This window comes from Candidatus Nitrospira neuquenensis, from assembly GCF_979578155.1.
On record NZ_CEFZDU010000011.1, the window covers coordinates 277,805 to 320,372 of the forward strand.

Genomic DNA, 42,568 nt, shown 5'->3' on the forward strand with positions numbered 1-42,568 from the left:
TCGCAGGAGCCGGGCTGGGGCATCGCGGACGACGACGCCCACGGCGCGAGCCAGACGGTCGTGGGGTTCGCCCCGGTGCGCGGCCTCGGGACGCCCGGCAACACCTGGCACGTCTTCGTGCGGCAGCATCCCGACGAGAGCTACGCGCCGGTCCGGGAGCAGCGGCGAAACCTCGTGCTCATCGGGCTCGTGATGGTGGGGCTGCTGGCGGCCATGGGCCGCTACGCCGCCGAGCGGATGGTTCGGCCCGTCCGGTTGCTCACGCGGCGCGTCGAGGCGATCAGCCGGGGCGACTACGGCGGGTCGCTGGCGATCCGGACGGGGGACGAGATCGAGGACCTCGCCCGGGCCGTGGACCGGATGGCGGAGTCGCTCCAGGCGTCCCGCCGCGAGCTGGAGGCCCTCAACCGGGAGCTGGCCGGCCGGGTCGAGGAGAAGACGGCCGAGGTCGGGAGCCAGATGCGCAAGCTCGAGCTGGCGGAGCGGCTGGCGACGCTCGGGACGGTGGCCAGCGGGATCGCCCACGAGATCAACAATCCCCTGGGCATCCTCCTCAACCGGATCGAGTGCATCGAGGCCGAGGCCGCGCAGGCCCCCCTGCCGGAGGAGTTGGCGCGGGACCTCGCCGCCATCCGAGGGCAGGCGGAACGCATCCTGCGCGTGACGCGCAGCATGTTGAGCCTGTCGCGGGGTGCCGCGACGACGCTCAAGCCGCTCGACGTCAACTGCGTCGTCCGCTCGGCGCTGGCCGTGGCCGCGGAGCGCGCCCAGGCGCAGCGCGTCCGGGTCGAGCCGGTGCTCGCGCCGGATCTCCCGCCGATCATGGGCGATCGGGACCGGCTGGAGACGGTGGTCCTGAACCTCGTCAACAACGCGATCGACGCGGTGCGCGGAGCGGGCGGGGCGGGGCGCGTCGTCGTCCGTTCCGAGCAGCGCCGGTCCGATGCGGGCGACGCCGTCGTCGTCACGGTCTCCGACAACGGCCCCGGCATCGCGCCGGAGCACCTGCCACGGGTCTTCGACCCCTTCTTCACGACCAAGGAGGCGGGCCAGGGCACGGGGCTCGGCCTGTTCCTGAGCTATCGCATCGTCGCGGAGCATCGCGGCCGGCTGGAAGCCGCGAACGGGGAAACGGGCGCGGTCTTCACCGTCGTCCTGCCGGCCTTCGGCGAGCCGGCCGCGACTCCACGGGAGGCGACATGGGAGTCCCCGGCAAGATCCTGATCGTGGACGACGAGCCGGAGGCGCTGGAGAATTGCCGGCGCATCCTGAGCCGGCTCCGCTACGAGTGCCTCGTGGAGCGCGATCCCCTGCGGGCCCTCTCGGTGATCGAGCGGGAGCAGCCGGGGCTCGTCCTGACCGATCTCTGCATGCCGGGTCTCGACGGTATCGGGGTCCTGACCGCCGCCAAGCAGCTGGACCCCCGCGTGCAGGTCGTCTTGATGACCGGCTACGCGACCGTCGAGACCGCGGTCACCTCGATGCGTCGGGGCGCGATGGACTATCTGCTGAAGCCCTTCACCGGGGTGGACTTGGAGGCGGTCGTGCGCCGCGCCTTCGCGGGCGGGGAAGACGCGCGGGGGGCGGGGACCGCGCGCTCGTCGAGCGCTCGGGCGGGGACCGCGGGGATCCTCGGCCGGAGCCCGGCGCTGCGCGAAGTCCTGGCGCTGGTCGAGAAGGTGGCCCGCAGGGATGCGAACGTGCTGATCTACGGCGAGAGCGGAACGGGCAAGGAGCTGGTCGCCCGCGCCATCCACCGGCAGAGCCGTCGCGCCGCCCGGCCCTTCGTGCCCGTGGACTGCGCCGCCCTCTCCGACAGCCTGCTGGAGTCCGAGCTGTTCGGACACGAGCGGGGCGCCTTCACCGGCGCCTACGTCGCCAGGTCGGGGCTGTTCGAGGTGGCCGACGGGGGCACCGTCTTCCTCGACGAGGTCGGCGGGATGAGTCCGAGCCTCCAATCGCGTCTCCTCCGGGTGCTCCAGGAGCGCCAGGTCCGCCGGGTCGGCGGGGTGCAGTACCTGGACGTGGACGTGCGCGTCATCGCCGCCTCCAACCGGGACCTCGAGGCGGCCTGCGCGAAGGGCGAGTTCCGCGAGGACCTCTACTACCGGCTCAACGTCGTGCCGATCACGCTCCCGCCGCTCCGCGCCCGTGCCGGCGACGTCGAGCTGCTCGCCCGCGCCTTTCTCCGGCGCTTGGTGGGCGGGCCCGAGGACACGGAGGCGGCGGGGCCGGACTTCGATCCCGACGCCCTCGCCCTCCTGACCGGTTACCACTGGCCGGGCAACGTCCGCGAGCTCCAGAACGTCGTCGAGCGGGCCGCCGCCCTGGCCGACGGGCCGACGATCCGGCCCGAGCACCTCCCTCCCGCCCTCCGCCGGCCGACCCCCCCGGGGACGCCGTCCGCCGACGGGGCGACCTACAAGCATGTCAAGCGGCAGGTCATGCAGTCCTTCGAGCGGGGTTTCCTGCTCGACCTGCTGCGGCGGAACGGGTGGCACATGGGCCGCTCGGCCCGCGAGGCGGGGGTGGATCGCAAGACCATCGAGCGGATGGTCAAGAAGCACGGCCTCCGCCCCGAGGCCCCTCCGCAGCACGGAGCCTGACCCCGCCGCGTTGGGGCGTGGGCGCCCCATCCGTGGGGACGCCGCTCCCCGCGCCGTCTCCACCGCTCGCCTCCGCGACCCTCTCCATCTCGCGCGCTGAGCGAGGGGACATCGCCGTCCCATGCCGGCCGTCCGTCGGACGGTCCGGCATTCACGCGGATGGCGCATGAATGCCGCGTGAGCCCCGCTTCCACGCCTCGGGCGCCCCGCCGGAACGGATCTTGCTCAGCCCCCTGCGGTTTCTCCTGAGCCCGTCCCGGCGTGAGGGGTGTGAGCAGGGAACGGGTCCGGCGGGGCTACACAGGGCGCGGACGGATCGGCCTCCGGACGAGCCGCGCCTCCACCGGACCTCCATTTCGAGCGGAGCAGAGGAAACGGCCGGCGACGCCGGCCGGCAACGTGGGCCTGACGTGAGGAGGATCGGGGCATGGTGAGCGGGACGCAGCGGTGGATCACGAGGATGCTGGCCGTGACGGCGGGAGCGGGGCTGCTCGCGGCCTGGCCCGCCTGGGCGGAGGCGCCGCACGCGGGCCATGGAGCGGAGGCGACGGCGATGCCCGTGCACCGGCCGGCCGGGCCGGTGCTGCAGGAGAAAATGGCCAGGGCCGTCGAGCAGATCGAGCAGCAGGTGAAGAGCCGGGGACCCTTCCAGGGCGCCGGCGCGCACGCCAGGCAGCAGGGCGTGCTGCTGGTCGCGGAAGATCCCGACAAGGTGAAGGTGGGCGAGGGCGCGCGCTGCCCGGCCACGGCGCCGGTCCGGGCCTTCGACGTCACGGCCATCAACGTCGAGATCACGCTCAACCGCTTCGGCGACTTCTTCCCCGGCTACATGTACGTGCTGACCGAGAACCTCGAGGGGGTCCGGGCCGAGGAGGCCAGGAACAGAGCCGCGCGCGCGAGCGACGACCCGACGTTCGCCGGCGGCGCGGTGTCCAACGGGCTTCAGGGCGACCTCATCCAGCCGCTCGTGATCCGCGCCAACCAGGGCGACTGCCTGCGCCTCACCCTGCGCAACCGGATCGACGGCGAGCCCACGAACCTGATCATCAACGGCTCCCAGATGCTCGTCAGCGCCACCGGCAAACCGGCCACGGCCAACAACCCCGAGGCCCTGGTCCAGCCCGGCGCCGTCGGGCAGTTCGAGTGGTACATCCGCCCGGAGCTCCAGGAGGGCGGCCGGGCCTTCCATAGCCACGCCACCCGCGACCAGTACTCGCTCGGCATGCTGGGCGCGCTGATCGTGGAGCCCCGCGGCTCGCGGCACCTGAGCCCCTTCACGGGCGAGGAGATGAAGAGCGGCTGGGAGGCCATGATCGACCCGCCGGCGGCGGCGGACTTCCGCGAGTTCGTGATCTTCTACCACGAGGCCGGCGACGAGACGTTCCGGATCCTCGACCGCAAGGGGGACATGCTCCCCCAGCGCGACCCGCACACCGACACCTACCGGCCGGCGGCGCGGCTGCTCAACTACCGGAGCGAGCCGCACGGGACCAGGCTGGAGCTCCAGGCGCACCTCGTCGGGTTCGCGGACGAGTCCCAGGGCTACGGGTCCTACACCTTCGGCGACCCGGCGACCACGATTCCGCGCTCCTACCTGGGCGACCCGGCCAAGTTCCGGATGATCGGCGGGTCCGAGATCGTGCACTCCCACCACCTCCACGGCGGGTCCATCCGTTGGGCGCGCCAGCCCGGGGCGAGCCAGCTCGACCCGACGCTGAGCAAGAGCGGGCCGGTGAAGTTCCCGGCGATCCGCGACACGTCGGACCGGCTCGACGTCCAGTCCATCGGCCCCTCCGAGGTCTACGACGAGGTGATCGAGGGCGGCTCGGGCGGCCTCCAGGCCCTCGCGGGCGAGTTCGTGTTCCACTGTCACATTCCGCAGCACTACGTCACCGGCATGTGGGGGTTCTGGCGCGTGTACAACACGCTGCAGACCGCGGACAACCGGAACGACGTGATGCCGCCGCTGGCGGAGCTGCCGGACCGCCGGGGCGCGATGAAGCCCGCCGTCACCTCCGAGAAGCTGGTCGGGACGATCGTGGACTGGTACGGCGGCAAGCGGTACGAGATCACCAGGGACAAGACCGACTGGAAGGCGAACCCGGTCAAGGTCTCGATCAAGGACTGGGTGGAGTCCATGCTCCCCCCGCAGGGTCTCCCGGGGAAGACCGAGGACCAGGTCCGGCAGGCCAAGGCCCATGACGCGACCGTCGTGAACTGGAAGTGGGACGGGCTTCGGGCGCTGAACGAGCCGGAGACCCCCCACCGGTGGGCGGACTACGCCTCGCCGACCCCGAACGAGCGGCCGGCGATCACCTTCGACCCCAAGACCGGCAAGCTGGCCTTCCCCTGGCTGCGCCCGCACCTCGGGAAGCGGCCGCCCTTCGCGCCCAACCACGGCGGGGCGCCGTGGCTGGAGCCCTTCCACCTGCGGGAGGACGGGACGCGGAGCACCGAGCCGCCCAAGCCGGGCGAGCAGGGGCCCTGGAGTCTCTGTCCGTCGGACTCGCCGCGGAAGTTCTACACGATCCATTCGATCACCCTGCCGATCACGCTGAAGAAGGCCACGGCCAAGACGCCGGCGATCGTGGACCCGATCGGCATGATCTTCGTCCTGCACGAGGAGGAGGAGGAGGTCCGCCGGACGCCGGAGAAGCAGGTGCCGCTGGTGATCCGCGGCAACGTCTACGACTGCGTGGACATCATCTTCAAGAACGAGATCCCGGACGACGAGCGGACCGGGTGGGCCAACAAGATCAACCTGCACCCGCACTTCTTCCAGTTCGACACGAGCGCGTCGGACGGACCGACGATCGGGTTCTCCTACGACATGTCCCTGCGCGCGTTCACGATGCTGACGGACCCCGAGCCGGAGAAGGGCATGCCGTTGCCGGCCAACACGACCCTGACGGCCGACAGCAAGCCCGGCGCCCGCAGCCTCACGCTGGCGGACCCCTCCAAGCTCCACGAGCAGACGGAGCTGGGGATCGGGATGGACGACCCCACGTATTTCGAGGTGGCGCGCATCAAGAAGATCACCGGGAAGACGGTCCACTTCGACGCGCCGTTGAAGCACGCGCACCGGAAGGGGGACATCGCGAGCGTGGAGTTCATCCGCGAGCGTTGGTACGTGGACGCCGACTTCGGGACCGTGTACTGGCACGACCACGTGTTCGGCACCGATACCTGGGGGCACGGGCTGTTCTCCGCCTTCATCACCGAGCCGCCCCGCTCCACCTACCACGACCCGGTGACGGGCCGGGAGATCCGCAGCGGCCCCATCGCCGACATCCATACGCTGGAGCCGGTCTCGGCCCACATCCGGGGCAGCTTCCGCGAGGTGATGATGCACATCATGGACAGCAACGCCCGCACGGCGGAGCTGATCACGACCGACAACCCGCAGGCCAAGCTGGGTGCGGTGAGCGTGGACGGCCCGCCCTCGCACAAGTTCCCGGACCGGATCAACAAGTCGGCGATGTGGTTCCTGAACGGCGGGGAGGCGACGACCGGGAGCGGCTACAGCATGAGGGTGGAGCCGCTGAGCGTGCGGCTCGCCAACGCCCCCGACCCGTCGAAGCTGTTCGCGTCGGCCGTCCACGGGGACCCGGGGACGCCGCTCTTGCGGGCCTACCTGGGCGATCCGATCGTCGTCCGCGCCCTCGTCGGCTCGGCCAACGAAGTCCACACCTGGCACGTGACCGGGCATTGGTTCCCCATGGAGCGGTACGGCACGACGGCCATGCCGCGCAGCACGATCCACCTGGCGATCGGCGAGCGGTATGACCCGGCCATCCCGGCCGCGGGCGGCCCCCAGCAGATGGCGGGGGACTACCTCTACTACAGCGGCCGGGCCTCCCACTTCGCGGAGGGGAGTTGGGGGATTTTTCGGGTCTACGACGAGCCCCGGAAGGACCTGAAGCCCCTCCCGGGCCGCGAGGAGATCCGGAAGTCGGCGCCGTCGGTCTGTCCGGCCGACGCACCGGTGAAGACCTTCAACGTCGTGGCGATCGACCAGCAGCACCGCTACCACGACGGTGCCCCGGGGGTCATGGAGGTGGACCTCGAGCGCAAGATGGTCTTCGGCAACGAGCGGGGGAAGATGTACATCCTCGAAGGGGACCGGGGGCGGGTGAAGGCCGGCGAGCTGAGGCCGAGCCCGCTCACGCTGCACGTGAACGTCGGGGACTGCGTCACGATCAACCTGAAGAACGAGATGGCGAAGGAACGGGCCGGCTTCCACGTGGACATGATGGCCTTCGACCCGAGGGACTCCTTCGGGGCCAACGTCGGCGATAACCCCGGCGACCAGACCGTGGCGCCGGGCGAAAGCCGGACGTACACGTACTACGCGCACCCGCAGTACGGCGAGCTGGCGGCCATGATCCAGGACTGGGGCAACGTGGTCGAGAACCCCCGAAACGGCCTCTTCGGCGCCGTCATCATCGGCCCGAAGGGCTCGACCTACCGCGACCCGGTCACCGGCGAGGACCTCACGCTCAAGAGCAGTTGGCGAGCCGACGTGATCGTGGACCGGACGGTCCCCGGCAACGAGCATCGCCGGAACTACCGCTCCTTCGCCCTGATGTTCCAGGACGAGGACAACATCATCGGCGTGAGCTTCATGCCCTACCTCCAGCAGACGGCCGGCATCACCGCGGTGAACTACCGCTCGGAGCCGACCGCCTGGCGGATCGAGCAGGGGTGCGAGGTCTCCGAGGTCTTCTCCTGCGCCAAGGCGGGAGAGACGCCCTCCACGCCGACGCTGATGGCCCACGTGGGCGATCCGGTGGCGATCCACGTCCTGGGAGTCTTCAGCGAACAGGTGCAGCTCTTCACGGTGGACGGCCACGAGTGGCCGCACGAGCCCTACATGACGGGCGCCGACCTCGTGAGCACGATGGAGTTCGGCGGCGCGGAGGTCATCAACGCCTACCTGCACGGCGGGGCCGGCGGGCCCAACGGGGTGGCGGGCGACTACCTCTGGAAGAACCAGCGCCCGGCCTTCATGCACGCGGGGCAGTGGGGCCTCTTCAAGGTCCTGCCGGTGGGGGACCGGCGGATCCTGCCCTTGACCCCGCAGGCGCCGGAGACCAGGACGGCGGAGCGGCCGGGGGAGGGAGCGGTGACGCGGACGGCCGGCCCCGTCGGGGAGCGGCCCTGATCGCGGGCGACGCCGGGTGGGCGAGGCAATCAGCCCGATGAGGCAGCGATGAGCGGATGGACTCTCGGCTTGGCGACGGTCCTGGGGCTGGCCCTGGCGACCGGATGGACGGAGGCGGGCCTGGCCGCCAGCTATGAGGCGGGACCGGTGAGGGACGGGGGCGGCATCACGGGCGTGGTCCGCTTCTCGGGGACCGTCCCGCCGCCCAAGCGCTTCGAGCTGCGCCGGGCCCCGGATCGCGGCTATTGCGGCGCCCTGTCGGACGGGTCCGGGGCGCGCACGCTGCGCGAGGTCGCGGTGGACGCGCACGGCGGGCTCAAGGACGTGGTCGTGACCGTGGAAGGCGTGGAGAGGGGCAAGCCCTTCGAGCTGCGCGAAACGAGGCTGGAGGCCAATGTCTGCCAGTTCCTCCCCTTCGTCTCGGTCCTGCGCGACCGCGCGCCCTTGACCGTCATGAACCTGGACCCGGTGGCGCACGATCTTCAGGTGTACGAGCGGGACCGGGACCATGTCGTTATCATGTTCCACCGGCCCTCGTTGACCGGGAGCGGCACGACGGGTCTGATCAGGATGACCGGCGCCCGTCGGGAGATGGTCATGCAGTGCGGCATGCATCCCTACATGCGGGCGCACGGCCTGGCGGTGGACAATCCCTACTACGCGGTCAGCGCGCGGGACGGCTCCTTCGCCATCGCGGACCTGCCGGCGGGGACCTACCGGGTCAGGGCCTGGCACCCGGTCCTGGGCGTCCAGGAGCGGGAGGTGACGGTGCGGGCGGGCGAGGCGACCGAGGTGCCGTGGACGTTCGGCGCGCCATAGGCTCGGGCCGGCTCCGCCGCCTGTCCGCCGGACTGGCCGCCGCCCTCCTGCTGGGGGCGGCCGTCGCGCCGGGGGCCGAGGGCCCGGCGGACGGTCGGCCGGCCGTGGAGGGCGGCCGCGTCGAAGTGGTGCTGGCCGCGGACTATCGGAAGGACCTCCCGGCGATCATCGAAGAATTCGCCAAGGCGGGGCTCGCGAACGTCCACGTGCAGTTCATGCGCCTGGGGCGGCCGCCGACCAACCTCGGGCTCGGTCGGGAGGTGACGGCCGAGCGGGCGAGGGCGGCGATCCGGATGGCCGTGAAGTACAATGGCGGCGTCACGGTCCTGCTCCCGGCCTCCCTCTTCCCGCCGCGCTTCGTGACCATCGCGTCCTCGAACTTCGACGACACCGTCGAGTGTCCGATCGGCGCCGCGGACCTCGCGCGGCTCAAGGACCCGGCGCTGACGACCGAGCAGTTCCATGCCCTGTATCGTGACCTGACCCGGCCGCGGGACGGCCGCCCCGCGCGAGGGGGCCGGCGATGATGCGCGTCGCCCTGATCGGCGCGCTGCTGCTCCCGGCGACCGGCGCGGTCGCGGACGGGCCCATGCCCCCCGCCGAGCGTCGGGTGCACGTCCAGGCCATGTTGCGCGACGCGGAGGACATGGTCGCGCACGGGGGGATGGGGGACGCGGCGGCCATCGTCCACCATTGCGGTGGGCTCGTGGCCCACGCGGAGGCGCTCCTCGGCGCGCTCCCGCCCGACCATCCCCACGGCCGGGAGGCCGCCGCGCACCTGCGGCGCGCCGTGGCCCATTGCCGGCGGGTCGCCTCCCTCGGCGCTTCCGTCGATCCTGGCCTCAGCCTGAACCCCGCCACCAAGGCGCGCGCCGCCGCCCGCGACGCGGCCCGGCACCTCTCGGCCATCGGAGACTGACGGCCCAGGCCGCCCGGCGCGCCCGCCGCAGGCAAGGTGCAATCTTCTCCGGAATGTGGTAACGAAGGGGCCTCGTCGCGCCGAGGAGGGCGCCGCCCAGATGCCCATGCGTGGCCGACTGCCGTGGCTCACCGCCCTGCTCCTCGCCGCCGTCCTGTCCGGCGGCGGCTGTTTCCACACGATCCACGTCGCGCCGGAGCCCGACCGGACCGCGGAGGCGCCGATCCCCGCCGCCGTCCGGGTCGAGGTGGCGGAGCTGACCCAGCAGGGGCCGGGCAGCCTCCCGCGGATCTACTATCTCAAGTGGACGAAGCAGGATTTGCAGCAGGCGATCGAGCGCTACCTGCAGAAGCGGGGCACCTTCGCCGGCCCGCCGGGCGCGAAGCCGGAGCTGGTCCTCTCGCTCACGGCCTCCCTGCAGATGGACCACAACGACCGGTACAGCTTCCGCTTTCGCGTGCAGGGGACCTTCCTCCGGGAGGGGCGGACAGGGGGCAAGGTCTACAGCGGGGCGGGGTGGGCGCCTGGGCCCTGGGCGCGATGGAGCACCGCGTCGGACCAGGGTCCCATCAACGAGGCGGTCCGCCTCGCGCTCGACGAGCTGTTCGCCGGCATCGAGGCCGACGGGGAGGCGGCGCTCGAGCCCGGGACGTCCTAGCCCGCGCCGGCCTATCGCAGGGAGGCCCTCGGCACCGCGGGCTTCGGCTCCTCCGCCTGGCCGCCGGTCAGGCGGAGCGGCTCCCGGCCCTTCAGATGGTCGGGCGTGATGATGTAGTTGCCGCCCATGCTCGTCGCCCAGACGGACATCGCCGCGTCCGTGTCGCCGCCGGAGAAGGCGAAGGTCAGGACGCCGACGGTGCCGCCGACGATGGCGTAGGCCACCTTGGCCGCGCCGTAGGGGACGGTCAGGACCCAGGCGGCCGCGCTGATGCCCCACTCCGAGGGCGGCTCCGACGGCGCGGGCTCGGCGGCCGGGGCCGGACCGGCCGACAGCAACGGGAGGCCGCAGAGGGTCAGGGCCAGCGCCAGGGCGATCGACGGCATGAACGGGGAACGGCTCACGAGCATGGGGCGCCTCTCCTCCTTTCCCATGTCTTCCTCCATCGCGGTGAACGGCCGCTCGCCACTTAGGGGACACATCATACGACATTTTCCGCCGCGGCTCCAGGGGGAAATCGGGGAAACGGGGAGGGGCGCGTGAGCGGAGCATCGTTTCGGGTTGTCCGGGTCGAGTCGTGGCCGGCCGACGTCGCCCTGACCGATCCCTTCGTCGTCGCGACCGGCTCCCGCCCGGTCGCCGAAATCGCCTTCCTGCGCGTCACGCTCGCCGGGGGCGCGCGGGGCTACGGCGAGATGGCGCCGTTCCCGGAGGTCGGCGGAGAGGATCGCGCCTCCTGCCTGGCCGCCGCGGGCCGGCTGGCCCGGGCGGCGCTTGGGACCTCCGCGCTCGAATACCGGCGGCTCGGGCGCCTGTTCGCCGAGATGGAGCCGGGCCGGCCGGCGGCGCGCTGCGGGCTGGAGAGCGCGCTCCTCGACGCGCTCTGTCGCGCGGCCGGCCTGCCGCTGTGGGGCTTCTGGGGCGGGGCGGACGTCCGCGAGCGCGAGACGGACATCACCATCCCGATCGCCGATGCGGCCCGGACCGTCGCGCTCGCGCGCGGCTGGCACGCCCGCGGGTTCCGGCTGTTCAAGACGAAGGTCGGCGCGGACCTGGATCGGGACCTCCGGCGGCTGGAGGCGCTCCACCGCGCCCTCCCGGACATCTCGATCATCGCGGACGCGAACCAGGGCTTCACCGCGGGCGAGGCCCTGACCTTCGCGCGCGGCGTCGGGCGGTTCGGGGGCCGCCTGGTCTTGCTGGAGCAGCCGGTGCCGCGGGAGGACTTGGAGGGGATGGCCGCGCTGCGCCGGGAGGCGGGCGTGCCCGTGGCGGCGGATGAGTCCGTCCGGTCGCTTGCGGACGCCCGTCGGCTGGTCAAAGCCGGGGCCGCGGACGTCGTGAACGTCAAGATCACGAAGAGCGGCCTGCTGGAGGCGACGGCCATCGCCGGCTTCGCCCGCGCGAGCGGGCTGGGCCTGATGGCCGGCGGCATGGTCGAGACGCGCCTGGCGATGGGCTGCTCGTTCGGGCTCGTGCTCGGGCTCGGCGGCTTCGACTGGCTCGACCTGGACACGCCGCTGCTCCTGGCCGCCGACCCCGTGAAGGGCGGGTTCCGGTACGAGGGGCCGCGGCTCCTGCCCTGGGCCGGCGCCGGGCTGGACCTGGAGGTCGCCGGCGGGCCGGTGACCACCGTCGAGTGACCGGACCGGCCTGAAACGACGGGATTGACAGGGCGGTCGCGGTCGGCTAGCGTGGCACCGCTTGCGCCCCACCGTGCGCGACGAGGGTTCTATGCCGAGCCTGCCGAGAGGATTCCCGGCGATCGCCGCCTGTCTGCTGCTGCTCGCCGCGGCGCCGGCCGCCGGGGCCCGCGACGGCAAGGCCGCGGCCGACGAGACCGTCCGGACCATCCTGGAACGCGGCCTCGTCGTGACCGTGCCCCCCTTCGAGCAGCTCAAGACCCTGATCGAGGCGGAGGGGGCCGACGTGGCGACGCTGACCGTTCCGGTGAGCCTGCAGGCCACGGACGCGGCGCGCACGGCCCTGGAGTCCGCCGCGCGGGAGCTGGACGGCGTCGTGCTGGACGCGGTCCTGGAGCTGGATTACGGCATCGTGTCCGTCTCGGCCCGCTCGGTGAGGATCAGCCGCGACCCCGCCCTGCTCGAGTACTTCCAGCGGCGCATCGGCGCGCTCCTCCTGCGGCTCGACTTCCAGCTCGAGGGCGGCGGCGCCTACGCCTGCACGACCGGCAATCCCTGGCGGATCCCGGTCGCGCCCGTGTCCACGCTCTTCGCCTACGGCGGCCGGCCCAGCATCCAGGGACTCGGCCTCTCCTCTTCCTACGACGGTCGGGACGACGGGTTCGTCGCGGCGCGGAGCGACACGATCAAGGTGAACTTCAAAGCGATGATTCCCCAGGCGGACATGGCGCGGGTGAAGGCCGTCGCGGCGCGGGTCGTGGAAGGCACGGGGGACGAGCCGGAGGGGGCCTGCCGGCGGGTCACCCCGTAGGGTGGGTCTCGGTCGGGTCCACGGACTCTTCGCACCGCCGGCAATCCAGGAATTCCCCCAGCCGCGCCGCCCGTCCCGCTTCGCTCAGTACCCAGGGCCGGAAGGCGAAGGGCGGCTGGTGGCGCACGTGCTGCCCGTGGCCGCAGGCCAGGTCGGCGACCCAGTCGCCCCCTGCGTCCCGGTGGAAGCCGATGATGCGCTGCCGCATGGTCCGCCCACGCTCCGGTGGCGCCGCCGGACAGCGCAGCCTAGCATATCACCGGCCGGCGGAGTGCCGAACCGGAGCCGACAGGAGGAAGAGATGAGCCGCGCACAGGGACCGACCGGCACGGAGACGGCCACGCTCGCGGGTGGCTGCTTCTGGTGCCTGGAAGCGGTCTATGACCAGGTGAAGGGCGTCCGCTCGGTGGAGTCCGGCTACACCGGCGGGTCGGTGCCCGACCCGACCTACGAGGCGGTCTGCCTCGGCCGCACGGGCCATGCCGAGGCGGTGCGGCTCGTCTTCGCCCCCTCCGTCGTGACCTACGCCGAGCTCCTGGAGATCTTCTTCGCCATCCACGACCCGACGACGCTCAACCGCCAGGGCAACGACGTGGGCACCCAGTACCGCTCGGCCATCTACTACCATTCGCCGGAGCAGAAGGCGGCGGCGGCGGCGATGATCGCGCGCCTGACGGCGGAGGGGCTGTTCGACAAGCCGATCGTCACCGAGCTGGCCCCGGCCGGTCCCTTCTACGTCGCCGAGGACTACCACCAGGAATACTTCGTCCGCAACCCCGCCCAGCCCTACTGCGCCTACGTGGTCGGCCCCAAGGTCGCCAAGTTCCGCCGGGCCTTCGCCGCGAAGCTGAAGGCCTGACGAAGCGCCGGGCGAAGCCCCGGCGCATGTGGGAAGGTACAGTCATGGCCGGCCTCTTCAGAGGTCTGGAACGCATCGAGGAGGCGCGCGAGCGCCCGACCGGCGCGAGCTTCATGGCCGGGCTCTTCGTCGGCCGCCCCGACTTCACCCTCCTGACCCCGCCCCCGGAGCCCCCCGACGAGCGCGCCGCGGGCGAGGCCTACTGCCGCCGGATCGAGGAGTTTCTCCGCGCCCGCGTGGACCCGGATGAGATCGAGCGCTCCGCGAAGATCCCCGAGGCCGTGCTCCGGGGGCTCTTCGACCTCGGCGCCTTCGGGATGAAGATCCCGAAGGAGTACGGGGGCCTCGGCTTCTCGTACCGGAACTACGGCCGCGTGCTCACGCTCATGGCGAGCTGGAGCAACATCCTCGCGCTGACCGTCGCCGTGCCCCAGTCCATCGGGATCGCCATGCCGATCCTCCTGTTCGGCGACGAGCGGCAGAAGCGGACCTACCTGCCCCAGGTCGCCCGCGACTGCCTCTCCGCCTTCGCCCTCACCGAGCCCTCCACCGGCTCCGACGCGGCCAACGTCCGGACCGAGGCCAGGCTGGAGCGGAGCGGCGGGGCGTTCCGGGTGACCGGCGAGAAGCTCTGGTGCACGAACGGCCCGATCGCGCGCTACCTCACGTTGATCGCCCGCGTGCCCGCGCGCCGGGTCGTCCGGGACGGCGCGACGACGTGGCAGCCGGTCCCCGAGGGCGAGCGGGAGGACGACCGCGTCCACACGGCCTTCATCCTGGACATGCGCGAGCCCGGCGTGACGGTCCGGCAGCGCTGCCGGTTCGAGGGCTGCCGGGGCATCGAGAACGCCTACCTGACGCTGGAGGACGTCCGCATCCCGGCGGAGAACCTCATCGGCGAGGTCGGCCGCGGGCTCCGCTACGCGCTCACCATCCTGAACGTCGGCCGCGCGATCAGCATCCCAGCCATCTGCCTCGGCATGGCCAAGCAGGCCTGGCAGCCGACGCTCGACCGCGCGAACCGCCGCGTCACCTTCGGCCGACCGCTCGCCGAGCGGCAGACCCAGCAGATGCGGGTCGGCCGCATGGCGACGGACCTCTTCGCGATGGAGGCCCTGGCCGCGCTCGTCTGGGCCCTGGCCGACCAGCATCGCTACGACATCCGGATCGAGGCGGCTCTCGCGAAGATCGCCGCCTCGGAGGGAACGATCCGGTTCCTGCGCGACGCGCAGATTCTCTTCGGCGGGATGGGCTATGAGACGGCCGACTCCAAGCGCGAGCGGGGCGAACCGGCCTTCGGCATCGAGCAGCTCGTGCGCGACGCGGAGATGTACCGGATCGGCGAGGGGGCGACGGACATCCTGCGGCCCTTCGTCGCCCGCGAGGGCCTGAGCCCCCACCTGGAGCGGGCGAAGAGCTACCTGGACGAGGGTGCGACGGCCGGATGGCGCCGGCGCGCCCTCCTCGCGCTGGCGGGCTCCTACCTGCCCTGGTTCCTGGCGCGGCTGCGGCCCGTCCGGCTGCCGGGCGGGCCGCCGTTCCGTCATCCGAAAGTCGCCGCAGCGCTCCGCTACGTGGAGCGCGAGAGTCGCCGGCTGGCCCGCGCGATCCTCTTCGCCATGGCCCGGCGGCGGGCGGCGCTCATGGACGACCAGGGGCGGCAGAACCGGATCGAGCAGGCCGGCGAGGACCTGCTCGTCGTCGCGGCGGCGGCGCTCGCCGCGGAGGCGCGGGAGCGCGAGGCGAAGGACGCCTCGGCCTGGGACCTGGCGGATGAGGTCGTCCGGCAGGCCCGTGAGCGGGTGGCCCTCGCCGTCCGCGGCCTGATCAGGAATGAGGACGAGGCGCCGGCGACCGTCGGCCGGCGCGCGCTGGCCGGCGCCTACGGCTTCCTCTCCGGCGGCGTGATCCGGCGCGGGCTCGCGGACTACGGCGCAGCGCCGAAGGCGCCCGAGCGGTCGAGGGAGGCGGACCCATGACGGAGGAGACGAGGGACGCGCTGGTCCAGCTCGCCGTCCTCACGGCCGTCCAGGTGGAGCGCGCGCCGGGGCCGGTGGAGCGACGCCTGGTGCTCCTGCGCGCCTTCGCGGAGGCGCGGCGCCTCAACCCCGCGCTCGTCGAGGAGCCGGACCTGTCCCTGCTGAACGGGCTGCTCCGGCAGCGGGAGGCGCTGGTGCCCAACCTGCAGGCCCTGTGGCTGGAAGACCCCGAGGCGAGCTAGCTCACAGCAGGCCGTGCCGCTCGCGGCCGATCCTGCCGTCGTACAGCCGCGACGACTTGAAGGGCTCGTACCGCCCCGCCGCGGCCTGGACGGCGACCCGCTCGCGCAGCGCGGCCATCTCCCGCTCGGAGTAGGGCGTGAAACGGCGGGCGAGGGCCAGGTTCCGCCTGAGCACCTCCAGCGAGTCGATCCCGCTCACGACCGTCGCCACGGGGAGGCTCAGCACGTACCGCAACGCCTCCTCCGCCGTGACGAGCCCGTGCCGGAGCGGCTCGGCGTTCCCGCCCATCGTCTTCATCGCGAGCGGGGCGATGCCGCGGCGGGCGAGCTCGGGCAGCACCCCCCGCTCGAAGCTGCGGTAGGTGCCGTCGAAGACGTTCAGCGGGAGCTGGCAGGCGTCGAAGGGGAAGTCGCGCGCGAGCATCGCCAGGTGGATCGCCGGGTCCTTGTGCCCCGTGAAGCCGAGGAACCGGACCTTGCCCTGCCGTTTCGCCTCGACCAGCGCCTCGACCGCGCCGCCCGGCGCGAAGTGCCGCTCGGGGTCGTCCTCGTAGATGACCTCGTGGATCTGCCAGAGGTCCAGGTAGTCGGTCCGCAGGCGGCGGAGGGAATCCTCGAGCTGCCGCAGCGCGACCGTCTTGTCCCGGCCGTGGCTGCAGACCTTCGTCATCAGGAAGGCCTCCTCCCGGCGGCCCGCCAGGGCCTTGCCCATCAGCTCCTCGGCGCGGCCTCCGTGGTACTCCCAGGCGTTGTCCATGAAGGTCAGGCCGGCATCCAGCGCTTCGTGGACGATCCGGAGCGCCTCGGCCTCGCTCGCGACCCGGCCCAGGTGCGCGCCGCCGAGGCAGAGCGCCGAGACGGTCAGGCCGGTGCGGCCGAAGGGCCGGCGGGGGATCTCCCCGGTCGCCGCGCGCGCCTCCGGCGCGCCCACCTGCGCGAGGGCGCGGGCCGCGGCCAGCGGCCCGCCCAGCGCCGCCGCCGCGCCGAGCGCGCCGAGGCCCGCGAGGACCTGCCGGCGGCCGACCGGCGTCCGCTCCGGCTTGCGGTCCGATGCGTGATGGTCCATGGCGACCTCCCAGGCGATGGGTTGCCTTACGCATAGCCGATTTCTCCTGCCAAATCCAGGGGCGCGGGGCCGAGCGGGTTCCCCCGGTTGTGTCCCCACGGCCCTTCCTGTATACAGACCCCATGCGACCCGGTTCGCGCCGATGGGCGTCGTGTCTCGTGCTCGCCGCGCTGCTCGGCCTCGCGCCCGGCGCGCCGGCCGGGCGCCCCGCCGCGCCGGCCCCGCCGCCGGCCGAGACCCACGAGATCCAGAAACACCTCGCCGCCATCGCCGCGCTCGCCGAGCCCTCGCCGACCGTCGCCGTCCCGGCCGGCTGGTTCCTGATGGGCACCGTCCGCAAGGACGACGACCCCTACGGCCTCGCCACGCAGTTCGACGACACGGAGCTGCCGCAACGCCGGGTCTGGCTCGACGCCTACGCCATCGACCGCGACGAGGCGAGCCTGGGCGAGGTCCTGGCCCATTGGCGCGCCGCGCGCCGCCAGGCGTCGCCGGCGCTCAAGCAGCTCATCTGGCACCTGATCAGCGTCCACGCGATGCCGGACGCAGTCCTCGCGCGCTGGCCGGCCCTCTACGTGACCTGGGCCGAGGCGGAGGACTTTTGCCGCGCCAAGGGGAAGCGTCTGCCGACCGAGGCGGAGTGGGAGAAAGCGGCGCGCGGCGCGGAGGGGCGGGTCTTTCCCTGGGGCGATGCGCCGCCGGAACCGGGCCTCGCCGTGTTCGGCCAATACCATGTCCACGAGATTCCCCTCGTCGCGGCGGTCAACGGCGGCGAGGAAGGGCAGAGCCCCTACGGCCTGCGGCACATGGCCGGCAACGTCGCCGAGTGGGTGCAGGACTGGTTCGGGTTCGACTACTACTCGATCATGCCGGACCGCAACCCGCCGGGCCCGGGACCCGGCCGCTACAAGGTCGTCCGCGGCGGCTCCTGGAAGAGCAAGCCCGCCATGCTGCGCGCGGCCACGCGCGGCGGCGCGCCGCCGGAGCAGCGCGCGCCCACCGTCGGTTTTCGCTGCGCGAAAGCCGGTCCGTGAGATCGCCCCGCGGCCCCTTCGTCGGCAGGCCCCCCTCAAGTCCCCCGCCGCGCCGGCCGACAGAGAAGGCAAGGATGGCGAAGGAGGCGGGGGGAGATGGAGCAGCCCCACGGAACCTGGGCGGGCACGTCCTTCAAGATGGTCGCGGGGCCGTCCGGCCGGGTCCGCCCCGCGGCCCCCGCCGTCTATGCCGGCTGGCAGCCGGGCACGCGCCATCATCCCGGCTTTGAGATCTGGACCCTCACCAGGGACATCGCGGGCCATCCCGCCGGCTCCAGTGTCAGCCGACAGACCCTGGAACTGGCCGGGTTCGCCTGTCCCTCTCGGCCCTGACCGCCGGCCGCCGCCCTTGCATTTTCCTTCCACCCTCCCTACGATCCGCTCCGGCTCATCCTGCTCGCCGTCCTCTTCGTTCCCGGAGGTGCGTCCTGTTGCGGCGGCTCCCGGCCCTGGTCGGGCTTTCGCTTGCGCTGCTCCGGGCGACGTCCGTCCCGGCTGCGGGGGAGCCGTCGCCGGCGCGCGAGGTCCTGGTCGGCACCTGGGCCTGCCAGTCCGTCTACGGCGGCCCCTTCACCGGCCGCGCCTGCCCCACCTGGCCCCCGTTGACCCTGAACGCGGACGGGACCTATGTGTGGGGAAGCGAGCGCGGGGCCTGGAGCGTCGAGGAGGGCCGGTTGCGCCTCTCCGCCCGCACGGCTACGGGGACGCTCGATGCCGACGGCAGGCTGGTCGTGGAGTATGAAGTCAAGGGCGTCGCCTACCGGCAGACCCTCTTCAAGCGATGACGCCATCGCCTCGGGCGAGGGGCGGCGCGTGTCGGCCTCCCCGCGGCCAGGACACCGGATCGGCCGGCCCGCCGCGTGCTGTCTGGGCGCGGTCCTCTGCGCCTGCCTGCCCCACGCCGACTTCTCCGGCGAGGTGGTCGAGGTCGCGGACGGCGACGTCATCGGGGTGCAGTACCTCGACGCGCGGGTCTGGGTGCGGCTGCACGGCGTGGACTGTCCGGACCCCGGTCAACCCTACGGGCCGCGGGCGAAACGGATCGCGGCGGACCTGGCGATGGGCCAGACGGTGAAGGTGGAGGTCGTCTCGCGGGACGAGCAGGGGCGGTTCGTCGGGGATGTCGTCATGCCCGGCGGCACCCTGTTGAACGAGACGCTCGTGGACCTGGGCGCCTGCTGGTGGGACCGTCGCGCCGCGCCGGACGACCATCGGCTCGAATATCTGGAAGAAGGCGCGCGCCGGGCGAAGCGGGGGCTCTGGACCGACCCCGATCCCCTGCCGCCCTGGGAGTACCGGATGTTCCGGGAAGGCAGGCCCTGAGCGCCGCGGTCGGAGCAGCCGCTACCGCGTCGCCGAATGGGTGCTCGACGGGGCCTCGGCGGGATAGAGCACGATCTCGATGCGCCGGTTCTGCTGCCGGCCCTCTTCGGTGGCGTTGTCCGCGACGGGACGGGTGTCGGCGTAGCCGACGGCCGAGAGCCGCTCGGGCGCGATGCCGCCCTCCAGCACCAGGTACCGCACGACGCTCGTCGCGCGCGCCGCCGACAGCTCCCAGTTCGAGCGGTACTTGCCCTGGAGCGAGGCCTTGAGCGGCTTGTTGTCCGTGTGGCCCTCCACCCGGATGGCGGCGGCGCCGGCCTCGGCCAGTTGAGCGGCCACGCGGGCGAGGATGGCCCGGCCCTCGGGCGCGATCCGGCTGTCGCCGGACTTGAAGAGGAGACTGGCGACGATCGAGAAGGACACCGTCCCGTCCGGCGAGGCCGTCGCGACCACCGGCCCGGATGCCGGCGCGGCGGCCGCCCGGGCCAGCTCCTGCTCCCGCTCCATGAGCTGCTGCGCCGACCGTTCCGCGGCGACCGAGAGTGTCTGCACCTGGCCGCGCAACGCCTGGACCTGCTCTTCGAGCTGCTGCCGGCCGGCCTGCGCCCCCTCCTGGTCCTTGCGGGCGGCCTCCAGGGCCGCCCGGGCCGCGGCCTGGTCCAGCTCGAGTCGCTGAATCCGCTCCTCCAGCGCCTGCGTCGCCCGCTCGGCCCGGTCGCGCTCCTGCTGAGTGAGGACCTTGGCCTCCTCGGCCTCCCTGGTCGCCGCGGTCAACTGCTCCCGGAGCGCGCGCAGTCGGTCCTCCCGCTCCCGCACGGCCGCCTCCGACGCCTCCTTCGCCTCGCGTGCCGCGTTCAGCGCCTGCTGCAGCTCGCCCAGCCGGCGCTCGGCGGCCTGCAGCTTGGCGGCGGTCGCCTTCTGCTCCTTCCGCGACGCGGCGAGCTCCTCCTGGGTCTGCTTGTGGGTCCAGCGGCCGACGCAGCCGGAAGCCAGCAGGCCGGCGAGCAGCAGGCCGGCGACGATCAGGGTCCGCATGGGCATCCTCCCCGCCGTGGGCGATACGCAGATTCCAGGGGGGCATTATCGGGAGATCGGGACGGCGAGTGCAAGCGATTTTCGCGCGCGGAGCGGGCTAATCCTCTTCCCGGTAGATCATCTCGTGCAGCGGATGGTCCGTCAGGGCCTCGTAGGCCTTGCCGACTGTGTCCACGGGGGAGACGTGGAGGAGGAAGGGGTTCCGCCAGTCGCCCTCGGTCACGGCGACCTGGTCCGGGACGATCACGCGCTGGAGGTGCTTCTTCTGCGCCGCCTCCAGCTTGAGCCCGATGCCCTCCACCGGCCCGAGGTGTCCGTCCGGCGCGATGGTGCCGGTGATGACGCGGTCGGTGGGGACGCTGTCGCCCTTGGCGAGGGCCGCGACGGTCAGGCCGACCATCGCCGACAGGCTGCCGCCGGACACGGTCCGGCCGGGGGTGAGGGCGGCGAGCGACACCGTCCAGGAATCCGGGTTCAGGCGGGCGAGCTGCGCGGCCCGCACGATGGCGGAGAGCACCTCCGTCTGGGCGGAGATGGAGAACCGGCCAGGCTGGGTGTGGAAGGTCACTTCGATCCCGCGCTCGTCGGCGCGCTGGGCGAAGGCCACGACCAGCTCCGTGACGGCGCCAACGGCGTCGTGGGATTGGGTGAGGGTGGTGGCGAGGATGCGGATGAGCTGGACCTTGCTCGCGGGCTCGGTCTGGGAGGGCGTGGCCCCGGCGAGGGCCGGCACGAGCAGGGCCGCGAGCAGGGCCGCGGCGCGAGCGAGCCGGCGGCCCGGTCGCGTCGGCCGGACGTCCACGACGGCGGGGCCTGTGCCTGCTGTCTTCCGGCGATCCATCCGTGGCTCCTCGGCCGGGGAACCCCGATAGATGATTCACAGTATAAACCCCGGACGGCGATCGTGCAACCGGCTCAAGTTTCGCCCCGACCGGCCGACAACGCGGAGAGTCGGTCCGGCTCGGACGGTTCAACCGGGAGGCCGCCATGTGTCCACGGTGCCAGCGCGCCAGCCTCATGGGCCTGGGGGAATTCTGGATCTGCGATGTCTGCGGCCTGGTCATCCTCGACCGGGAAATAAAGAAACGGCCGCCGCCGGCCGCCGGCCCCGCCTCGCCGCGGGAGCCGTCGGCTGCCGCTTGAGCGGCGGCTGAAGGCCGTCCCTCTGTTCCGCTGATCGGCCACGGCCTGGGCCCGGGTCGCCGCGTCGGCCAGGCCTGCCCCCATTCCCGGGTCTCCGCGTCGCCCCGTCCCTCGGTCCTGGAGGCCCCCTCTGTCCACAGGCCTCCTGTTCCCCCCGTCGCGCGAAGGGTGTATGATCGCCCCGCCACGGATGCCCGCGGGTGAAGGTACGTACGCTGAACGGCGTATTGTCCGGGGGCGCAGTCCGTGGTTTCTGCTGGGGACGGCGGCGAGGGGCCGGGAGGAGGGTCGCATGGCACACAGGGGCGCGACGCGGCGGCTCGTCCTGGGACTGGCGGCGACGGTGGTCCTGACCGGCCCGGCCGGGGCCGCCGGGCTCTCCGCGGAGCCGCAGCTTCGCCTGGAGACCGGGGCGCACACCGAGGTGATCCGGCGCATCGCGGTGGACGCCGCAGGCCGCGTCCTGGTCACGGCCTCGCGGGACCGGACCCTGCGCCTCTGGGAGCTGCCCACGGGGCGGCTCCTGCGCGTGCTCCGGCCGCCGATCGGAGAGGGCAACGACGGGAAGCTCTACGCGGTCGCCATCTCGCCCGACGGAGCCTTCATCGCCTGCGGCGGCTTCACGGGCGGCGCGAACGAGGCGAAGAGCGTCTACCTGTTCGAGACCGCGAGCGGGCGGATGGTGCGCCGGCTCGGGGGCCTGCCGGAGGCGGTGACCCACCTGGCCTTCTCGGAGGACGGGCGGCTCCTCGCCGTGACGCTGGGCGGCGACCATGGCCTGCGGGTCTACCGGATGGGCGACGATGCCCTGGTCGCCGAGGACCGCCGGTACGGCTTCGCGAGCCACTCGGCGGACTTCGACCGGCAGGGGCGGCTGGTGACTTCCTCCTGGGACGGCTGGCTCCGGCTCTACTCGCCGGCGCTCCGGCTCCTCGGGCGGGTCCGGGCGCCGGGCGGCGCGCAGCCGATGCAGGTCGCCTTCTCGCCGGACGGGACCAAGGTCGCCGTCGGGTTTGCGGACTCGCCGCGCGTGAACGTGCTTTCCGGCGCCGACCTCTCCCTCCTCTACGCCCCGGACACGGCGGACCTCAAGCCGGAGCACCGGCTGATCGGTGTGGCCTGGTCGGACGACGGCCGGACGCTCTACGCGGGCGGCACCTACGAGCGCGGCGACCGCGTGCTGGTCCGGGCCTGGGGCGACGGGGGGCGCGGCGCTGCGACGGACCTCGCGGCGGGCGCGGACACGATCCAGCACCTCCTGCCGCTCCCCGGCGGCGGCGTCGTGTACGGCACCTCGGAGCCGGCCTTCGGCGTCTTCGACGCGGCCGGGCGGCGGACGGTCTTCCAGGGGCCGGCCAAGGCGGACTACCGGGCGGTCTTCGAGGGCGGCTTCCTGCTCTCGGCGGACGGCGCGACGGTCCGGTTCGGCTACGAATTCCAGGGCAAGGCGCCCGCGCGGTTTTCGCTCGCGACCAGGCTGCTGGAGACCGACCCGCCGCCGGACGCGGCGCTCGCGCCGCCGCTGACCGCGGCCGAGGGGCTCCAGGTCGCGGACTGGAACGACCGGACCAGGCCGACGCTCAACGGCCGGCCCCTCGCGCTGGAGGCGCAGGAGCGCGCGCGCAGCCTCGCGCTCGCGCCCGCCGCCGGCGCCGTGATCCTGGGGACGGAATGGAACCTCCGGCTCTATGACCGGACCGGCGCCCCGCGCTGGACCGTCCCGGCCCCCGGCGTGGTCTGGGGCGTGAACGTGAGCGGCGACGGCCGGCTCGTCGTGGCGGCTTTGGGCGACGGGACGATCCGGTGGTATCACCTGCGGGACGGCAAGGAATTGCTCGCCTTCTTCCCCCACGCCGACCGGCGGCGCTGGGTCCTCTGGACGCCGACCGGCTACTACGACGCCTCGGCGGGGGGCGAGGACCTGATCGGCTGGCATCGGAACAACGGGCGCGACCACGAGGCCGACTTCTTCCCCGTCGGGCGGTTCCGGCAGGTCTTCTACCGACCGGACGTGCTCGCGCTGGTGCTGGACCGGCTCGACGAGGGCGAGGCGCTCCGGCTCGCCGACGCGGAGGCCGGCCGCAAGCCGCCGGAGACGGCCCTGGCCCAGCGGCTCCCGCCGGTCGTGACGATCCTCTCGCCGGCGGCGGGCGTGGAGGTGAGCGAGTCGGAGGTGCTCGTGCGGTTCACCGTGCGCTCGCCCTCGGGGGAGCCGGTGACGGCGGTCAAGGCCCTGGTGGACGGCCGGCCGCTCGCGACGACCCGCGATATCACGGTCCAGGCCCGTCCGGCGCCGGGCGGCGCTCCCGCCCCCGGCGGCGAGTCGGAGGTGCGGGAGCTGCGGGTGCCGGTCCCGGCGCGGGACGCGGAGATCGGGATCATCGCCGAGAACCGCTACGCCGCGAGCCAGCCGGCGACCGTGCCGGTCCGGTGGCGCGGGCCGGCCCCCGACGAGTTCGTGATCAAGCCGACGCTCTATGTCCTCGCCGTCGGCGTGAGCCGGTACGAGAACCCGGAGTGGGCGCTCGGCCTCGCCGCCAAGGACGCGCAGGACTTCGCGGACACCGTCCAGCGGCAGAAGGGCGGGCTCTACAAGGACGTCGTCGTCAAGGTGCTCACCGACGACCGGGCGACCAAGGACGAGATCCTCGACGGGCTGGAGTGGATCCAGCGGCAGACGACCGCGAAGGACGTCGCCATGCTCTTCCTCGCCGGCCACGGCGTGAACGACCAGGCCGGCGTCTACTACTTCCTGCCGGCCAACGCGAGCACGGAGAAGCTCAAGCGGACCGGCGTGATCTTCTCCGACATCCTGGCGACCGTCAACGGCCTGGCGGGGAAGACGCTCGTCTTCCTCGACACCTGCCATGCCGGCAACATCATGGGCACGCGGCGCGGCGTCGCGGACATCACGGGCGTGGTCAACGAGCTGGCGAGCGCGGAGAGCGGCGCGGTGGTCTTCGCCTCCTCGACGGGCAAGCAGTACTCGCAGGAGAAGCCGGAGTGGGGCAACGGGGCCTTCACCAAGGCGCTGGTCGAGGGCCTGGGCGGCAAGGCCGACCTGCTCGGCAAGGGCAAGATCACGATCAACATGCTCGACGCCTGGCTGGCCGAGCGGGTCAAGGAGCTGACGGGCGGCACCCAGACGCCGACCACGTCCAAACCCAGGACGGTGCCGGACTTTCCGGTGGCCCTGCGGCCGTGAGGCCCGTCAGGCGTTGATGCCGGCGCCCTTCCACTCGCGCAGGATGCCGTAGGCCAGCCAACCGGCGAGGCCGAGGAGGAAGACGAGGCCGAGGGGGAGCGCCTGGGCCTGGGCGAGGTCGCCCTCAAACCGGACGCCCACCTCCTTCTCCCGTTCCCGCAGCCGGCCCCCCCACCTGCCGGACGTCCGCCGCAGGGCCTCGATCCGATCCGCCGCCTCGTGGTCGAGCCATTCCACGAGCCGGTCCACGGCGCGGACCAGGATGCGGCTGTCGTGCCGGCCTGCCTGCGGGAGGCGGTTCGTCCCGGCGATGCCGCGCCCGCCGTGGACGGCGCTGAACAGGAGCGGCGCCGCCAGGAGCACGGTCAGGAGGAGCAGGCGCCGGGAGATCGGGAAGGTCAGGGCGGGCTCCCGCTGCCGGTGGTCGAGGATCCGGACCGGGCTGCGGCTACTGAGCGCCCTCGGTTCGAGGCGGTCAACGGAAATTACCGCGGGCCGCCCGCTCGTCGTTGATTCAAGTTCCGTCCCGTTCCGCCGATAGAATCCCGAGGCCATGATCACGAACCGCGACGAGCACGAGCTTGGCCAGTTCATCCCGCTACACTACCACTACAACATGCTCAACGACCGGGCCCGGATGACCGGGTTCAAGGCCGCGATCGAGCGGGTGGTGCGGCCGGGGGCGCGTGTGCTGGAGCTGGGCGGCGGGACGGGCGTCCTCTCCTTCTTCGCGGCGCGGCGGGCGTCCCGCGTCTGGTGCGTCGAGCGGAACCCGGCCCTGGCCCGGGAGGCGCGGCGCATCCTCGCGCGCAACCCCGGCACCGAGGTCATCGAGGTCGTCGAGGCCGACGCCTTCGAATACCTCCCGCCCGAGCCGGTGGACGTGGTGATCTGCGAGATGCTCCACGTGGGGCTGCTGCGGGAGAAGCAGGTGCCGGTGCTCGCGGCGTTCAAGGAGCGGTACCGGCGGCGCTATGCCGCGCCGATGCCGGTGTTCCTGCCCGAGGCGGTGGTCCAGGCCGTCCAGCCCGTCGAGCAGTCCTTCGACTTCGAGGGCTACTACGCGCCGACCGTGTTGTTTCAGGACCCGGCGGCCGTTCAGCCGGCCACGCGGGAGCTGGGCGACCCGGCGGTCTTTCAGCGGTTCGCCTACGACGAGGCGTTGCCCGACCGCTGCGGGTGGGAGGGGACGCTCGCGATCCGCACGCCGGGCGCCGTCAACGCCCTGCGCTTCATCACCAAGAACCTCCTGGCGATCCTCGTCGCCGAGGGGCGGACCCTCGACTGGTTCAACCAGTACCTGATCGTCCCGTTGTCCGAGCCGATTCCGGTGGACCGCGGCGACCGCCTCGAGGTCCGCTTCGCCTACCGGCCGGGCGACCCGCTCGACGCCCTGCAGCCGGAGGTCCGGCCCGCGCCGTCCGCCCCCGCCGCATCCCACCGGGGTTGATCGGCCGCCCCGAGGGGGGTAGGATCACCTTGCGGGAGGCGCCGATGCATCGGATCCTGGTCCTGGGCGCGGGAAAGATCGGGTCGCTGATCGCCTGTCTGCTGGCGGAGAGCGGCGACTACCTCGTCCACCTCGGCGACGTGAGCGCGGAGGCGCTGGACCGGGTGAAAGACGAGGGTGGCCTCAAGGCCCTCGCCCGGCTGAAGACCCGCGCGCTGGACGTGCGGGACAAGGCCGCGATGGAGGCCTTTCTCGCCGCTGAGCCGGTCGAGACCGTCGTCTCCGCCCTGCCCTACTCCTGCAACGAAGCCGTGGCCGAGCTGGCCCGCGCGCACGCCCTCCATTACTTCGACCTCACCGAGGACATCGCGGTCACCGAGCGCGTCCGGCGCATCGCCGCGGGCGCCGACCGGGCCTTCGTCCCGCAATGCGGCCTGGCGCCCGGCTTCATCAGCATCGTCGCCAACGACCTCATGGGCCGCTTCGACGAGGTCGAGACGGTCAAGATGCGGGTCGGCGCCCTGCCGACCAACCCCAACAACGTGCTCAAGTACTCGCTGACCTGGTCCACCGACGGGCTGATCAACGAGTACGGCAACCAGTGCTACGGGATCGAGAACGGCGAGAAGACGGTCCTGCTGCCGCTGGAGGGCTACGAGACGATCACGGTGGACGGGCTGCTCTACGAGGCCTTCAACACCTCCGGCGGCCTGGGCACGCTCGCCGACACCTACGCCGGCCGCGTCCGGACGATGAACTACAAGACGCTCCGGTACCCCGGCCACTGCGAGATGATCAAGCTCCTGATGAAGGACCTCAAGCTGAACGAGGACCGCGGGACCCTGAAACGGATCCTGGAGCGGGCCGTGCCGCAGACCCTGCAGGACGTCGTGCTCATCTACGTGGCGGTGACCGGGCGGCGCCGCGGCGAGCTCTTCGAGGAAACCTACGTCAAGAAAGTCTATCCGCGGGCGATCGCCGGGCGGCGCTGGTCGGCGATCCAGGTGACCACGGCCGCCGGCCTCTGCAGCCTGGTGGATCTGGTGCTGACGCGGAACGGCGACCGCCGCGGCTTCGTCACCCAGGAGAGCTTCTCCCTGGCCGCGGTGCTGGGCAACCGCTTCGGCGCGGCCTACGCCTGATCGGCAACCTCGCGATGCGCAACGCGGCGGACATCCTCAAGGCCCTCGGCCTCCAGTCGGTGAACCCCGGCGGCTGCTCCGGCCCGGGCCGGTGGGCCGAGGGCCGGGCCGGCGAGGTTCTCGAGTCGGTCAACCCCGCCACCGGCGAGGTCCTGGCCCGTGTCCGGACCTGTTCGGCCGAGGAGTACGAGACGATCGTCCGCGACTCGGTCGAGGCGTTCCGCGCCTGGAGGGTGGTCCCCGCGCCCAAGCGCGCCGAGCTGGTCCGGCTGCTCGGCCGGGCCCTGCGCGAGCACAAGGACGCGCTCGGCAGCCTGATCAGCCTGGAAATGGGCAAGCTCAAGGCCGAGGGCGACGGCGAGGTCCAGGAGATGATCGACATGGCCGACTTCGCCGTCGGCCAGGCGCGCCTGCTCGCCGGCCAGACCCTGCAGTCGGAGCGACCGCATCACCGCTTGTTCGAGCAGTGGCAGCCGCTCGGCCCCGTCGGCGTGATCTCGGCCTTCAACTTCCCCGTCGCCGTCTGGTCGTGGAACGCCTTCCTCGCCGCCGTCTGCGGCGACACGGTCATCTGGAAGCCCTCGCACCGCACCCCCCTCTGCGCCGTGGCGGTCCAGCACCTCTGCAACCGCGCGATGGAGGCGCAGGGCTGTCCGGGCGTCTTCTCCCTGTTCGTCACGAACCGGCTGGAGCTGGCCGAGGGGCTCGTGCAGGACCGGCGCGTCCCGCTGATCTCCTTCACCGGCTCCGTGCCGTCGGGGCGGCGCGTGGCCCAGCTCGTCGCCGCGCGGCTCGGCCACAGCCTCCTGGAGCTGGGCGGGAACAACGCGGTCATCGTGGACGAGACGGCCGACCTCGCGCTGGCGATCCCGGCCGTCGTCTTCGGCGCGGTGGGGACGAGCGGCCAACGCTGCACGACGACGCGGCGGCTGATCGTCCAGGAGCGGCGGTTCGACGACGTGGTCGCGCGGCTGATCGACGCCTACAAGCAGGTGAAGATCGGCGACCCGCTGGAGCCCGGCGTCCTGATGGGCCCGCTCGTCGGCCGCGAGGCCGTCGCCGCCTACTCGGCCGCGCTGGAGGAGGCCCGGCGCGAGGGCGGGGAAGTGCTCTACGGCGGGCGTGTGCTCCCGGGCCCCGGCCACTTCGTCGAGCCGGCCATCGTCAAGGCGAAGAACGATTGGCCCGTCGTCCAGCGCGAGACCTTCGCGCCGATCCTCTACGTCATGCCCTACCGGACGCTGGAGGAGGCGGTCGCGCTGCAGAACGGCGTGCCGCAGGGGCTTTCCTCCGCGCTCTTCACGACGGACCTCCGCCATGCGGAGGCGTTCCTCTCCGCGCGCGGCAGCGACTGCGGTATCGCCAACGTCAACGTCGGCACCTCGGGCGCGGAGATCGGCGGGGCCTTCGGCGGCGAGAAGGAGACCGGCGGCGGGCGCGAGGCCGGCTCCGACGCCTGGAAGGCCTACATGCGGCGCCAGACCTCCACCATCAACTGGGGCGCCGACCTCCCCCTCGCCCAGGGCATCACCTTCTGGCCATGAGGACTCCCGGGCCGCCCCGGCTGGTATAATCATCCCACGCGTCGCACCATCCCCGTCGAAGGACACCGGATGATCCACGTCCGTCACCTCACCATGCGCCTGGCCGCCGGCGGCCGCGACGTCACGATCCTCGACGACATTTCGCTGGAGATCCCGCGCAAGCAGATGGTCGCCGTCGTCGGCCCCTCGGGCAGCGGCAAGTCCACGCTGCTGGGGCTGATCGCCGGGCTGGACCGGCCGACCTCCGGCTCCATTCGCCTCGACGGCGTGGAGATCGCGACGATGCCCGAGAGCCGGATGGCGCGGTTTCGCCGGCAGACGATCGGGTACATCTTCCAGTCCTTCCACCTCATCCCGACGCTCACGGCCCTGGAGAACGTCGCCGTGCCGCTGGAGCTGACGGGCGAGCCCGCGGCGCGGGCGCGGGCCCTGGAGCTGCTGGAGGCGGTCGGCCTGCGGGACCGCGCGACCCACTACCCGGTCCAGCTCTCCGGCGGCGAGCAGCAGCGTGTGGCCGTCGCGCGCGCCTTCGCCTGCCGGCCGCCGATCCTGCTCGCGGACGAGCCGACGGGCAACCTGGACTCGGCCAACGGGCGCCAGGTGATCGAGCTGCTGCTGGCGCTCCACCGTGACCACGGCAGCACGCTGGTCCTCGTCACCCACGACCGGGACCTGGCCGCGCACGCCGAGCGGATCGTCACCCTCCGCGACGGCCGGATCGAGTCGGACCGGATGACGGCGGAGTGACCGTGGAATGCCGGACTCCGACGGAGTATGCTTAGATGCGCGTCCAGGGGTGAACGAGGACTGACGGGGCGTGCGCTACCGCGCGGAACAGAGTCCGAATCGGAAAGGACGAGGTCGTGCTATGAAAACCGTGGAGATCTCGCTGGCCACCGCCTCACTGGCCGCGTCCGCGCGTTGCCTCAAGCGGGAGCCCCTTCTGCTGACGAAGGAGGGACGCCCATACGCCGCGCTCGTGGCGATCGCGGATGCCGCCGCCGAGACGATCGCGTTGAGCGCGAACCGACAGTTTCTCGACCTGATCCATCGGTCCTGTGCCCGGCACCGGGCTGAAGGCGGCGTTTCTGCCGTCGAGTTGAGGCGTCGCCTGGGCGTCAGAGGAGTCGCCCGCAGGCGGTGACCTGGCCTCATCTCCCGGGCCGGCGTCTCATATGAGTTGGTTCTCCCTCCGCATGGCCTGGCGCGAGACGCGGGCCGCCTGGCGGCATTTCCTCTACTTCTTCGTCTGCATCGCCGTGGGCGTCGGCGCGGTGGTCGGCGTCGGCCGCTTCGGGAGCGCCATGGAGCAGGCCGTCACGCGGGAGGCGCGCGGGCTCCTCGGCGGGGACCTGGAGGTCCGCCTGTCCCGACGCCTGAGCCCGGAGGGCGAGGCGGTCCTCGCCTCGCTCGCCGCGCGCGGCGTCGCCGCGACCCACGTCAGCGAATTGGCCGCGATGGCGGCGGTCGCGGGGCCGGGCGCGGGCCGGACGGGGCCGGCGAGCCAGCTCGTCGAGCTGAAGGCCGTCGAGGCCGGCTATCCCTTCTACGGGACGCTCCGGGTCGAGCCGGACCGGCCGCTCGCGGAACTCCTCGCCCCGACGGGATCGGGGTATGGCGTCGTCGTCCAGGAATCCCTCCTCGTCCGGCTCGGATTGGCCGTCGGCGAGCCGGTCAAGATCGGCGAGGCGGTCTTCACGATCACCGGCGTGCTGCGGAAGGAGCCGGATCGGGCGGTCAGCCTCTTCAGCCTGGGGCCGCGGGCGATCGTCTCGCGCGAGGGGCTGGAGGCGGCGCAGCTCGTCAAGCCCGGCAGCCGGGTTCGCGAGCGCCACCTGCTCCGGCTCCCCGCGGGCCTGCCGGCGGAGCCGCTCCTGTTCGAGCTGCGCGGCCGGTTGGCCGCCGAGTCCGCCCGCGTGCTCTCCTACCAGGACGCGCAGCCCCAGCTCCGGCGGTTCCTGGATCAGCTCACGCGCTACCTCGGCCTCATCGGCCTCACGGCGCTCTTCGTCGGCGGGATCGGCGTCGCGAGCACGGTCCAGGCCTTCCTCAAGGAGAAGCTCCCGACCATCGCCATCCTCAAGACCCTGGGGGCCGACTCCGGCGCCGTGCTCCGCGTCTACCTCATGCAGACGATGGCGCTGGGGCTCGTCGGGAGCCTGGCCGGCGCCGTGCTGGGCATCGGGCTCCAGCGCGCGCTCCCGCCGCTGATGGCCGGCCTGGTGCCGGCCGGCGCGATCGAGCTGGCCGGCTCCGGCGTGACGCCCTCGCCGCTGCCGCTGGTCAAGGGCGTGGCCATGGGGCTGTTGACGACGCTGCTCTTCGCGCTCTGGCCCCTGCTCGGTATCAGGGACATCCGTCCCTCGGCCGTCCTTCGTCGCGAGGTCGCGCCCGACGCGGGCGCCGACCCGGCTGGACACGGCTGGCGGGAGCGGCTGCGGGCGGCCGGACTCACGGACCCGTTGCGGCTGCTGACCGCGGCGGGGATCGTCGCCGGGTTGGCCGCGCTCGCGGTCTGGCAGGCGGGTCAGTGGCGGTTGGGGTTCCTGTTCCTGGGCGGCCTCCTCGCGGCGGTGGTCGCGCTGCGCCTCGCCGCCGTCTTCCTCGTGCGCGGGTTGGCCCGGCTCGGGCGTCCCGGCACCGGCCGGTCGCTCGCGGTGCGGTACGCGCTCGGCAACGTCGTCCGCCCCGGCAGCCAGGCCGCCGCCGTGGTCGTCGCGGTGGGGCTGGGCGTGATGGTGATCGTGACGGTCTCGCTCCTGGAGCGGGCGCTGGTGCGCCATCTGGGCGAGAGCCGGCCGGCGGAGTCGCCGAGCTTCTTCTTCATCGACATCCAGCCGGACCAGCGGGAGGGCTTTCTGCGGTTGCTCCGCGAGTCGCCGGGCTCGGCCGACCCGCAGGCGACGCCGCTGGTCCGCTCGCGCCTGCGCGCCATCGACGGGGAGCGGCTCGCCGCCGACGCGGACGGCGAGCAGGGGCCGGGGCGCGACAAGGAAAGCCGCGCGGCCTGGTACCGCGGCCGGGAGTACGTGCTGACCTTCCGCGAGGACCTGCCCACGGACAACCGCCTCGTCAAGGGCACCTGGTGGGGGCCGGGCGAGGAATCCGGCGGGCCCTGGGTGTCGGTCGAGGAGGACGCGGCGCGCAACCTGGGGCTGGACCTGGGCTCGACGCTGGAGGTGGACATCCAGGGAACGACGGTCGCGGCGACGGTGCGGAGCATCCGGTCGGTCCGGTGGGAAACCTTCTCGACGAACTTCTACCTGATCTTCTCGCCCGGGGCGCTGGAGGGCGCGCCCGTGACCTACGTCGCGACCGTGCGCGTGCCGCCGGAGCGGGAGGTCGCGCTGCAGCAGGCGGTCGTCGCCGCCTTTCCGAACGTGACCGCGATCAACGTCCGGGACGTGCTCGACACCTTCGTCCAGGTCGTCGAGCGGCTCTCGCTCGCGATCCGGGCGATCGCGCTCTTCTGCATCGCGACGGGCGGGCTGGTCCTGGCGGCGGCGCTGTCCACGACGCGCTACCGGCGCCTCTACGAAGCGGTCGTGCTCAAGGCGCTGGGCGCGACGCGGGGGCTGCTGGCGCGCGCCTACGCGGCTGAGTACGCGCTGCTGGGGCTCGTCGGCGGGACGATCGGCGTGCTGCTGGCGAGCCTGCTGTCCTGGGGCATCCTGGAGTGGATCTTCGACCTGCCCTGGCTCCTCCAGCCGCGGGTGCTGGCCGCTGGGCTGGCGCTCACGATCCTGCTCACGTTGGCCGTCGGCTGGCTGACGACCTTCCGTCTCCTGGGCCGCCGCCCGCTCACCGTGCTGCGGCAGGAGTGACGGGCGATCCGCGGCTCATTCGCGGGACATCGCGGGTCGGTCGAAACGGCCGTCCGGCAAGGCTGCCTGTCTGCCGACAGGCTGGCAGCGAGCGAGGAGGCGAGGCGTACGCTTCTCCGTACGGTGAGCCTCCGAGCGACGCGAGCACGCCGCCGCCGGCCGTGTTCACCAGCCTCTTACAGCACCAGCCAGGTCGCCAGTCCCAGGAAGAGCCCCATGCTCGCCACGTCGGTCGCGGTCGTCAGGAAGATGCTGGAGGCCGTGGCCGGGTCGGCGCCCGCCTTCTTGAGGATCAGCGGCACGAGCGCGCCGGACACCCCGCTGATCACGCAGCTCCCGGTCATCGCGAGGAAGACCACGGTCGCCAGGGTCGGCGCGGCCGGGTGGTGCTGGTACGAGGCGTAGGCGAACATCCCCAGTCCCGCCGTCAGGCCGACCAGCCCGCCGTTGAGCAGCCCCAGCCAGGCCTCCTTCGACACCAGCGCCGTCTCGCGGCCGGGCCGCAGCTCGCCGAGCGTGAGGCCCCGCAGGGTCACCGCCAGCGCCTGGCAGCCGGTGTTCCCCGACTGGCCGGCGAGCACGGGGAGGAACACCGCGAGCACCACCACCTGGTTGATCGTCTCCTCGAAAGCGCCCACGACCGCCGCGGCGACGAAGGCGGTCAGCAGGTTGAGCTGCAGCCACGGATGCCGGAACCGCAGGCTCCGCCACCAGGTGGTCGCGACCCGCTCCTCCTCCTCGACGCCGACCATGCGGCCGGGCTGGGCGCTGATCTCGATCGCCTGCTCCTCGAACAGCACGGAGCCGCGCACGAGCCCGACGAGGCGGCCCCGCCGGTCGCAGACCGGGTAGACGGGGTAGTGCCGGTTCAGGACGAGCCGCATCGCGTCCGCGACCGAGGTCTCGGGCGTGAGCCAGAAGGGGTCGCGGAGCATGATCTCGCCGAGCCGCTGGTCCCGCTCCGCCAGCAGCAGCTCCCGCATCACGAGCACGCCGATCAACTTCCCGTCCGGCTCGACGATATAGCCGTAGGTGATGAAGGCCTGCTTGACCTGCTCTCGCAGCAATTCCACGGTTTCCCGGACCGTGAGGTCGGGTCCGAACACGGCGACGGGCGGGTCCATGAGCCGCCCGACGCTGTCCTCGGGATAGGCCAGGGCGCGCGTCCACTGCTCGCGGGCGTCCGGGGCCGCCGCGCCGAGGATCGCGGCGCGGCGGGGCTCCCGCACGCGCGGCAGCAGCTTCAGGGCGCGGGCTTGGGGCAGCGCGGCGAGCGCGGCGGCCGCCTCGGTATCGGATCGGGCGAGGAGGCGTTCGACCGCTTCGTCCTCGGGGAGCCGCGCGAGGTCGGCGGCCAGGCTGCCGGCCTCGGGCATGGTGGCGTGGTTCGGCATCGGCATCCTCACGTCGGGGTGGCGTCGGCGGGCGGTCACGGGCGCGCGAGTCGCGCCAGGTAGCCCGACAGGGCGGTCCCTTCCCGCTCGCGCAGGGCGACCGCGATGCGGAGCTGCTCGAGGTACTGCGCGAGGGTCTTCCCGCCCAGGTCGATCTTGCGGTCGGCGAAGAACCGCCGGACGTCCCGCTCCCACGCCGGCGTCGCCAGCCCGGTCAGGCCCGCGCACATCCGACGGAGCGCGTTCTTGGGAAACCGGTCGTCCAGCCTGTCCCAGTTGGCCTTGACGAAGTCCCAGGCGAGCCCACGGCCGTAGGGGCTCATCAGGAGCGATTGGATGAGGAAGGGGGCGTCCTGCGTGCGGACCTCCTCCGTCAGCGTCGCGGCCAGCGTCCGCTCCAGCAGGGCCGTTGGCCGGAAGGCGGCGAGCGCGAAGAGATAGCGCCGCTCCTCCTGCGGCGTGGGCGCGGCGGCGCGGCGACGGCGGAACTCCTCGTAGCGGGCCGCGTCGCCCTGGTCGGCGAGGATGGCGACGATCGCGGACCGCACGTTCGGGTCCAGCGGGCTCTCGCCGCCGCCCGAGAGGGTCTTCTGCTCCTCCGCGTCCAGCGCGACGGCGCGGGCCCGGACGGCGGGGTCGCGGCCCAGGGTGCCGATCGCCCGAATGAGGTCGCCGCGCACCTGCCTGGTCAGCTCGTCCTCGCCCGGGCGGGACGTCCAGCCCAGCTCGGCGACGGCGGGCCCGAGCCGGTCGCGGACGAGGGCCTCCAGCCCCGGCCGGTCCCGCTCCTCGATGAGCCGGTTGAGCGTGGCGAAGGACTCGATCAGCACGCCCCAGACGTTGCGATCCCGGTCGGCGCGGAACCGCGCGGTGAGGTCCAGGTACTCGGTCAGCGGCAGGTGCCCGGCCACGGCCAGGGCCCAGGCGTCGCCGACGAGGTTGAAGCGGTCGATGGCCGCCAGCCGGTCCGGGACGAGCGCGAGCAGCCGGTCGCGCAACTCCGGCGCGTAGCGGACACGGTAGAAGCCGTGCCCGCCCTCGTTGACGAGCACCGACTCCACGCCGTCCGGCAGCGGGACGCGCAGCTCGCGATCGGTCAACAGCAGGCGGCGCGTTTCGGTGCCGCCCTTGGCCGTGATCCTGACCCGGATCGGAACCTGCCAGCGCGGCTCCTCCGCCGCGGGCGCGGCGGGCCGAGCCTGGCCGTCGAGCGGCGCGGGGGCCTCCGGCAGGTAGGTGAAGCGCTGCTGCGTCAGGCGGAGGGCGCCGCCGTCGAGGCCCGCCGTGACCAGGGGGAAGCCGGGGCGGAAGATCCAACCCTCCATGACCGCGGGGATCGGCTGGCCCGTCGCCCGCTCGAGCGCGGCCCAGAGGTCGCCCGTGTCCGCGTTGGCGTAGGCGTGGGTTCGGAGGTAGTCCCGGACGCCGTCGCGGAAGGCCTCGGGGCCGATGTGCTGCTCGAGCATGCGGAGGACGGAGGCGCCCTTCTCGTAGGTCAGGACGTCGAACATGGCGTCCGCGTCCTTGGGGGCGCGCACGGGATACTCGATCGGCCTCGTGCTGTGCAGGCCGTCCACCGAGAAGGCGGCGGCGCGCGAGGCGCCGAAGGCGGTCCAGCGCTTCCACTCCGGCTTCCAGGCGTCCACCGCCAGCATCTCCATGAAGGTCGCGAAGGCCTCGTTGAGCCACAGGCCGTTCCACCAGGACATGGTCACGAGGTCGCCGAACCACATGTGGGCGTTCTCGTGCGCGACGACGTCGGCGACGCGCTCCAGCTCCGCGTGGGTCGCCGTCCGCTCATCCACGAGGAGGGCGGTCTCGCGGAAGGTGATCGCGCCGAGGTTCTCCATGGCCCCCGAGGCGAAGTCGGGGATCGCGAGCAGGTCGAGCTTCTCGCCCGGGTAGGGGAGGCCGTAGTAATCCTCGAAGAACGTGAGCGAGAAGGCGCCGATGCGCCGGCCGAATTCGGCCAGGTGGCGCTTACCGGGGACGCACCAGACCCGGAGCGGCGTGCGGCCCGCCGCCGCCGGCGCGGTGGCCTCCAGCCGCCCCACGACGAAGGCGACGAGGTAGGTGGACATGGGGATCGTGTCGGCGAAGTGAAGGACGCGCTTCCCCCCCTCGCGCGCTTCCGCGCGCACGGGGGTGTTGGAGACGGCGCTCAGGCCGGCGGGGATGACGAGCGTCGAGGCGAAGACGGCCTTGAAGGCCGGCTCGTCCCAGCAGGGGAAGGCCCGGCGCGCGTCGGTCGCCTCGAATTGCGTGGCGGCGAGCACGTGCGGCCGGCCCGCCTCGTCCTTGTACGTGCTGCGGTAGAAGCCGCGCAGCTTGTCGTTGAGCCGACCCGTAAACGCGAGCCGCAGCCGCCGCTCGCCGGGTGAAAGGGGGGTCGGCAGGACGAGGCGGCAGCGCTCCAGGTCCGGCTCCAGCTCGACGCGGGCGGCGATCGTCCCGTCCGGTCCCGCGACGACGGCCTCCGTCACCTCGAGCTCCGCCGCGTTGAGCAGGATCTCCGTGACGGGCTCGTCCACCGTGACGGCGATCGTCTCGCGGCCGGCGAAGGTCGCCGCCTCCAGATCGGGCTCGAGCCGCAGCTCGTAGCGGGTCGGGCGGATGTGTCGGGGCAGACGATAGGGGTCCACGTTGTGCCTCCCGGGGTCGTCGACGTCGTCGTCGCGCGTCGGCGGGCGACCCGCCGCGGCGCGGGCGGGCCTCGGGCGAAACGCCGCAGGGGCGATCACGCCGCCGAGGAGGGCCGCGATCCGCGCGAGGAGCCCGCGGCGGGTGACCGCTGCCGGTCCCTGGCCGCTCATCCCCGCCGGGACGTCGTCCCCGCGTCCGCGCGCCGACGGACCTGCACGCCGTTCGCCGTGCCGACGATCAGCGTGTCCGTGCGGCCGACGAAAAGGCCGGTCTCGACGACGCCGGGAATCTGGTTGAGCCGGATCTCCAGGTCCGCCGGGTCCTCGATCCGCTCGAGGTGCAGGTCGAGGATGAAGTGGCCCCCCTCGGTGAGGAAGGGGCGTCCCTCCCGCTCGCGGAGCACGACGCGGCCGCCGACCCGCTCGACCTGCCGCGCCGTGCTGCCCCAGCCGAAGGGCATGACTTCGATCGGTAGCGGCATGGGCAGGCCGAGGACGGGGACGAGCTTGGTCTGGTCCGCGACGATGATGAGCCGCGCCGCCGCCGCCGCGACGATCTTCTCCTTGAGCAGCGCCCCGCCGCCGCCCTTGATGAGGTTGAGCTGGGGGTCCACCTGGTCCGCCCCGTCGATCGCGACGTCGATGGCCCAGGAGTCGTCGGTCTCCAGCAGCGGGATGCCGGCCCGGCGGGCGAGGTCGGCCGTCTCGCGCGAGGTCGGCACGCCCCGGATCGTTAGCCCGGCCCGGACGCGTTCCCCGAGCAGGAGGACGACGTGCTTGGCGGTGGAGCCGGTGCCGAGCCCGACCACCTGGCCGGTCCGCACCTCCGCCACGGCGGCCTCGGCCGCGCGGCGCTTGAGGAGGTCGAGATCATCGGAGGTGACGGTCACGATGGAAGGTCCTTGTCGACGCGCCCCGGCCTTCGCTCAGACCGGTCCGCCCTGTACCGCCTGCGCGCCCACCGCGGCGGCGCCGAGGAGCGCGGTCTTCTCGTTGAGGATGACGCGGACCGGGATGCCGCTCATGAGCTTCTTGTAGCGGCCCTTCGCGGTGAAGGCCCGCATGAAGCCGCCCTCCTTGAGCTTGGGGAGCAGCTTCGGCGCGATGCCGCCGCCGACGTAGACCCCGTCCAGCGCCAGGGCCTTGAGCGCCAGGTTGCCCGCTTCGGCGCCGTAGATCGAGACGAAGAGCTCGAGGGCCTGCACGCAGATCTCCGCCCCCTTCTGGAGACCGATCTCCGTGATGATCGCGGCCGGGTCGCCGACCTTCAGCCGCTCCGCCACCCAGGTCGGCTCGTTCTTCTTGGTGTCCCGGAGAAACTCGTAGATGGCGTGCTGCCCCGCGCCGGAGAGCACGCGTTCGTAGCTGACGTGCAGGTAACTGGTCCGCAGGTAGCGCAGCAGCTCGATCTCGATCTCGCTGGTCGGCGCGAAGTCCGCGTGCCCGCCCTCCGACGGCATCGGTCGGTAGCGCATTCCGTCCCAGAAGAGGATGGACTCGCCCAGCCCCGTGCCGGCGGCGATCAGGGCCAGGGCGCGACGGTCCGCCGCCGGTGTGCCCGCGTTGAGCGTGAAGGTTTCGTCCGGCCGCAGCACGAGCAGGCCGTGCGCCGTGGCCTCCAGGTCGTTCAGCAACCGGACCCTCGGGAACGAGAACCGCCGTGCCAGCGCCGCGCCGTCCACGACCCAGGGCAGGTTCGTCGTGCGGCAGACGTTGCCGATCACCGGTCCCGCCACGCCGAAACAGGCGGCGTCCACGGCCAGGGGCGGCGCCTCGGCCGGCTCGTCCGTCTTGTCCGCCTCCGCCTCGTCGGGCCGGTCGGCCGGCTTCTCCTCCTCGTCCGCGAGGGGCTCCGCCTCCGGGGGGGCGAGGAAGGCCTCGACGATCTCCTCCAGCGAGCCGTAGTCGCCGCTATGGAAGGTGCGCTCCCGGACCGGCTCGACGCGCTCGGCCTTCCAGTCGAACAGCGCGAGCACGGTCTTGGTCCCGCCGATGTCGCCCGCCAGGATCATCTATTCCTCATGCGAGTCCAGCCCCTGCCGGATGATGGTCAATTCGGAGGCGGCCGCCCGGTCCAGCAGCCAGATGAGCCGCCCCGACTCCGGCCGGACGAGCGAAGCCGGGGCGCGCGCGGCCTCCCCCTCCGGCCCCTCCAACAGCGTGCGGACGATCGGCGCCTTGGCCGCGCCGGTCACCAAAAATAGCACAGTCCGGGCCCGGTTCAGAACGGGCACGGTGAGGGTGATGCGCGGCCGCACGCCGGTCGGCGCGAGGCCGGCCGTCACCCACTTCGTGCGCTCCTGCAGCGCCGCCGTGCCGGGAAAGAGCGAGGCGGTGTGCCCGTCCTCGCCCAGGCCCAGGAGGATGAGGTCGAACCGCGGCCAGGGCTCATCGCCGAAGGCCCGACGCAGCCGCGCCTCGTACTCGGCGGCGGCCGCCTCCGCGGGCGTCGTCTCGGCCGGCATCCGGACGACGCGCTCGGCTGGAATGCGGAGCGGCCGGAAAAGGCCCTCGTCGGCCAGGGCGAAGTTGCTCTCGGGGTGGTCCGGCGGGACGCCGCGCTCGTCGCCGAAGAAGAACTCGACGTGCGACCAGTCGAGCTGCCCGGCCAGGGCCGGGTCGCGCAGCGCGGCATAGAGGTCGCGCGGGGTGCGTCCGCCCGACAGCGCGACCCGGAAGCGGCCCGCCGCGGCGACGGCCTGCCGGGCGGTCCAGATGAAGAGGTCGGCGCCCTCGCGCGCGAGCTCGTCGGCGTCCTCGCAGACGCGGACCTCCGGCACGGCGCCCATGGCCCGGTCGTCAGCGCGCGCCACGGCCCGGAGCCTTCCGGCCGGCCCGCGTCGCCGGCCGGCGGACCTCCTGCGCCAGCGCGCGGATGCGCGCGCCCGGCTCACGGCCGAGCACCAGGCGCACGACCGGCAGGCCGCGGCGCTGCAGCGACTGGAGGTCGCCCTCCGCCTGCGCGCCGGCCAGCGTGCGGAAGGTATAGGCCGCGCCGGGGATCGGCACGTCGGCGCCGGCCTGCTCCGTGAGCTGGAGAAAGAGCCCCGTCGGCGGCCCGCCCTTGTGCAGTTGTCCGGTCGAGTGCAGGTAGCGCGGGCCGTAGCCGGCCGTCGTGGCGATGCGGCAGGTCGAGAGCACCGTCTTACGGAGCAGCCGGATCGCCGCGTCGGTCTTGGCCGAGGGCGGCAGGTAGGCGAGCACGGCGAAGTAGCGGCCGGGCGCCGCGCGCAGGAGCAGGTCCCGCAGGCTGCCGTTCGATTCGGCGCGGGAGGTGGGCCGGCGCCGGCCCTGGAGCTGCGCGAGGATCCGGCCGGTGTTCTCCTTGCTCTCCTGCACGTTCGGCTGGTCGAAGGGGTGGATGCCCAGATAGTGGCCCGCGACGGCGGTGGCGAACTCCCAGAGGAAGAACTGGGCCGCGAGGTCGTAGCGGTCCCGGAGCGCGAGCTGCACGACCGGCTGGCCCGCCTTCGCGAGCGCCTTCACCCGGCGGTCGAGCGCGGCGTTCTTGTCGCCCGCGACGCGGAGATGGACGAAGAGGCGGTCGTCGCCGTAGCAGGCGGGGACGGCGAGCGGCTCGTCCGCGATCGGGACGAGGCCCTTGCCCTCCTTGCCCGTGCTCTCCGCCAGCAACTGCTCCGCCCAGAGCCCGAAGGCCTGGACGGCGGGCGAGGCGACGATCGTGATCTTGTCCCGGCCGGCGGCGCCCAGCAGCCCGAGGATCGCGCCGAGCCGTGCGCCGGGGTTCTCGGCGGGGGGAACGGCGGGCCCACAGGCCTTCGTCATGTCCAGCGCGCTTGAGAGGAGCCGCTCCAAGTCAATGCCCTGCAGCACGGCCGGCACGAGGCCGAAGTAGGAGAGGACCGAGTACCGGCCGCCGATGTCGGGCGGGTTGGTGAAGGTCGTCCGGAAGCCGCGCTCCTGCGCGAGCGCCGTGAGGCCGGTGCCCGGGTCGGTGATCGCGACGAACTGCGACCCGCCGCCGTTCCCGCGGGCGCGCTGGACGAGCTGCCAGAAGTGGGCGAAGAGGGAGCCGACCTCGATCGTGCCGCCGGACTTGCTGGCGAGGATGAAGAGGGTCTTGGCCGGCTTGATGGCCTCCGTCACGGCGCGGACCGCGCCGGGCACGGTTGAGTCCAGGACGGTCAGCCGGGGAAAGCCGCGCGTCGAGCCGAACGTGCAGCGCAACACCTCCGGGCCGAGGCTGCTGCCGCCCATGCCCAGCAGGACGACGTCCCGGAAACCCGCGTCGCGCACGCTCTTGGCGAAGGCGCGCAGCGGGGTGATGCGCGCCTGCATCTGCTCCGCCACCGTCAGCCAGCCGAGGCGGTTCGTGATCTCCGTCGGGTCCGGCTTCCAGAGGCGGTGGTCTTTGGCCCACAGGCGCGGGACCAGGCGCGTGCGCGACATCTCGCCCAGCGCGGCGGCGACGCGGTCGTCCCACGTCCCCAGGCTGGCCTCCAGCAGCTTGACGGGCATCACGGCCTCCTGCGCAGTTCTCTCGGTCGAACGAGGGCCGTATCTTAGGCCGGCAGGCGGGAAAAGGCAAACGGGGGCGGACCGGGAAATTCGCTCAGTTGCTTGTGCGAGCAGCGGCGGGCACCAGTCGGTATTCAGTGAGGCCGACCTGGCCGCCGACCAGCAGGGCTTCGAGCCCATCACCGGTTTCCACGGCCAGCAAGGAGCGCACCTTCGGCATCGCTTCCTGCCAGAGAACTTCGCCCGCGGGGTTGAAAATCATCAGCACCGACCGTGGGTAGCCAGAGCTTCCGTGGCTGACGACTGCCAGGTATGGCGGACTGCTTGGGGCCAGGCGCACCGCGGCTCCTTCGGGTCCGTGGTAAGGGTCGAACGACAGGGCCTCGAGAGAGTGCTGGAACACTACCGTCCCTTGATGGTCGAGGATGAGGAACTTGCCGGCGTTACCGACGAGAAGATGGCTCGGAGACGGCCAGGAAATTTCCTGAACCTCGGAGGCCCAGATCGGCGGGGCAAGTTGTTTGATGGTCTTGCCGTCCTGATCGATCAGCAGCGCCATGTTGTGATTGGGGCTCGCAGTGGATAGAGCGGCAAGCACGCCTTGGCCGTCTGGCCCTGAGTACTTGCCGATCCTCGACGCCGAGAGCGCGACGCTCCACAGCTCTTTGCCGTCTAGATCGCGCCGCTCCAACCGGTCGCCGCGAGAGCTCACAAAAATGCTGGGTCGAGAGTCGCCTGGAGTCCGAAGCGGAACGATGGAGTCAACAAAATGCCCGCCAAAGGCCCAGCGCAGGCGTCCATTCTGGTCAACCAGACCGTTTGCTGAGACGATGACGAACCCTCCTGTCCCGTCGGGAACCAGATCCGGGTACATGCCGAGGCAAACATGGTGGCACTGAGCCTTCATGAGATCCAGCAATTGTGTCTGCCTGTAGGTGTCGGCCTCCAGCAGGGCCACCCACCTTGGTCCCAGGACGACGATCTCTGGGTCGGGATCAGTGTCGAAGTTGCCGATACGAAGTCGCACGATGGTCCCAGGGGGGCAGCAGCCCGATAGGTCCCGCTTGGAGATCGGCAGCGTATCCACGGACACAGAAGGAAATCGTGCCTCTCGCCAAGCAGTCACGTGCGTGGCGTAGACCACATAGCCAGTGGCCGCAAGCGATCCCACAATCAGACACACGAAGGCGAGGCGCCGACGTAGGTGGGCGCTCGCCACGACGCGCGCCGTGATCATGCCGACAATCCACCCGACGAGGGCCGCCATCACGCCGTAGATCGGGATGACGATGAGGCCCAATACGGCTGTCGAAGTGGCGCTGAGGTTGATGGTTCCGTGGAGCAACAGGACAGTAGCCAACATCAGGGTCGTCGCAAACCAGAACGCCGGCGGAGTTCGACGCGAACTGCGACCTATCCCATACAAGACCAGGATTGGGACCAGATGAAGCCTGAAGTTCCCCCCGTTTTTTGGACAGGTCGCTAAGCCAAGATTTGTGGTAGGACTGCTGTCCAACAAATCGGGAGAGGCACATGTCAGTAATCATGCCAAATTGACCCCTGTCATCATGTGAAATTGACCCCTCT

Annotated in this window: 37 protein-coding genes (1 of these 37 only partly in view); 24 read left to right on the top strand and 13 right to left on the bottom strand. The window is 72.3% G+C overall.

The features are described from left to right. The 7 genes from AC1U7O_RS06465 to AC1U7O_RS06495 form a co-directional block, all read left to right on the top strand. A protein-coding gene (locus tag AC1U7O_RS06465) for a sensor histidine kinase (RefSeq protein WP_479893832.1) crosses the window boundary here: on the top strand, positions 1-1,224 show its 3' portion. The gene continues 807 nt to the left of window position 1, outside the view; 1,224 of the gene's 2,031 nt are visible here — the last part of the coding sequence; the start codon falls outside the window, past its left edge; the stop codon is at positions 1,222-1,224. Next, positions 1,200-2,606 (top strand): sigma-54-dependent transcriptional regulator, encoded by a 1,407-nt coding sequence (locus tag AC1U7O_RS06470; protein WP_479893834.1) that lies wholly within the window; start codon positions 1,200-1,202, stop codon positions 2,604-2,606. The genes AC1U7O_RS06465 and AC1U7O_RS06470 overlap by 25 nt, the downstream gene beginning before the upstream one ends. A 427-nt stretch (positions 2,607-3,033) precedes the next feature. After that, complete coding sequence (locus AC1U7O_RS06475) at positions 3,034-7,770, top strand: multicopper oxidase domain-containing protein (RefSeq protein WP_479893835.1); 4,737 nt, start codon at positions 3,034-3,036, stop codon at positions 7,768-7,770. 48 nt (positions 7,771-7,818) lie between these two features. Next, the gene (locus AC1U7O_RS06480) at positions 7,819-8,589 is read left to right on the top strand and encodes a carboxypeptidase-like regulatory domain-containing protein (RefSeq protein ID WP_479893836.1); all 771 of its coding nucleotides are present in this window, start codon (positions 7,819-7,821) and stop codon (positions 8,587-8,589) included. Then, positions 8,568-9,116, top strand: a complete 549-nt coding sequence (locus AC1U7O_RS06485) for a hypothetical protein (protein ID WP_479893838.1) — start codon at positions 8,568-8,570, stop codon at positions 9,114-9,116. The genes AC1U7O_RS06480 and AC1U7O_RS06485 overlap by 22 nt, the downstream gene beginning before the upstream one ends. Further along, positions 9,113-9,508 carry a small metal-binding protein SmbP gene (gene smbP, locus AC1U7O_RS06490; RefSeq protein ID WP_479893840.1) on the top strand — a complete coding sequence of 132 codons (396 nt, stop codon included), beginning with the start codon at positions 9,113-9,115 and terminating at the stop codon, positions 9,506-9,508. Before AC1U7O_RS06485 ends, smbP begins: the two co-directional genes overlap by 4 nt. Before the next feature lie 100 nt (positions 9,509-9,608). Then, positions 9,609-10,166 carry a hypothetical protein gene (locus tag AC1U7O_RS06495; protein WP_479893842.1) on the top strand — a complete coding sequence of 186 codons (558 nt, stop codon included), beginning with the start codon at positions 9,609-9,611 and terminating at the stop codon, positions 10,164-10,166. Positions 10,167-10,177: 11 nt separating this feature from the next. On the opposite strand, the gene AC1U7O_RS06500 is transcribed toward AC1U7O_RS06495, so the two are convergent. Then, entirely contained in the window at positions 10,178-10,600 is a 423-nt protein-coding gene (locus AC1U7O_RS06500; RefSeq protein WP_479893844.1) for a hypothetical protein, read from the bottom strand. A 105-nt stretch (positions 10,601-10,705) separates the two neighbouring features. Here AC1U7O_RS06500 and AC1U7O_RS06505 point away from each other — a divergent pair, with 105 nt between their 5' ends. Both AC1U7O_RS06505 and AC1U7O_RS06510 read left to right on the top strand, forming a co-directional pair. Then, positions 10,706-11,809 carry a dipeptide epimerase gene (locus AC1U7O_RS06505; RefSeq protein WP_479893846.1) on the top strand — a complete coding sequence of 368 codons (1,104 nt, stop codon included), beginning with the start codon at positions 10,706-10,708 and terminating at the stop codon, positions 11,807-11,809. 91 nt (positions 11,810-11,900) lie between these two features. Next, positions 11,901-12,620: a hypothetical protein gene (locus tag AC1U7O_RS06510; RefSeq protein WP_479893847.1), complete on the top strand. Its 720-nt coding sequence runs from the start codon at positions 11,901-11,903 to the stop codon at positions 12,618-12,620. On the opposite strand, the gene AC1U7O_RS06515 is transcribed toward AC1U7O_RS06510, so the two are convergent. Next, on the bottom strand, positions 12,610-12,828 hold the full coding sequence (locus AC1U7O_RS06515) for a DUF3565 domain-containing protein (RefSeq protein ID WP_479893848.1): 219 nt from the start codon (positions 12,826-12,828) through the stop codon (positions 12,610-12,612). The genes AC1U7O_RS06510 and AC1U7O_RS06515 overlap by 11 nt on opposite strands. Positions 12,829-12,921: 93 nt before the next feature. On the opposite strand from AC1U7O_RS06515, the gene msrA reads away from it, so the two are divergent. Genes msrA through AC1U7O_RS06530 form a run of 3 tightly spaced genes read left to right on the top strand, consistent with a single transcriptional unit; the run spans position 12,922 to position 15,700 of the window. Beyond that, positions 12,922-13,479 (top strand): peptide-methionine (S)-S-oxide reductase MsrA, encoded by a 558-nt coding sequence (gene msrA, locus AC1U7O_RS06520; RefSeq protein ID WP_479893849.1) that lies wholly within the window; start codon positions 12,922-12,924, stop codon positions 13,477-13,479. Between the two features lie 44 nt (positions 13,480-13,523). After that, positions 13,524-15,458: an acyl-CoA dehydrogenase family protein gene (locus AC1U7O_RS06525; protein WP_479893850.1), complete on the top strand. Its 1,935-nt coding sequence runs from the start codon at positions 13,524-13,526 to the stop codon at positions 15,456-15,458. Then, on the top strand, positions 15,455-15,700 hold the full coding sequence (locus AC1U7O_RS06530; RefSeq protein WP_479893851.1) for a hypothetical protein: 246 nt from the start codon (positions 15,455-15,457) through the stop codon (positions 15,698-15,700). The genes AC1U7O_RS06525 and AC1U7O_RS06530 overlap by 4 nt, the downstream gene beginning before the upstream one ends. Position 15,701: 1 nt before the next feature. Here AC1U7O_RS06530 and AC1U7O_RS06535 read toward each other — a convergent pair whose 3' ends face one another. Further along, a complete protein-coding gene (locus tag AC1U7O_RS06535) occupies positions 15,702-16,766 on the bottom strand; it encodes an aldo/keto reductase (RefSeq protein WP_479893852.1) in 1,065 nt (354 codons plus the stop codon). Positions 16,767-16,888: 122 nt separating this feature from the next. Here AC1U7O_RS06535 and AC1U7O_RS06540 point away from each other — a divergent pair, with 122 nt between their 5' ends. From AC1U7O_RS06540 to AC1U7O_RS06555, 4 genes are all read left to right on the top strand, one after another. Then, on the top strand, positions 16,889-17,800 hold the full coding sequence (locus AC1U7O_RS06540; RefSeq protein ID WP_479893854.1) for a formylglycine-generating enzyme family protein: 912 nt from the start codon (positions 16,889-16,891) through the stop codon (positions 17,798-17,800). A gap of 96 nt (positions 17,801-17,896) precedes the next feature. Further along, on the top strand, positions 17,897-18,133 hold the full coding sequence (locus tag AC1U7O_RS06545) for a hypothetical protein (protein ID WP_479893856.1): 237 nt from the start codon (positions 17,897-17,899) through the stop codon (positions 18,131-18,133). 98 nt (positions 18,134-18,231) lie between these two features. Next, positions 18,232-18,585, top strand: a complete 354-nt coding sequence (locus tag AC1U7O_RS06550) for a hypothetical protein (protein WP_479893858.1) — start codon at positions 18,232-18,234, stop codon at positions 18,583-18,585. Positions 18,586-18,613: 28 nt separating this feature from the next. Further along, a complete protein-coding gene (locus AC1U7O_RS06555) occupies positions 18,614-19,123 on the top strand; it encodes a thermonuclease family protein (RefSeq protein ID WP_479893860.1) in 510 nt (169 codons plus the stop codon). Between the two features lie 21 nt (positions 19,124-19,144). On the opposite strand, the gene AC1U7O_RS06560 is transcribed toward AC1U7O_RS06555, so the two are convergent. Further along, a complete protein-coding gene (locus tag AC1U7O_RS06560; RefSeq protein WP_479893862.1) occupies positions 19,145-20,158 on the bottom strand; it encodes an OmpA family protein in 1,014 nt (337 codons plus the stop codon). Between the two features lie 97 nt (positions 20,159-20,255). After that, positions 20,256-20,999, bottom strand: coding sequence for a hypothetical protein (locus AC1U7O_RS06565; RefSeq protein ID WP_479893864.1), 744 nt, complete (start codon positions 20,997-20,999; stop codon positions 20,256-20,258). Positions 21,000-21,145: 146 nt separating this feature from the next. Between AC1U7O_RS06565 and AC1U7O_RS06570 the strand changes: the two genes are divergently transcribed. Both AC1U7O_RS06570 and AC1U7O_RS06575 read left to right on the top strand, forming a co-directional pair. Next, on the top strand, positions 21,146-21,301 hold the full coding sequence (locus AC1U7O_RS06570; RefSeq protein ID WP_479893866.1) for a hypothetical protein: 156 nt from the start codon (positions 21,146-21,148) through the stop codon (positions 21,299-21,301). Between the two features lie 292 nt (positions 21,302-21,593). After that, positions 21,594-24,506, top strand: a complete 2,913-nt coding sequence (locus tag AC1U7O_RS06575; RefSeq protein WP_479893868.1) for a caspase family protein — start codon at positions 21,594-21,596, stop codon at positions 24,504-24,506. A gap of 6 nt (positions 24,507-24,512) precedes the next feature. Here AC1U7O_RS06575 and AC1U7O_RS06580 read toward each other — a convergent pair whose 3' ends face one another. Next, positions 24,513-25,061: a hypothetical protein gene (locus tag AC1U7O_RS06580; protein WP_479893870.1), complete on the bottom strand. Its 549-nt coding sequence runs from the start codon at positions 25,059-25,061 to the stop codon at positions 24,513-24,515. Between AC1U7O_RS06580 and AC1U7O_RS06585 the strand changes: the two genes are divergently transcribed. The 6 genes from AC1U7O_RS06585 to AC1U7O_RS06610 all read left to right on the top strand — a co-directional run bounded on the left by AC1U7O_RS06585 (position 25,060) and on the right by AC1U7O_RS06610 (position 32,466). Next, on the top strand, positions 25,060-25,956 hold the full coding sequence (locus tag AC1U7O_RS06585) for a class I SAM-dependent methyltransferase (protein WP_479893872.1): 897 nt from the start codon (positions 25,060-25,062) through the stop codon (positions 25,954-25,956). The two genes, AC1U7O_RS06580 and AC1U7O_RS06585, sit on opposite strands and share 2 nt — an antisense overlap. A 44-nt stretch (positions 25,957-26,000) precedes the next feature. Continuing rightward, a complete protein-coding gene (locus AC1U7O_RS06590) occupies positions 26,001-27,098 on the top strand; it encodes a saccharopine dehydrogenase family protein (protein WP_479893874.1) in 1,098 nt (365 codons plus the stop codon). A gap of 14 nt (positions 27,099-27,112) precedes the next feature. After that, on the top strand, positions 27,113-28,642 hold the full coding sequence (gene amaB, locus AC1U7O_RS06595; protein WP_479893876.1) for an L-piperidine-6-carboxylate dehydrogenase: 1,530 nt from the start codon (positions 27,113-27,115) through the stop codon (positions 28,640-28,642). Positions 28,643-28,711: 69 nt separating this feature from the next. Next, positions 28,712-29,389, top strand: coding sequence for an ABC transporter ATP-binding protein (locus AC1U7O_RS06600; RefSeq protein WP_479893878.1), 678 nt, complete (start codon positions 28,712-28,714; stop codon positions 29,387-29,389). Positions 29,390-29,510: 121 nt separating this feature from the next. Then, complete coding sequence (locus tag AC1U7O_RS06605) at positions 29,511-29,786, top strand: hypothetical protein (RefSeq protein WP_479893880.1); 276 nt, start codon at positions 29,511-29,513, stop codon at positions 29,784-29,786. Between the two features lie 31 nt (positions 29,787-29,817). Then, positions 29,818-32,466, top strand: a complete 2,649-nt coding sequence (locus AC1U7O_RS06610) for an ABC transporter permease (RefSeq protein ID WP_479893882.1) — start codon at positions 29,818-29,820, stop codon at positions 32,464-32,466. Between the two features lie 176 nt (positions 32,467-32,642). Here the strand turns inward: AC1U7O_RS06610 and AC1U7O_RS06615 are convergent, their stop codons facing one another. From AC1U7O_RS06615 to AC1U7O_RS06645, 7 genes are all read right to left on the bottom strand, one after another. Continuing rightward, positions 32,643-33,860 (bottom strand): magnesium transporter, encoded by a 1,218-nt coding sequence (locus AC1U7O_RS06615; RefSeq protein WP_479893884.1) that lies wholly within the window; start codon positions 33,858-33,860, stop codon positions 32,643-32,645. A gap of 35 nt (positions 33,861-33,895) precedes the next feature. After that, positions 33,896-36,502 carry a M1 family metallopeptidase gene (locus AC1U7O_RS06620; protein ID WP_479893886.1) on the bottom strand — a complete coding sequence of 869 codons (2,607 nt, stop codon included), beginning with the start codon at positions 36,500-36,502 and terminating at the stop codon, positions 33,896-33,898. Positions 36,503-36,669: 167 nt separating this feature from the next. Next, positions 36,670-37,392: a ribose-5-phosphate isomerase RpiA gene (rpiA, locus tag AC1U7O_RS06625; protein WP_479893887.1), complete on the bottom strand. Its 723-nt coding sequence runs from the start codon at positions 37,390-37,392 to the stop codon at positions 36,670-36,672. Positions 37,393-37,428: 36 nt separating this feature from the next. After that, a complete protein-coding gene (glk, locus tag AC1U7O_RS06630; protein ID WP_479893889.1) occupies positions 37,429-38,514 on the bottom strand; it encodes a glucokinase in 1,086 nt (361 codons plus the stop codon). Beyond that, positions 38,515-39,315, bottom strand: a complete 801-nt coding sequence (gene pgl, locus AC1U7O_RS06635; RefSeq protein ID WP_479893891.1) for a 6-phosphogluconolactonase — start codon at positions 39,313-39,315, stop codon at positions 38,515-38,517. Beyond that, a complete protein-coding gene (locus AC1U7O_RS06640; protein ID WP_479893893.1) occupies positions 39,302-40,981 on the bottom strand; it encodes a glucose-6-phosphate isomerase in 1,680 nt (559 codons plus the stop codon). The genes pgl and AC1U7O_RS06640 overlap by 14 nt, the downstream gene beginning before the upstream one ends. Positions 40,982-41,075: 94 nt before the next feature. Then, complete coding sequence (locus AC1U7O_RS06645) at positions 41,076-42,344, bottom strand: type III secretion system chaperone family protein (RefSeq protein WP_479893895.1); 1,269 nt, start codon at positions 42,342-42,344, stop codon at positions 41,076-41,078. Between the last annotated feature and the right edge of the window lie 224 nt (positions 42,345-42,568).

Excerpts from the sequence above, each read along its gene's own strand:
- AC1U7O_RS06605 (WP_479893880.1), top strand. The coding sequence starts at position 29,511 with ATGAAAACCGTGGAGATCTCGCTGGCCACCGCCTCACTGGCCGCGTCC.
- AC1U7O_RS06515 (WP_479893848.1), bottom strand. The coding sequence starts at position 12,828 with ATGCGGCAGCGCATCATCGGCTTCCACCGGGACGCAGGGGGCGACTGG.
- AC1U7O_RS06545 (WP_479893856.1), top strand. The coding sequence starts at position 17,897 with ATGGAGCAGCCCCACGGAACCTGGGCGGGCACGTCCTTCAAGATGGTC.
- AC1U7O_RS06540 (WP_479893854.1), top strand. The coding sequence starts at position 16,889 with ATGCGACCCGGTTCGCGCCGATGGGCGTCGTGTCTCGTGCTCGCCGCG.
- AC1U7O_RS06560 (WP_479893862.1), bottom strand. The coding sequence starts at position 20,158 with ATGCGGACCCTGATCGTCGCCGGCCTGCTGCTCGCCGGCCTGCTGGCT.
- AC1U7O_RS06480 (WP_479893836.1), top strand. The coding sequence starts at position 7,819 with ATGAGCGGATGGACTCTCGGCTTGGCGACGGTCCTGGGGCTGGCCCTG.
- AC1U7O_RS06585 (WP_479893872.1), top strand. The coding sequence starts at position 25,060 with ATGATCACGAACCGCGACGAGCACGAGCTTGGCCAGTTCATCCCGCTA.
- AC1U7O_RS06470 (WP_479893834.1), top strand. The coding sequence starts at position 1,200 with ATGGGAGTCCCCGGCAAGATCCTGATCGTGGACGACGAGCCGGAGGCG.
- AC1U7O_RS06525 (WP_479893850.1), top strand. The coding sequence starts at position 13,524 with ATGGCCGGCCTCTTCAGAGGTCTGGAACGCATCGAGGAGGCGCGCGAG.
- AC1U7O_RS06580 (WP_479893870.1), bottom strand. The coding sequence starts at position 25,061 with ATGGCCTCGGGATTCTATCGGCGGAACGGGACGGAACTTGAATCAACG.
- AC1U7O_RS06590 (WP_479893874.1), top strand. The coding sequence starts at position 26,001 with ATGCATCGGATCCTGGTCCTGGGCGCGGGAAAGATCGGGTCGCTGATC.
- AC1U7O_RS06495 (WP_479893842.1), top strand. The coding sequence starts at position 9,609 with ATGCCCATGCGTGGCCGACTGCCGTGGCTCACCGCCCTGCTCCTCGCC.
- AC1U7O_RS06510 (WP_479893847.1), top strand. The coding sequence starts at position 11,901 with ATGCCGAGCCTGCCGAGAGGATTCCCGGCGATCGCCGCCTGTCTGCTG.
- AC1U7O_RS06645 (WP_479893895.1), bottom strand. The coding sequence starts at position 42,344 with ATGTTGGCTACTGTCCTGTTGCTCCACGGAACCATCAACCTCAGCGCC.
- msrA (WP_479893849.1), top strand. The coding sequence starts at position 12,922 with ATGAGCCGCGCACAGGGACCGACCGGCACGGAGACGGCCACGCTCGCG.
- AC1U7O_RS06500 (WP_479893844.1), bottom strand. The coding sequence starts at position 10,600 with ATGGGAAAGGAGGAGAGGCGCCCCATGCTCGTGAGCCGTTCCCCGTTC.
- AC1U7O_RS06535 (WP_479893852.1), bottom strand. The coding sequence starts at position 16,766 with ATGGACCATCACGCATCGGACCGCAAGCCGGAGCGGACGCCGGTCGGC.
- AC1U7O_RS06565 (WP_479893864.1), bottom strand. The coding sequence starts at position 20,999 with ATGGATCGCCGGAAGACAGCAGGCACAGGCCCCGCCGTCGTGGACGTC.
- AC1U7O_RS06610 (WP_479893882.1), top strand. The coding sequence starts at position 29,818 with ATGAGTTGGTTCTCCCTCCGCATGGCCTGGCGCGAGACGCGGGCCGCC.
- AC1U7O_RS06475 (WP_479893835.1), top strand. The coding sequence starts at position 3,034 with ATGGTGAGCGGGACGCAGCGGTGGATCACGAGGATGCTGGCCGTGACG.
- AC1U7O_RS06530 (WP_479893851.1), top strand. The coding sequence starts at position 15,455 with ATGACGGAGGAGACGAGGGACGCGCTGGTCCAGCTCGCCGTCCTCACG.
- AC1U7O_RS06600 (WP_479893878.1), top strand. The coding sequence starts at position 28,712 with ATGATCCACGTCCGTCACCTCACCATGCGCCTGGCCGCCGGCGGCCGC.
- AC1U7O_RS06570 (WP_479893866.1), top strand. The coding sequence starts at position 21,146 with ATGTGTCCACGGTGCCAGCGCGCCAGCCTCATGGGCCTGGGGGAATTC.
- AC1U7O_RS06615 (WP_479893884.1), bottom strand. The coding sequence starts at position 33,860 with ATGCCGAACCACGCCACCATGCCCGAGGCCGGCAGCCTGGCCGCCGAC.
- smbP (WP_479893840.1), top strand. The coding sequence starts at position 9,113 with ATGATGCGCGTCGCCCTGATCGGCGCGCTGCTGCTCCCGGCGACCGGC.
- AC1U7O_RS06640 (WP_479893893.1), bottom strand. The coding sequence starts at position 40,981 with ATGCCCGTCAAGCTGCTGGAGGCCAGCCTGGGGACGTGGGACGACCGC.
- glk (WP_479893889.1), bottom strand. The coding sequence starts at position 38,514 with ATGATCCTGGCGGGCGACATCGGCGGGACCAAGACCGTGCTCGCGCTG.
- AC1U7O_RS06575 (WP_479893868.1), top strand. The coding sequence starts at position 21,594 with ATGGCACACAGGGGCGCGACGCGGCGGCTCGTCCTGGGACTGGCGGCG.
- amaB (WP_479893876.1), top strand. The coding sequence starts at position 27,113 with ATGCGCAACGCGGCGGACATCCTCAAGGCCCTCGGCCTCCAGTCGGTG.